Annotated in this window: 43 protein-coding genes, 1 pseudogene and 1 riboswitch (2 of these 45 cut by a window edge); of the genes and pseudogenes, 24 read left to right on the forward strand and 20 right to left on the reverse strand. The window is 55.2% G+C overall.

Features of this window, described 5'->3' with window-relative positions; translation table 11 throughout:
* Nucleotides 1-725, reverse strand: partial view of an NADH-quinone oxidoreductase subunit L gene (locus ABQ298_07435; protein ID MEQ9824200.1) — the 5' portion only. The gene continues 916 nt to the left of window position 1, outside the view; 725 of the gene's 1,641 nt are visible here — the first part of the coding sequence; it begins with the start codon at nt 723-725; its stop codon lies beyond the left edge, outside the window.
* A gap of 120 nt (nt 726-845) precedes the next feature.
* On the opposite strand from ABQ298_07435, the gene ABQ298_07440 reads away from it, so the two are divergent.
* The gene (locus ABQ298_07440; GenBank protein ID MEQ9824201.1) at nt 846-1,781 is read left to right on the forward strand and encodes a LysR family transcriptional regulator; all 936 of its coding nucleotides are present in this window, start codon (nt 846-848) and stop codon (nt 1,779-1,781) included.
* A gap of 130 nt (nt 1,782-1,911) precedes the next feature.
* Entirely contained in the window at nt 1,912-2,550 is a 639-nt protein-coding gene (locus ABQ298_07445; protein MEQ9824202.1) for a carbonic anhydrase, read from the forward strand.
* Nucleotides 2,551-2,577: 27 nt separating this feature from the next.
* Here the strand turns inward: ABQ298_07445 and ABQ298_07450 are convergent, their stop codons facing one another.
* From ABQ298_07450 to ABQ298_07465, 4 genes are all read right to left on the reverse strand, one after another.
* Complete coding sequence (locus tag ABQ298_07450) at nt 2,578-4,653, reverse strand: TonB-dependent copper receptor (protein MEQ9824203.1); 2,076 nt, start codon at nt 4,651-4,653, stop codon at nt 2,578-2,580.
* Between the two features lie 89 nt (nt 4,654-4,742).
* Nucleotides 4,743-5,327: a response regulator gene (locus ABQ298_07455; protein ID MEQ9824204.1), complete on the reverse strand. Its 585-nt coding sequence runs from the start codon at nt 5,325-5,327 to the stop codon at nt 4,743-4,745.
* Nucleotides 5,324-6,637 (reverse strand): ATP-binding protein, encoded by a 1,314-nt coding sequence (locus tag ABQ298_07460; GenBank protein ID MEQ9824205.1) that lies wholly within the window; start codon nt 6,635-6,637, stop codon nt 5,324-5,326. Before ABQ298_07460 ends, ABQ298_07455 begins: the two co-directional genes overlap by 4 nt.
* A 160-nt stretch (nt 6,638-6,797) precedes the next feature.
* Nucleotides 6,798-8,930, reverse strand: a complete 2,133-nt coding sequence (locus ABQ298_07465; protein MEQ9824206.1) for a TonB-dependent receptor — start codon at nt 8,928-8,930, stop codon at nt 6,798-6,800.
* Between the two features lie 305 nt (nt 8,931-9,235).
* Here ABQ298_07465 and ABQ298_07470 point away from each other — a divergent pair, with 305 nt between their 5' ends.
* The 3 genes from ABQ298_07470 (at nt 9,236) to ABQ298_07480 (ending at nt 13,876) form a co-directional block, all read left to right on the forward strand.
* Nucleotides 9,236-9,838 (forward strand): hypothetical protein, encoded by a 603-nt coding sequence (locus tag ABQ298_07470; protein MEQ9824207.1) that lies wholly within the window; start codon nt 9,236-9,238, stop codon nt 9,836-9,838.
* A gap of 21 nt (nt 9,839-9,859) precedes the next feature.
* A complete protein-coding gene (locus ABQ298_07475; GenBank protein MEQ9824208.1) occupies nt 9,860-10,993 on the forward strand; it encodes a hypothetical protein in 1,134 nt (377 codons plus the stop codon).
* A 567-nt stretch (nt 10,994-11,560) separates the two neighbouring features.
* Nucleotides 11,561-13,876 (forward strand): helicase C-terminal domain-containing protein, encoded by a 2,316-nt coding sequence (locus tag ABQ298_07480; protein MEQ9824209.1) that lies wholly within the window; start codon nt 11,561-11,563, stop codon nt 13,874-13,876.
* A gap of 354 nt (nt 13,877-14,230) precedes the next feature.
* On the opposite strand, the gene ABQ298_07485 is transcribed toward ABQ298_07480, so the two are convergent.
* The 3 genes from ABQ298_07485 to ABQ298_07495 all read right to left on the reverse strand — a co-directional run bounded on the left by ABQ298_07485 (nt 14,231) and on the right by ABQ298_07495 (nt 23,547).
* The gene (locus tag ABQ298_07485; GenBank protein ID MEQ9824210.1) at nt 14,231-17,845 is read right to left on the reverse strand and encodes a TonB-dependent receptor plug domain-containing protein; all 3,615 of its coding nucleotides are present in this window, start codon (nt 17,843-17,845) and stop codon (nt 14,231-14,233) included.
* A 394-nt stretch (nt 17,846-18,239) separates the two neighbouring features.
* Complete coding sequence (locus ABQ298_07490; protein ID MEQ9824211.1) at nt 18,240-21,074, reverse strand: beta-glucuronidase; 2,835 nt, start codon at nt 21,072-21,074, stop codon at nt 18,240-18,242.
* A 361-nt stretch (nt 21,075-21,435) separates the two neighbouring features.
* Nucleotides 21,436-23,547, reverse strand: coding sequence for a TonB-dependent receptor (locus tag ABQ298_07495; GenBank protein ID MEQ9824212.1), 2,112 nt, complete (start codon nt 23,545-23,547; stop codon nt 21,436-21,438).
* A gap of 66 nt (nt 23,548-23,613) precedes the next feature.
* Nucleotides 23,614-23,737: riboswitch (TPP riboswitch) on the reverse strand.
* Nucleotides 23,738-24,250: 513 nt separating this feature from the next.
* Between ABQ298_07495 and ABQ298_07500 the strand changes: the two genes are divergently transcribed.
* Nucleotides 24,251-25,195 carry a DMT family transporter gene (locus tag ABQ298_07500; GenBank protein ID MEQ9824213.1) on the forward strand — a complete coding sequence of 315 codons (945 nt, stop codon included), beginning with the start codon at nt 24,251-24,253 and terminating at the stop codon, nt 25,193-25,195.
* 14 nt (nt 25,196-25,209) lie between these two features.
* Here ABQ298_07500 and ABQ298_07505 read toward each other — a convergent pair whose 3' ends face one another.
* The 4 genes from ABQ298_07505 to ABQ298_07520 all read right to left on the reverse strand — a co-directional run bounded on the left by ABQ298_07505 (nt 25,210) and on the right by ABQ298_07520 (nt 29,193).
* Nucleotides 25,210-26,595: a HAMP domain-containing sensor histidine kinase gene (locus ABQ298_07505; GenBank protein ID MEQ9824214.1), complete on the reverse strand. Its 1,386-nt coding sequence runs from the start codon at nt 26,593-26,595 to the stop codon at nt 25,210-25,212.
* An 18-nt stretch (nt 26,596-26,613) separates the two neighbouring features.
* Nucleotides 26,614-27,471, reverse strand: coding sequence for an HDOD domain-containing protein (locus ABQ298_07510; GenBank protein MEQ9824215.1), 858 nt, complete (start codon nt 27,469-27,471; stop codon nt 26,614-26,616).
* Complete coding sequence (locus tag ABQ298_07515; protein MEQ9824216.1) at nt 27,468-27,791, reverse strand: hypothetical protein; 324 nt, start codon at nt 27,789-27,791, stop codon at nt 27,468-27,470. Before ABQ298_07515 ends, ABQ298_07510 begins: the two co-directional genes overlap by 4 nt.
* Nucleotides 27,792-27,891: 100 nt before the next feature.
* Nucleotides 27,892-29,193, reverse strand: coding sequence for a class I SAM-dependent methyltransferase (locus ABQ298_07520; GenBank protein ID MEQ9824217.1), 1,302 nt, complete (start codon nt 29,191-29,193; stop codon nt 27,892-27,894).
* A 342-nt stretch (nt 29,194-29,535) separates the two neighbouring features.
* On the opposite strand from ABQ298_07520, the gene ABQ298_07525 reads away from it, so the two are divergent.
* The gene (locus ABQ298_07525) at nt 29,536-30,243 is read left to right on the forward strand and encodes a class I SAM-dependent methyltransferase (GenBank protein MEQ9824218.1); all 708 of its coding nucleotides are present in this window, start codon (nt 29,536-29,538) and stop codon (nt 30,241-30,243) included.
* A gap of 86 nt (nt 30,244-30,329) precedes the next feature.
* On the opposite strand, the gene ABQ298_07530 is transcribed toward ABQ298_07525, so the two are convergent.
* The 5 genes from ABQ298_07530 to ABQ298_07550 all read right to left on the reverse strand — a co-directional run bounded on the left by ABQ298_07530 (nt 30,330) and on the right by ABQ298_07550 (nt 35,630).
* Complete coding sequence (locus ABQ298_07530) at nt 30,330-30,680, reverse strand: RNA-binding protein (protein MEQ9824219.1); 351 nt, start codon at nt 30,678-30,680, stop codon at nt 30,330-30,332.
* Nucleotides 30,681-31,205: 525 nt separating this feature from the next.
* Nucleotides 31,206-33,239 (reverse strand): ABC transporter substrate binding protein, encoded by a 2,034-nt coding sequence (locus ABQ298_07535; protein ID MEQ9824220.1) that lies wholly within the window; start codon nt 33,237-33,239, stop codon nt 31,206-31,208.
* A gap of 54 nt (nt 33,240-33,293) precedes the next feature.
* The gene (locus ABQ298_07540) at nt 33,294-33,461 is read right to left on the reverse strand and encodes a hypothetical protein (protein MEQ9824221.1); all 168 of its coding nucleotides are present in this window, start codon (nt 33,459-33,461) and stop codon (nt 33,294-33,296) included.
* A gap of 166 nt (nt 33,462-33,627) precedes the next feature.
* A complete protein-coding gene (locus ABQ298_07545; protein ID MEQ9824222.1) occupies nt 33,628-34,353 on the reverse strand; it encodes a ThuA domain-containing protein in 726 nt (241 codons plus the stop codon).
* Nucleotides 34,354-34,454: 101 nt separating this feature from the next.
* On the reverse strand, nt 34,455-35,630 hold the full coding sequence (locus ABQ298_07550) for a redoxin domain-containing protein (GenBank protein MEQ9824223.1): 1,176 nt from the start codon (nt 35,628-35,630) through the stop codon (nt 34,455-34,457).
* A gap of 365 nt (nt 35,631-35,995) precedes the next feature.
* Here ABQ298_07550 and ABQ298_07555 point away from each other — a divergent pair, with 365 nt between their 5' ends.
* The 5 genes from ABQ298_07555 (at nt 35,996) to ABQ298_07575 (ending at nt 41,051) form a co-directional block, all read left to right on the forward strand.
* On the forward strand, nt 35,996-36,925 hold the full coding sequence (locus tag ABQ298_07555) for a MoxR family ATPase (protein MEQ9824224.1): 930 nt from the start codon (nt 35,996-35,998) through the stop codon (nt 36,923-36,925).
* The gene (locus ABQ298_07560; GenBank protein ID MEQ9824225.1) at nt 36,922-37,977 is read left to right on the forward strand and encodes a DUF58 domain-containing protein; all 1,056 of its coding nucleotides are present in this window, start codon (nt 36,922-36,924) and stop codon (nt 37,975-37,977) included. The genes ABQ298_07555 and ABQ298_07560 overlap by 4 nt, the downstream gene beginning before the upstream one ends.
* 4 nt (nt 37,978-37,981) lie before the next feature.
* Nucleotides 37,982-40,225, forward strand: a complete 2,244-nt coding sequence (locus ABQ298_07565) for a DUF3488 and transglutaminase-like domain-containing protein (GenBank protein MEQ9824226.1) — start codon at nt 37,982-37,984, stop codon at nt 40,223-40,225.
* A 248-nt stretch (nt 40,226-40,473) separates the two neighbouring features.
* A complete protein-coding gene (locus tag ABQ298_07570; GenBank protein MEQ9824227.1) occupies nt 40,474-40,665 on the forward strand; it encodes a hypothetical protein in 192 nt (63 codons plus the stop codon).
* Nucleotides 40,662-41,051, forward strand: coding sequence for a type II toxin-antitoxin system VapC family toxin (locus ABQ298_07575; protein MEQ9824228.1), 390 nt, complete (start codon nt 40,662-40,664; stop codon nt 41,049-41,051). The genes ABQ298_07570 and ABQ298_07575 overlap by 4 nt, the downstream gene beginning before the upstream one ends.
* 137 nt (nt 41,052-41,188) lie before the next feature.
* Here the strand turns inward: ABQ298_07575 and ABQ298_07580 are convergent.
* Nucleotides 41,189-41,287: pseudogene (locus ABQ298_07580) on the reverse strand (Fic family protein).
* Nucleotides 41,288-41,391: 104 nt separating this feature from the next.
* Here ABQ298_07580 and ABQ298_07585 point away from each other — a divergent pair.
* The 9 genes from ABQ298_07585 to gltA all read left to right on the forward strand — a co-directional run bounded on the left by ABQ298_07585 (nt 41,392) and on the right by gltA (nt 48,219).
* Nucleotides 41,392-41,634 (forward strand): DUF6364 family protein, encoded by a 243-nt coding sequence (locus ABQ298_07585; GenBank protein MEQ9824229.1) that lies wholly within the window; start codon nt 41,392-41,394, stop codon nt 41,632-41,634.
* Between the two features lies 1 nt (nt 41,635).
* On the forward strand, nt 41,636-42,028 hold the full coding sequence (locus tag ABQ298_07590; protein ID MEQ9824230.1) for a PIN domain-containing protein: 393 nt from the start codon (nt 41,636-41,638) through the stop codon (nt 42,026-42,028).
* Nucleotides 42,029-42,271: 243 nt separating this feature from the next.
* Nucleotides 42,272-42,532, forward strand: coding sequence for an AbrB/MazE/SpoVT family DNA-binding domain-containing protein (locus tag ABQ298_07595; protein ID MEQ9824231.1), 261 nt, complete (start codon nt 42,272-42,274; stop codon nt 42,530-42,532).
* Nucleotides 42,525-42,941, forward strand: coding sequence for a PIN domain-containing protein (locus tag ABQ298_07600; GenBank protein MEQ9824232.1), 417 nt, complete (start codon nt 42,525-42,527; stop codon nt 42,939-42,941). Before ABQ298_07595 ends, ABQ298_07600 begins: the two co-directional genes overlap by 8 nt.
* Nucleotides 42,942-43,341: 400 nt before the next feature.
* Nucleotides 43,342-43,806, forward strand: a complete 465-nt coding sequence (locus tag ABQ298_07605) for a hypothetical protein (protein MEQ9824233.1) — start codon at nt 43,342-43,344, stop codon at nt 43,804-43,806.
* A 188-nt stretch (nt 43,807-43,994) separates the two neighbouring features.
* Nucleotides 43,995-45,239: an LL-diaminopimelate aminotransferase gene (locus ABQ298_07610; GenBank protein MEQ9824234.1), complete on the forward strand. Its 1,245-nt coding sequence runs from the start codon at nt 43,995-43,997 to the stop codon at nt 45,237-45,239.
* A 178-nt stretch (nt 45,240-45,417) separates the two neighbouring features.
* Nucleotides 45,418-46,257 (forward strand): sulfide/dihydroorotate dehydrogenase-like FAD/NAD-binding protein, encoded by an 840-nt coding sequence (locus ABQ298_07615; protein MEQ9824235.1) that lies wholly within the window; start codon nt 45,418-45,420, stop codon nt 46,255-46,257.
* A 38-nt stretch (nt 46,258-46,295) separates the two neighbouring features.
* A complete protein-coding gene (locus ABQ298_07620; protein MEQ9824236.1) occupies nt 46,296-46,670 on the forward strand; it encodes a GxxExxY protein in 375 nt (124 codons plus the stop codon).
* 58 nt (nt 46,671-46,728) lie between these two features.
* Nucleotides 46,729-48,219, forward strand: coding sequence for an NADPH-dependent glutamate synthase (gene gltA / locus ABQ298_07625; protein MEQ9824237.1), 1,491 nt, complete (start codon nt 46,729-46,731; stop codon nt 48,217-48,219).
* A gap of 318 nt (nt 48,220-48,537) precedes the next feature.
* On the opposite strand, the gene ABQ298_07630 is transcribed toward gltA, so the two are convergent.
* Nucleotides 48,538-48,714: a hypothetical protein gene (locus tag ABQ298_07630; GenBank protein MEQ9824238.1), complete on the reverse strand. Its 177-nt coding sequence runs from the start codon at nt 48,712-48,714 to the stop codon at nt 48,538-48,540.
* Between the two features lie 301 nt (nt 48,715-49,015).
* Here ABQ298_07630 and ABQ298_07635 point away from each other — a divergent pair, with 301 nt between their 5' ends.
* Together ABQ298_07635 and ABQ298_07640 are read left to right on the forward strand one after the other, a co-directional pair.
* Nucleotides 49,016-52,597, forward strand: a complete 3,582-nt coding sequence (locus ABQ298_07635) for a bifunctional proline dehydrogenase/L-glutamate gamma-semialdehyde dehydrogenase (protein MEQ9824239.1) — start codon at nt 49,016-49,018, stop codon at nt 52,595-52,597.
* A 336-nt stretch (nt 52,598-52,933) separates the two neighbouring features.
* The gene (locus tag ABQ298_07640) at nt 52,934-54,547 is read left to right on the forward strand and encodes an endo-1,4-beta-xylanase (GenBank protein ID MEQ9824240.1); all 1,614 of its coding nucleotides are present in this window, start codon (nt 52,934-52,936) and stop codon (nt 54,545-54,547) included.
* Nucleotides 54,548-54,616: 69 nt separating this feature from the next.
* Here ABQ298_07640 and nadB read toward each other — a convergent pair whose 3' ends face one another.
* On the reverse strand, nt 54,617-56,215 hold the full coding sequence (gene nadB, locus ABQ298_07645; protein ID MEQ9824241.1) for an L-aspartate oxidase: 1,599 nt from the start codon (nt 56,213-56,215) through the stop codon (nt 54,617-54,619).
* Nucleotides 56,216-56,495: 280 nt separating this feature from the next.
* On the opposite strand from nadB, the gene ABQ298_07650 reads away from it, so the two are divergent.
* Nucleotides 56,496-57,671, forward strand: partial view of a hypothetical protein gene (locus ABQ298_07650; protein ID MEQ9824242.1) — the 5' portion only. It continues 570 nt past the right edge of the window; only the first 1,176 of its 1,746 coding nucleotides appear in the window; it begins with the start codon at nt 56,496-56,498; the stop codon falls past the right edge of the window.

The raw sequence follows: 57,671 nt of genomic DNA on the forward strand, positions 1-57,671 counted from the left end.
CCGTGAAAGGGAAGCTGGGCACATTTGATAATGACCGCAAACACCACCGCCAAACTCGCCAATGTCAGTGCAACCGGTAACGCTCCTTGCAACTCATGCATGGACTGCGCGAGCACATCCAGACGAAAGGTGCCGGTTTGTCCATAGATCAGAAGCACGGCGATCAGAAAAGATCCGTCCGCGATGCGACTGAGCAGGAATTTCTTGTGCGCGGCCAAGACTGCCTGTGGGCGGTTCGGATAAAAATTCAACAGTCGATGCACCCACAAACTCGTCGAAAGCCACATGAAGCTGATGACCAGCAGGTGATTTGAGATCACCAGCAAGGAAACACTCGCCAACGTTGCGTGAAAGGATTGCTGGAAGCGGCGCTGTCCTGTATCTCCGGCAAGATACTGGCGGCTGAATTTCAGGATGATCACACCCAGAAAGTTGACCAGACCCAGCATCAACAGTCCGATGGCATCAAAACGAAGCCAGGTTCCCAACCCCAACAGTGTCCAGGAGGTATTCAACCAGGCTAGGTTCGCATCAAGCACACGTACCACCCCATACGTCAGCAGGGCGATTACCGCAACCCCCAGTCCGAGCTTGGAACTCAGGGCACCGAGGTTCCACGCTGCTAACTGCGGTACCTGCCGCACGAGCAGGCCAGCCACGACATGCAACAGCGCAGGCAACAAGAGCATACACAAAAGCGATGATGGAAGATCTGGAAGATTCATGAATAAAAAGTGATCGTTGGGAACTGAATCCCGAAAGCACCCCATTATAAGGCAAATTTTTAATTAAGTATAATATATTATATTGCTGTATTCATTCTCTTTTATTGAACTTAAATCATCATGATTCGGCTCAATTTTCATCACCTCTACTATTTCTGGATGGTTGCAAAACACGGAAAGCTGACTGACGCGGCAAAATCGCTGCGCCTGTCCCAATCCGCACTGTCCATGCAGATCAAGCAGCTTGAGCAACAGCTCGACCACGCGCTCTTCCTGCGTGTAGGACGCCAGCTCAAACTGACCGAGGTCGGTCGCATCACTTTCACCTACGCCGATGAGATTTTCCGCAAAAGTGAAGAACTTCAGGCGCTGCTCGCTGACGGGAAGCTGCCCGACCGACAAATCATCCGTATCGGCGGAGTCTCCACCCTGTCCCGAAATTTTCAGGAGGCATTTATCCGTCCGCTCATCGACCGTGAAGACGTCCACCTCATGTCCCATTCGGGTCCGCTTGACGATTTGCTCACGCGCCTTGGTGCCCATACTCTCGACATCGTCTTGTCCAACGTGGCCGTTCAGGGGGATGATGAACGCCCGTTGCGCTGCCACCGGGTTGCCCGGCAACCTGCAAGCATCGTAGGACGACCGCGCAACTCAGCACTTCCATTCCGCTTCCCTGAGGATTTGCACAATACCCCGATTCTGCTGCCAGGAACCCACAGTGAAATTCGTGCCGGTTTTGATCTGATCTGCGATCAATATGACATTCGTCCCAAAATTGCTGCCGAAGTCGATGACATGGCGATGCTGCGTCTGCTCGCGCGCGACTCCCAGGCCTACGCGGTCCTTCCCCCGGTTGTAGTTCGCGACGAAATCGCCGAGGGGGCACTGGTGGAACACGCTCAACTGCCCGGTGTTTTTGAAAACTTCTACGCGATTCACATCAAGCGCAACTTTGGCTCCCCGCTCATTCGCGATCTGCTCAACCGAAGCTCCGAACAAATGCTTGCTCCCGCTTCTGATGACGCTTCTTTTCCATCCGGTTTTTCGGGGTGAACCCGGCTGTCCCGGGAACTGACTCTGTTGAAACCCACTGGGAACCGCATGCGCGATCCGTCAAAACCGAGGGCAAACAAACCGTTGACCCTTCTGCTGTCATGATTGAAAACATCAGAACACATCCAACATGATCTCCGCAGTAGAAGCCATTCAACGACTACGGGAGGGAAATCTTCGCTTTCATGCAGCTTCCCACCGTCATCCTTCCAAAGACCGCACCCGATTCGAACAGATGATTGAGAATCAGGAACCTTTTGCCGTCATCCTCGGTTGTTCCGATTCCAGAGTACCTGCCGAGATTGTTTTTGATCAGGGACTGGGAGACCTGTTTGTGATTCGCGTTGCAGGCAACATCGTCGCACCATCCCAGGTCGGCAGTGTCGAATTTGCGGTTGCAGAGTTTCAAACACGCCTGGTGATTGTTCTCGGTCACAGCCACTGTGGTGCGGTCAATGCCACTCTCAAAGAGCTGCATCGCCCCTCACCCGAACGCTCACCCAACCTGAAATCCATCGTCGACCGCATTCGGCCAGCCGTTGAACCCATTCTGGAATTTGAAGCAGGTCTCGACCCCGAACAACTCATGGCTGCTGCTGTTCGTGCCAATATTCGAGCAGCTGCCAATCAATTGCGACACGGTTCCAGCCTGATTGAAAATCTCATCGCAACCCAGGGTCTGGCGATTGTCGGCGCGGAATACTGTCTGAAGACCGGCAAAGTTGACTTCTTTGACGTGCCGGATGAACTGCAGTCGATACTGCAGTAACATCCGTTTACGCCCATTGAAGGTTCCTTAAAAATTCAGCTCTGCGCGCACCCAAACCACTCGACCCGGTTCACTCACCCGTGTGGTTTGCACGTAGCCAGCGACATTTCCTCCAGCACGACTGAGGTGCTCCGCATAATCCTTGTCGAAAAGATTGTCCACGCCCGCCGCAAGGGTAATCCCCGAACCCAGCCGATAACTTGCGTGCAGCGATGCCACAGCAAATCCATCTGACGGCCCGATATCCTGCCCGACGATGTTGCCCTGATTCACGGCAATGCGATTCTGCTCGTCCACCAGGCGCACCAATACCGCGCCTGAAACGCGTGCACCCCGGTAGCCGACTTCCAGCGTTCCCTCCAGCGGAGGTATCTGCGCCAGCGCATGACCGTCACTCTCATTTTCTCCACGAACCCAGGCCAGTGTTGCCGCAGAAAACAACCCATTTTCCCAGCGCAACCGCAGGCTGCTTTCAAGTCCGTGAGTCGAAGCTTCAATGTTGCGGGAAATCACAGCCATCCGGCTGTTCCCCATCATTCCGGGTTTTGCAAAACCACTTTCAATCAGAATGTAATCCTCATACGAAGCGGCAAAACCGGATACAGACAACGACCAGAAATCACGCTCCACAATCCACCCTACATCCACCTGAAGAATGTGTTCCGGGTCGGTTTCGAACGCGCTGAGACTGTCTCGCGATTCTTTGCTGAACAGTTCCCAGTAATCTGGAAATCGACTGACATAGCCGACGCCGGCATACCATTGCCCCCACCCCTCTGATAAGGAGTGCTCCAGGCGCAGAAACCCGGATGGCAGTGTTTCTGATCGATTAGCGCCAGACGTTGGATTGTCCCTCTCTCCAAGCATCATCACTGAAATCTTGTCCCGCTGATCCTCGGCAGAGAATCCATCCACACGTACACCCCATACCCAGCGCAGTCGCTCTGTCAGGAGCAAGCTCGACTCCGCATAGAGTCCCCACTGCTCAACGTTCGCATCATCGATTCGCGCTTTGCGCTCATAGGGCATCACCTCTTGGTCGCTCGAACTCCGAACCGAGTGTTCGTTGACCTGATAATCAAAGCCAAGGGTCATTCCCAGTCCCGAATTCCATTCGGCATCCATCTCGAACTTGCCACCATAGGTCAAGCGATCTGGATTCGACACCGTGGGCCGCAGCATCATCATGCTCGGCGTGAAGGTGCGCAGGGAGTAGTTGTCCATCACATGATCCACATAGTTGTAGTAGAGCCTCGCTTCCGCAGCACGAAGGATGCCCTCATCCCGCGAAAGCGCGTAGCGCAAGCCCATATTGTCACGGGCAAATTTGCTGCCATCCATCATGCGATCCGCGTAGGCGGCCTCTCCATCACTCGTGTTCGCAGTGAGTTCCAGAAATCCTCCATCGTGGAACAACCAGCCGACAGCAGCCCCGGCATTCCATCGCTCATAGGAGCTGTGAACGGATTCTCCAGTTCCGGTTTCATAATCATCCGAGCTTGCGCGGGAACCGACAACCCGCGCCGTCAAAGAGTCCTGCTTCCACTGAAAGGTTCCCCCCAGATCCAAGCGACCAAAACTACCTGCAGTTGCATAGGCATCTGCACTCCATCCCGGAGCCTCTCCTGCGCTGGGCAAATCCCTTTCAAAGCGAACGACTCCCGCCGTGTTGCCAGGTCCAAAGCGCACGGTCTGTGGTCCTTTGGTGATGACAACACGATCAAACGAACTGGGAAACACATAGGCCGTGGGTGGGTCCATGCGCTGACCGCATCCTCCCAGGATCGATTCTCCATCCACGCTGATCGAAAGGCGTGAACCCGCCGCACCCCGCAGCACCGGATCCCCATCGATGCCGCCTTTGCGAATGACCGCAAATCCCGGCACATGTTTGAGGATGTCAGCTCCATCCTGCGCAGGTATCGGTTGGATGGCTGCCCTCATATCGAGTTCCACAACCAGTGGCATTTGCTCACTGGCTGAAGTGACAACCACCGGTCGAAGATCGATGATTTCCGAATGCTCAGATGAGGTCACATCCGCATACAAACCGCAAGGAACAATCAGGAGTAATCTTTTGACGACATGAAAGGATTTCAACATGGCATCACCCTACCAGAATGATGGCAGGCTGCCCATGTGGCAAATTGTCGCAGCCCGTCTCCAAATCCGAGCCATGACCCAAGCAATATTCAGGACTCCGGAGTATCCGATTTTCGTGAAGTCCACGGTGACCATTTTGCGAGCTTGCGCTGCAGTGAACGTCGATGCAGTCCAAGTGAACGCGCCGTCGCACTCAAATTACCATCGTGCTCTCGCATCACACGCTGAATGTGTTCCCACTCCATCTGCTCAAGCGTGATGGGGTGCTCTGGAATGGCCGCAGGATTCCAATCTTTCCGACAGCCCAACAAGGCGTTGGTGATCTGATCCGCATCGACCGGTTTGGTCAAATAATCCACTGCTCCGAGCCGCACGGCTTCGACTGCATTGGCGATGCTTCCATACGCCGTGAGTACCACGACACGCACATTCGCCGCCATTGCGCAGAGTTCTGACACCAAAACCATGCCCGACTCACCCGGCATGTGCAGGTCTACCAGCGCAAATTCCGGAATGGACTGCATGCGAAGCAGCTCCCGTGCTTCGGCGACAGAACCTGCAACTCTCGCAACAAAGCCGCGGCGTTCAAGAGCTGTGGCCAATCGATTGCGGAATAGCGTTTCGTCATCCACAATCAAGACGCTTCCAGTCCCTGTGATGTGGGTTGTGTTCACGAGGCCATTCCCTCTCCCATGGGAAAACTCAGCTTTACCACAAAACCCTGCCCGGTAGTGGAATCATTTGAAAATTCCAGGGAACCTCTCCATTGTTCGGCAAAGACGCGGGCAAGGAACAAGCCCAGTCCCATTCCATGCTGCGGTCCTTTGGTGGTAAAAAACGGCTCCCCCATATTTGCAAGGATCTCAGGTTCAACCCCCGGACCCTGATCCCACACTTCAAAACACAGCATTCCCTTCCATTCCCGCACCCTCAACAGCACTTCAGCCCCCGAACGATCCGCATCACAAGCATTTTCAAGCAGAGCCTGCAACACACTGCGGAGCGGACCCACCGGAATCCGCAGTTGGAAGTGAGCAAGTTCAGGTTCCAGCTCCAATCTGCCGCGACCCTGGGTCCAATCCGCCAATTGAGGTTCCAGTTCCACACTCCATTCTTTCAGCAACACAGGATGCACCTGAGTCTCATGCTGCAGGTTTTCGATGTTCAGCCGATCAATGATCGCGCGACACCGCTCCACCTCCGAACGAATGATTCTCAAATCTTCATCCTGATCGTTTTGGGACAACTCCGAATGCACCGATTCCATCTCCTTGCTCACCAGTGCTATCGTGCTCAGTGGAGTCGCAAGCTCATGTGCGACACCGGCGGCCAGGGTTGCCAAGGATCGAAAGCGCTGTTGCACCGCCAGATCAGACTGAGCGCGATAGAGCATCGCATGGCTACGGTTCAACTCCCATTGAATCTTGCCCACAAACACCGAAATAAACAGGGCTGTGAGCCCAAGCGAAACAACCATTCCCTGAAAATGAAGATCCTGAGAAATGCCCGCACTCAACAATGCACTACTGCTTTCACAACAGCTTTCCGCCGTCAAATAGAGCCATACAAACCCACACACTGACATGGCCGACAGTGCAAGTGCATAGCGCAATGGCAGCAGCACCGCCGCAAGTGTTACGTGCAATAAGTAAAACGAGGTGAAGGGGTTGTGTGCCCCACCCGACCAGTTCAGCATGGCCGTTAAAATGAGGGAATCCAAAACCAAAACCGACAACACGACCCATCGGGTATGGATCGCGATGGACTCCATCTTCCAATGGATGAATAGATTGGATAACACGGCAAAACCGATACACCCACCAATACCCCACGCATTGAACTCAATCTGCAGAAAGTGATGCGCGAGCAGTGCGGTCAGGATTTGCCCTATCGAGCCAATCCACCGGGCAAAGAGTAGCCAACGCAGTTTGTGAACCGTAGCGAGATATTCGGGGTCCGTTTTTTGGCTGAATCCTGCATGCATCACGCGCACTTTGAAGCATCACACAGCACTCAGCAATCTTTTGCTTTGCACAGGAAACGTTGCAAGCAACTCCTCTCATCGCCACGCACCTTCATGCACTCAAGCTTGGTTCAAACCGATTCACTCACCCACAATTTCAGAGTTTTGCCGATCAACCCAGTCAGAACTCCGTGAGCAGGGTCAGGCGAACCGTACGGGGCAGCCCGACCGACAGCAGCCCGTCACTTGCAATACCAGTCTGAATCTCCCGATCCAGAACGTTCTGGATCTGAAGAGACAGGCGCCAGTCATCGTTAAGTCGGTAACGCACCCCAATGTCCAGTTGCTGCATGGCGTCCAGTTTTCCCACTTCTGCCAGGGATTCGTAGCGCGACGACGATGCTCGCCAGGTGAGTGTAGCACTCCAATCCACACGAGCTTCCCAGGTCAGACTCGCCGCAAATGAGTGCGATGGATTTTGCGCAAAGGCACTGCCCACCAACTCAGCAAAGGCCGAACGCAGGATTTGAGTGTCACTCCACAAATAGGAGAGTGAACTTTTCCAGCTCGATCCGAACTCCTGTTCCCACTCAAGCTGCAGGCCCTGGGACCGGGAACGTTCAATCGATTCACGGCGACTGAAACTGCCTCCAGGGGGAATAAAGCCGTACTCCGGGTGCGCTCCGGACTCGCGCGTCAGCACGACATTGGCGATCATGGAATGCAGGGAATAACGGTAAAACTGCAGCTGCAAGTGTGTGCTGGGGCGAGGCTCCCAATGCCAACCCACCTCCCAGCCCCGAAACCGCTCCGGCTCCAGTTGCGCATTGGATTCAGTGATATCGTTGCGCACTCGAAACGGTCGATACAACTCATTCAGGGTGGGAATGCGGTAGCCCTGAAACAGTCGCACGTGCAACCATTGCTGCTCCGACATGCGATAGTGCAGACTGCCCGATCCGTTCCAGTGCTCAAAGGTGCGATCCGGGTAGTCCTGCTGCACCAGAGCTTCACCTGTCGGATGCACAAACTCGTCTCGAAATCCATCTGCAAGCTCGTGCCAGTCCATTCGCAGCTGAAGGTTCCAGCTCAGTCGTTCCCCCAGGGATTCTTCATAATCCGCAAACAGGGAAAGTGTCTCCTGACTACCTCCAGCACGCCGCAAGCGGGTAAATGCATCACCCAGGTTGCGGAAGTATTCATTGACCTCGCCATCGATCCAGCGGCCCTCCGCTCCGACTTGAAGTGAGCGACTGGGGCTGGAGTGCAATTGCCAGAGCGCATTCCAGCCCAGCGACCGGGCTGGTACATCAAACTGGTGCAACGCAGGGATCTCGCTGTTGCGGTCCGCAGCAACCGAGCTGAATACGTTGTCAAATGCAAGATCCTGCAGATACCCCCGCACCTGCAGCCATTGGTCTTGTGCAAATGCACGATGCAACACCGCTCCCACTAGCCAGCTTTCGGTATGATTGCGATTGAGTGGCGTTCCGTTTCGCCGTGTTTCTTCATGAAAATCCACACTGAGTGCTGCTTTCCAATCGGAAGCGGCACGCCACTCAACCCGTGTCCGGTACGAATTGGCGCTTACCCCCGCCCGTTGATCCACCGCCCCACGATCCCGCGAACGCAGCGTGTAGAATCCTTGATTCTCGTAGTGCTGAAGACCTGCAGAAACGGCGAACGCATCAGTTGCTCTCCATGGCAAAAAAAGGGAAATCCGATGCGCATCGGGGTTTCCAGCCTCAAGCTCGAGCGAAGCAACAGAATCGAATGCGGACTTGGAACGAAGCAGCACAGCCCCGCCAGCACTGAAATTCCCCCAGTGGCTTGCCGTCCCCGCATGGTTCATGCGAACTTCCTGCAATGCGTTCATTTGAAAGCGCGCCCAATGAATCCAACCGCCAAAGTCGTCGTTCACCGGAATCCCGTCCAGTAACAACAGGGCGCGGGAGGTTGCGTTGGTGCCAACCGGGCGCAATTGCATGCCCTGCGAGGTGGGGTGCGCAATCGCACCGCCCAGGTTTCGCCAGGTTGCAAAATCCACGCGGGAGCGCAGCAAATCGTCCAGTAAGGCAGGAGTTTGTTCTTCGATTTGGTTCGCGGAAAAAAGGGTGCCGTCAAAGTCGCTGTGAACCTGCGCAGCATTTCCGTGTTCGCCCGACACGATAACGGCGGGCAGGTCAAGAATCGATTGGGCCGAAAGCAATCCCGACAGACACGCCAACAGACACAATGCCGCACTGAGCTTCAGATGGTGGAGAGCTGACATCGCGTGAGTCATGCCTGTGCAGCGAATGAATGAAAACATCATGGGGTCAGATCCATAGTCGGATTTGAATTTGATTCAATGGTAGTTGCTGGATTTTACACGAGCTGGAAGCTCCCGCTACAATCTGTTTCAGAACGCGAGCTGGAAGCTCCCGCTACGCTTTCCATCATATCGAGCTGATCTCACTACGGCTTGCGACGAACCTCATGCTTCGACTTCCAACTCCGTCGTCTGGATAATGCATTATAAAAGGAAACTTGCCTGAATGCCACCCCTTGCACATGGCTTGTATGGGCATGGCACGGATCACACCACCCTCTGTGCACTTCTTTTCCAACATTCCCTGCATGCATCATCTGAAACAGTGCATTGTAATCGGTATCGAATCCGGTTCTGAACCGTTTCTACGGGTTCACCTCTTCTCCAAATCCGATGGCTGCGAGATGGTGCTCAAACGGAAAAGCAACAAACGAACCGGTGTGCAGCATCTCGACCTGTTTCAAAGTGTTGAGGTCGTGATCGAGCAGAAGCAGGAAGGTTCCGTCGGATTCCTCAAAGAAACCCACCTGATGCACGAGCGCTCCCACATCGGCAAACACTACGCAGCTTTTGAATGCGCTTCCCGTTTCTGCCGTGCCGTGCATCTCAATGCCCGGCACATGGGCAACCCCGAAAGCATTTTTTCCCTGCTGCAAACCGCACTCGATGCATGGAACACGAAGTCCAATGCCCACGCCACCCTGCTCAAGGCACTCTACCGTCTCGCTTCAGAAGAGGGGTTTCCCGTGCGCCAACGCTGGATGGCAAACCTTCGCCCTGCAGACCGGGAAGCGCTTCAGCGCATCCTGACTCAACCACTGGAGCAGCTGGACGACCTCAACCTTGCCGCAAAAGTGCTCGCCGAACTTCTGGTGCATTGGTTAACTCACCACCAGGATTTTTTATTCTAGCTCCATCCGAGCCATTCCACCATGAACGAATTCACACCGATTCAGCCGCAGCCTTCCGGTTCCGAAGGGACACTTCGCAAGTCCCAACACCTCCTGGCGACCAAAAAAAAGCCCATTTTTCCGGTGAAGGGTGAACTGCGCGACTACTTGACGGAATTCAACCGCGAACTCGAGCTTCCCATCACCTACAAGCAACTGCTGCGCTTCCGCAACTCGGTACCCTGCTACAACCTCGATGGCGAAGACACGCTGTGGGAAACCGTCGGTTATGAAATTCATGAGATGGAGGAGATCAATGAAGGACTCCGTCGCATCTACGCCCTGCTCAAAACGGACGGGCAGATGGACATCGTGCAGCACCTCTATGTGGATCGCATCGACTTCTGCACATTCGGAAATTCCAACCCCTTCCGCATCCGCATCGTCAACTCCCAAAACGACAATGCCGACTACTTTTACGTCAAAAGCGCTGATGCATCGCGCGTCTATGGACTCGAGCTGGAGCACCTGCTCTCACCCAACCGCATGCACTACCTCACCCATGGCACGACCCTGGTCGAAGAGCACGTGGTCGGCATTCCCGGCGATATTTTTATCGCCAACTGGCTGCAGCGTTCCGAGATCAATCCCGTGCGCATGGCCAAAGAGTTGATCAAATTCAACGAGCGCTGTTTCATCCGCTTGCTCGGCGACATGCGTTCCTACAATTTTGTCGTGGACATCACTCCTGATATTGAGGGGTTCCAGATCCGCATCCGCTGCATGGATTTTGATCAGCAGTCCTACAGTGGACGGAAAAATTTCTATTTTCCTCAGTATTTTAAGGAAAACCAGGCACTTGCGCTCTACTGCCTCAAACACCTGACAACCGAGTCGATCTACCAGTATCAGCTCGAGGAACACGCTTTGATGGTGCGGCGCATCCACCTCTCCCGCCATCGGCTCGTTCGCCTCATTCACGCCATGGAAAACGACACCGTTTCCACGCGGGAAAAGGTCGTGCAGCTGCGTACGGCTCTGGCTGAACACCACGGATACGACGAGTTTCTCCAGTGCGAAAACATGGGCCAGATCCTGCACACCAGTCTGCGCGTCATGACAGAACGCACACCCAAACCCGGCGATTGGGCCAACGATCCCAAGAGTCTGCTCTAAACGACTCTCCTGAACTTACGACCTTCTCAACCCGTAGGGCCTCCGCTTGCCGGAGGCCGCCCCAACGTTCGAAACCCCATAAACTCGCACATCCCACGCAAACGCTCGGAATTTTCACAAATTCCGCTACGAAGCAACAGTTGCGGACGCCTTCCGTAGGGCCTCCGCTTGCCGGAGGCCGCCCCAACGTTCAAAACCTCAAAAACCCGCACTTCCCGCGCAAACGCTCGGAATTTTCACAAATTCCGCTATCGAAGCAACAGTTGCGGACGCCTTCCGTAGGGCCTCCGCTCGCCGGAGGCCGCCCCAACGTTCGAAACCCCATAAACTCGCACTTCCCACGCAAATGCTCGGAATTTTCACAAATTCCCCTATCGAAGCAACAGCTGCGCACACCTCACCCGTAGGGCCTCCGCTTGTCGGAGGCCGCCCCAACGTTCGAAAAACCAGAGACTTACAAGACTGGTGCGGCCTGCGATGAACGCAGGCCCTACGTCCCAACTCGATTCCCGTTTTTAAGTTCGCCGATTCCTCCGAATTGAACACAACGGAAGAAGCCACCGCTTCATGCAAATCGACTACACAAAACGCCTCCTGCGCATCGGCATTCGCAACTTCGTCTCCTTCGCGCAGAGCAGTTATCCGGCGACGCCACTGCAAAACCTCGGAAACTGGCGCACCGCGCTGGGACAACAGTGGCATCAGCAGCTCTGGCAGGAAACTGCCCGGCAATATGGCGAACAGGCACGCGCTGAGGTGAGTCTCGAAGGGCAAATCATGCATGCCGGATGGACTTTTCAACTGTCTGGGCGCATCGATCAGCTCATTCAGGAGTCCGACCATTTGTTACTGCGCGAAATCAAAACCACCCAGCACCTGCTTCCCATCCCTCTCGAAACCTTGCGCGAACGCTATTCCGATTACCTCGAACAACTTGCATGCTACGAGTTGCTACTGCCCGAATGCATGCCAGCGCCAACCCTTCCCATCGAAGCCGAGTTGCTGCTGCTGCACATCGACACAGGGATTCGACAGTCTGTTCAACTGCCCGAACCACCCGAATTGATACTCAAACTCCGACTCGACACCTGGGTGGATTTTCTTGAGGGTCAGCGTCTGGCGGACGAACGCATCCGCCACCTGATCGTGCCGCAGGCGTTTGCTCAGTTTCGCGATGATCAAATACCGATCCGTGAACAATTGTTCGCTTGCCTATCTTCCAACTCTACCCCAACAGCACCCGCAGCCAAGCGTCGCATCACACTCGAAGCCGCTACCGGATTTGGCAAAACCAGCATCGCGATCGAGTGGGCGTTGCAGGCACTGCAACAGCAACAGGTCAACCGTGTGATTTACCTGACGGGAAAAAATACCGGACAACAACAGGTGGTTCAGGAACTGAATCGTTTCCAATCCGACAGTCCGGGTCTTCGGTTTTTTCAACTGCGAAACCAGGTGGAACACCACCGCATCTGTCCACACCCGGTTTGTCCCTGTCAGAATCGCACAACTGACGAACATCCCGCTTTGCTCAGTTACCTGCCCTTCCCAAGAGTGGAAGAACTGCTGCGTGGAGGGTCCCCCGACATGGAATCCATCGGACTCTGTGCGAGCAGTTATCAGATATGTCCGCGCCTGGTCTCCCAAAGTGCCCTGGCACAGAGCGAATTCTGGATCGCAGACTACAACTATCTCTTCGCCCCCAGCGCACGCAATCTGCTGGAGAGTCTCCCCGGATTTGATCCCACTCGCACGCTGCTCATCATTGACGAAGCGCACAATCTGCACGAGCGAACCTGTGCCAATTTTTCAGTGCAGATTTCCAGTTATCGCTGCCAACAAATCGCAACCGCGTTGAACGATCTTCGTTCGCCGCGATCTTTTCCAGCTGCCCTCAACGCACTCGCCCGCTTCGTGGATGGTTTGAGCGATGATCAAACTCTCGATACCACCCAGCGCTACCATTTGCTCGACCTACTCGAATCCGTGCACCGTCACCTGTGCGACCACGGCCGCTGGGTTGCAAACCTGCCTGAGCTGCTGTGGGAACCGATTTGGCAGCTCGAACTGGCCTGGCAATCCCTCCACAACGAGCAACTCGAACTGCTTCCCTGGTCATCGCGTCACGGTTCCCTCAATCTCAGCTGCATCAATGCCTCCGCAATTTTACGATCAACGCTCGAAACGGTTCCCGTCATACTGTTCATGACAGCCACCTTTCCACCCATGCAGGTCTTTGCCCAGGAACTCGGATGGCAGGAACAGGATTTGCATCGTCTTCACGCTGCAAGTGAATGGCGCAATGCGTGTTATCAGGTGGCAATTGATACCCGTGTGAACACCTCCTACCGCAAGCGGGAAGGTCACTACCACTGCACCGCGCAAACTCTCGAACAGTATGCCCGCTCGTCGCTCGGTCCTGTGATCTGCTTCTTTCCTTCCTACCGCTACGCTGAGGCCATTGCCCGCTACCTGGAAGTCATCGCTCCCGAACTGCGTGTCTTTGCGCTGGAACCCGGACTTTCCGGAGACGATTTGTTCGAACACATCGACCGTGCCCTCCCACAACATGACATCCTCTGTCTGCCACTTGGCAGCAGCCTGAGCGAGGGCATTGACCTGCTCGGAGGGCGCGTGGAGAATGTGATGGTCGTCTCACCCGCTCTGCCGGAATTCAACCCGGTACAGGAGGCCCGTGCAAACGCCAACACAGACGCAAGGCAGGGATTTCGCAACGCCTACCAGATTCCCGGCATGACCAAGGTCAATCAGGCACTGGGTAGGCTTGTACGTTCTCCCGAACACCGGGCGCGCGTGCTGCTGCACTGCGAGCGCTTTGCACAAGCCGACTTCCGCACACTGCTCGCCCGGGAGTATCAGTAAGCTACCGTGCTGCGCAACGACCGGGATCTGCAGCACTGGCTTGTGAGGGAGTGGTAGCGCGTTGATAGTCGAAATTTTCACAAATTCCGCTACGAAGCAACAGTTGCGGACGCCTTCCGTAGGGCCTCCGCTCGCCGGAGGCCGCCTCAACGTTCGAAACCGCATAAACTCGCACTTCCCGCGCGAACGCTCGAAATTTTCACAAATTCCGCTCCAAAGAAGAGTGGGAATGTTGATCTGATGATGTTGGAACTCAGCCGAAGGCTTCCAGGAGATCAAAAAAACCCCGCTCGGGTGAGCGGGGTTTATGGAATCAACTGGCAAAACTTAGCAATGCCAAAATCAATTCGTCGATCAGAATTCGAAGGTCGCGCTGAGAATGAACTGGCGCGGATCGATGATACGGAAGGCATTGGGTGAACCATCATAGTTCACACCAACCACACGCAGCTCACCGCTTTCCAGAGCGTTCACAATATTCAGCTGGAGCTTCATGCCCACCTTGTCATTCCAGATCCTCGTGCGGTAACCCAACCACAGGTCGGTATAGGTGTTGGCACTGTCATAGATCGGACGATTCACGTCAGAAAGCACCAGATCATCGGAACCACTGCCCGGATTCGGACGTCCATAGTAACCAATGACAGCTTCGTCTTCCCAGCGAACAGCACCCCCCACATTGAATCCAGCGAGCTTGCCTTCTTCAAACGCGTAGTTGGTGATGATGTTGAAGCGATTCTTGCGCTGTCCTGGAGCCACCTGACCTTCAAGATCGCTGGCAATCGCGTACTGCGGAGTCACCACACTGTCGTAGTAGAGCTGCGCATTGTAGTTGCCCCATGGATCATCCAAACGAGCTTCCGGACGATATCCATAACTGGTCCAGAAAGTATCGAGGTTCACCTCACGACCACTGAACATGGTGTAAGAAGTGAAATTCTGATACTGCGGCAGCAGGTAGTCACTGGCACGTGCATTGTTCCAAACAGGTGAACGGTGTGCATACCACGCATCGAATTCCTTCAATACGTTGCTGTACTTGGTTTCCTGCTGACTTGCAGTCACCTTGATCGTCCAGTTGCGAATCGGGTTGTAGCTGACCGAGAGTTCTACCCCCTCAGCTTCAGCCGAACGCGTTGCGTAGATTTGACCAGGAAGGTTGTCATAGTAGTCATGATCCTGACCCCAGATTTCGGAGATAGCAGACTCAAGCGCTGCTTCTTCTTCCGGTGCAACCACGTCCCAATCTTGCGTTGTCGGATCGCGACCCATGTTGATGAGGGCGATCGTGCGTGCCCAGTTGCGGAACAACGTGGTGTCCACATTGCCCACCAGACGGCTGATCGAGGTTCCCGGATTGGTGCGTTCATTTTCGTTTGTAGCCTTGAAGAAGGTCAAACGGGCATAGAGCTTGCCATCCAGCATGGTCACCTGCACACCGTAGTCCTCGCCCTCACCAGTCGGCTTGGGCAGCGGCTTTCCAAATCCATCCACCTGCGCTGCAGTTGGAGGATTGAAGTTGTCGGATTTGTTGTAGAAGAATCCGAGGCCCTGAAGGAACTGCGCAAATCCATCGCCGTTAGCAGCGTTGTTTTCGATCGAGTTCCAGTTGCGGAAGGGATAAAGAACTGCACCCGCTGTGCGCGTGGTTCCTTCGAGTTCATCCCATACATTCCAACGGTTGAACAATACGTCCTTCTGGAAACGGCCATCCACCCATTTTTCCTGGTTAGTCATGCCCGGGGTAACGCTTCCGTCCGGGTGCGTGATGGCACCAGCGGTGGTTGCACGAGCACGGTATTTATCCTTACTCACCCCAAGTGTTGTGATCAGGCGCTCATTCCAGAGATAACTGGTAAGACCTGCCTTGACCGTGTCGATACGACGCTCGTTGCGGGATGTCGTTGCTTCATGCAGATTGTACTCCTGCGTCATGCTGATGTCTTCCCACTGGTTGGTGCCGTAGTTGTAGGTCGTGATGTTTCCGGTGTAGCGGTCATAGTTCCACTCACCCGAACCCCGTGTGACCTTGCCATTCGGATCTCCGGGATTTGCCAGATAGTAGGCACGACGGATTCCCGTGTTCTGGTAGTTCCAGCCCGTCGGGTTGCCGTTCGCATCGTTGTTGGGATTCTTCAGAAAACGAATGGTTCCATTGGCGACTTCATCTCCGGCAACAAAGTTCCAGCGACGACGCTCGAACTGATGCATGGAGTCAAAGCGGGATGCCATGCCTACAAGCTGATGGCGTCCAAGCCAACCCATCCAGCCATCCTTGTCAGTGAAGTCAGGCGTGAAGGCGACCATGAAACGATAGTGGTCGTTGGTCGTCTTGTTGAAGAACTGGTCGGGGTCGAAGTCTTCCACATACGGAGTTCCCAGGTAGGGATTCATGCGACCGTCCGGCAGGCGAACGTTGGTGTCCACAAACAGCGTCGTCACGTTGAGCTGAGCCACCGTGTAGTTTGTGGTCGATTCGTAGTCCTGATGGAAATAACCCGCATTGATATTCAACAGCTCAGGAAGAATTTCCTGGTCGAATTCGAAGTTGTAGGTGAGTGCTTCATCCTTACCAAAGTTCATCTGGTTGACGTTCACCTTTTCCCAGTTGTAGATCGACTTGTCGGTCACGCCCGGGTAGCGGTAGCTGCCCACTCCTGCAGGTGCACTCCAAAGACTGGAAGCCGTGTAGCGCTGATTGTAAACCTGATCCGATGCTGCATTTGCATAAATGTCAGCCGTAGTCGGGAACAGAGGAGCATTTGCCGCCGGGTTTTCTGCAGTACCGTATGTCGTGCGGTACTGGCCTGCAAAACCGGTGAACCAGTTCTGAGTGCGACCGTCCTGAATCTGCATGGTCGGGCGACCATTGTTTGCAAATACAATTCCGGGAACATAGCGGCTGGATGATGTGTTGGTCAGCGCGCCTTCACCGAAGATGGTATAACCTGCATACTGAGTCTGGTCTCCATTCCACAGCGACGCATCATATCCTGGTTGCGCCATGATCCAGTCGCGCACGCGATCTGCCTGCATCGAATCGGCGCTCATCACATAGGGTCCGAGATTCTGACCTGTGGACAGCAGCGATACTTCGAGTGTCGTGGGATCGTAAACCGGCATGCCTGCGTTGCGCCACTCTGTGACACCGTCGCGCGGGGTCAGGTTGTTCGGACGACGGTTGTCGTTGTCGTACTTTTCAATATTGAAACGCAGACGGGTCGACTTGGTCGGCTGGAAAGTGATGGCACCATAAGCACGAGTCGTTTCATCATAGGATGGTTTGCGCTCAAACTGTTTGTCATCATAGAGAAACGCACCATAGATGGCCACCTTCTCATGCACGGGTTTGTTGAACGAAATGCTCGCACGGTTCGAACCACGGTCATCGAAACGCAACCCAAGTGTCGCAGATTCTTTTCCGAGGAACGCACTCGCTGTGCTCACGTTCACGATACCCGCAGGACTTCCCAGACCAAAGATCATGGAGTTCGGACCGCGGTTGATTTCCAGCGACTGAACGTTGTAGGAGTCAAACGGAAGTCCACCAACGGACAGGTAATAGTTAATCGTGCGGTCTGGAGTTCCGATACCACGAATACGGTTTGCGGTCACCGTGGTCTGCGGAGAACCCGAACCACCGTGCGTGAAACCTGCAATGGTATCGACCACACCGTCATTGCGCAGGGACTGAACCGAAGGAGTGTAGGTTGCCGAACCTTCCGTATTCAGCTCATAGCGAAACACGTCGTTGAGGTCAGTCGATGCCGTATCGTCCAGCTGCTGCCGCGATACCACCGTAATGGATGCAGCAAGGTCGCTGAGCTTGGTGTTGAGTCGGCTACCTGCGGTTGTGTTTTCGGTGTAATACCCGATGTCATTTTCCGATGCAGATATCTCGAAGGGTGAGAGCACATAGATGTTCTCATCCTCCAACTCATCCGTCTGCGCCATTGCGACAGTAGGCACCGCAACGGAAACGAACGAAGATAGCAGCAAATTGCGCCACGTCGTCCGTCGTTTTTGGAGTATGCTTTGTTGATATGTCATATTGAACTGTAGTTAAATCGGACTTCCCCAAACGAGGATTTCCAATGTTACGACATACCCCACCGTCTCACGATGATCGCACGAAAGCTGGGGTAAGTCAGTTTTGGGTAGATTAGGGTAGATGCAGTATAGCGATTGCTCGGGATCCTTTCCTATCCCTGAATCTGCAAATAATGAACTCCCAAAGCTTCAAGCTCTCAACTTCTGTAGAATCAGACAGTAAGAAGAACGCATGCGCAACCACGATTGTCCCGTTTTCCCGCCTCGCTGCACCATTTGCGATGCAATGGCTTTCCGACTTCCTCCCAAAACATCAGGGTGCTTCCGCTGGTAGTTCAGGAATCAGCTCCTCAGGTTTTTCGTCGGTCCCCACGTCGTATTGCTTGCGCGCTTTGCATTCAAACAGTTCTGCCAGAACCGATGCCTGCACGCTCAGCCTGGGCTGGAAGTGTGCTCCGCTCATGTAATGAATCAGACTGCGGTACAACTGTGCCGCCACAGGCCGACTGGGATCTTCCGCATCCAGCTTCGCCGTGCAGACCATCACACGGCTCTTCCCGATCCGGAACTCGAACAACAGCCCCAGTTTTCGGTTGATGAACCAGGTGTCGATCGGCTGCACGATGGGTTGCAGCTCCTTTGGGAAAAACTCGAGGTTGGCGACTGGCTGATCCTGCACCAACTCCCACCACTGGTAGTCGCTGTGGTCCTCCGTCGGAAACCCATCAAAGACAGGATGGGTAGGGTCGATGTGCAACCCCAGGGTGTGCGGCGGTGCCATCTGAAACCACGAGGTATTCCAAAATGCAGGGCGAAAATACTGGGCAACCTCCCGACCATTCTGGATCGCATCGGCTGCAAGCACCAATACATCCTTTCCCTCATCCAACGCATGCTGCAGAGCGATATCCCAGGTGTGGGCGATGTGGATCGTATCCGGAATATTGAGGGCATTCGGACGCGGAAATACCCACAGCGGCCATTCATTCGAAATGTCTGCCACCCGAACCCGAAACATCCATTTCCGCGCACTTGAGATTTGAGTCAGCGTGTGACTGACCCTTCCCAAAAAACTCACACTCCCGCATGGAATTTCCGGGCAGATGAACGATCCCGCTTCAATTCGCTGATCCCCGTCAGTACCACACTCGACCAATTCCCACTCGAGCAACGCAAGGGTCAAGTCCGCATCTGAGAAATTTGCAACTTCAATCTCCCACCACAGTGTCTCACCTTCACACCCCACAAAACCAGGGGTGCGCGCCAAAATCGTGACAGGACCCAGCCACCTTCGCACTGCCCCGGTGTCCACATAGGGTTTGCGCTCGTAGAATGCGTTCAACCACCCCACCAACGCCGTACCCTGCCCGGGAAAATCGTTCGCCCCAAGCAATTGGATTCCCGCCAGTCCAGGCGTGCGCAGGGCAGCCTCCACCTCCGCGCGATAGCAGAGCAGCTGCAACTGCCCCGATGCCTGCAGAAAGCGGCGCGCAGTCGCAGCGTCAAACTGTTGGAGGAAGCACTCGCGGAACATTTCAAGATTTTTGGCCTTCAACAGGCCACTGTACTGCGCAATTTCCTCAAAATCCGGAAAGACACAAAACTGCCCCATTTCGTGTGAGACAAAGGGCTGCGCATGACCCGCAATCTGCTCTCGATAATCAAAGAGGCTGTGCGGTCGTTCAGCCTCGAACGGCAGTCCGCGCGGTTTGCTGTGCACGATGAAATCCGACTCTCTGACCATCGGCCACTTCGTGCCCACCGAAGCACCGGTATAGAGCTGTCGATCATCCCGCTCCCGAAAGTGCCGCACATACTCGGCCAGAAAAGAAACCTGCCGGGCACCAAAGGGTTCATTGCCCGAAGCAACCATGCACAGTGAAGCGTGGTTGCCATACTGTTCGAGCAGGCGCTCGGTTTCGCGATAGATGAACCCGTCGATGGGATCGCCCTGTCCGATGGATACGCCGTGATTGGGCCACGTCGGTGCTTCAACCTGCAGGTAAAAACCACATTGATCCGCTGCCGCAAATGCCGCCTCTGGAGGACACCAGGAATGAAAGCGAACGTGATTGAATCCCTGCTCTCCGAGGATTCGAAAATATCGCATCCACGCTTCCACGTCCATTGGTGGGTATCCTGTCTTCGGAAACACGCAGCAGTCCACATTCCCTCGCAGAAACAGCGCACGTGCATTCACCGCAAAACGTGTACCCCGCACTCCAAAGTCACGAAATCCATGTTGCTCACACCACACCACTTCCACACCACTGCTCGAACGGAACACGATGCTCACTTCATGCAGGATGGGGTGAAATTCATCCCACCGTTCAACGCCCTCAAGATCCAGTTCGAGTTCAAACCGATGATCCATCGCTTGCGTCGCCACACTGGCCTGCACCGAGCGCACCGCCGAAGTGGGCTTTCCCGCAGGTTGCAGTTTCACAGACAAACTGCCGCGAATCGCCTGCTCGCACGTCAGCAGGCCTCTCACACAGAGTCGGTTGCGCTGCCAGTCCGGTCTCAGCTGTACTGACTGAATCTCAACTGCATTCACAAACCGAAGCTGCATTTGTCCAATCACACCATTCCAGTTCCCCTGAGTGTGATCTGAAATGCTGTGGGCATCCTGTCCGGGATGAATCTCCCGAATCGCATTGTCCACACGAAGCGTCAATCGATGTCGACCAGGTGCTTTCAGCCCCGCATGCTCAACGTAATGTGGAACCGACAGGCTCTCCCCACTGCCAAGCAGCTCTCCATCGATCCAGAGCGATGTCTGCCAATGCGGTCGCTCCAGTTCGATCACAAAAGAGCGTCCAACACAGGACTCGGGTATCTCGACCTCCCGCTCATACCACGCTACACCTACATAGCGCCGAAGCGGAGTCAGCCAAAACGGAAAGTGCGGGGGCTTGGTGTTGCGATAGGATTCCAGCTCCGGTTCGTGAAACCATGATCTGTCGTAAATGCTTCCCGTCCACTGCGTTTCCAGATCCGGCACATCGCCAAGCCCCGCCTCCGCAACCGTCCCGGGCAGATCCGCACTCACATCCGTTTCAAGGGGAGCGGCATACCAGGCTTCCGTTTCACCGCAGTTCTGCGGATCGAGTTTCACTTTCCAAGGTCCTGACAGGTCGAATTTCATGTGGGGTATCAACACTAAATCCACCATGCCACCGTAAACTCTGCAACCCGCCAACTGCGAGTCGCAATGGACAGTCAGATCAGAGAAACAAGGATGGCAAACCAAGTGCTTTTTTCCACTTCTGCCTGTCGGAATTTTTCCAAATTCCGCTACAAAAATAATGCTCCGGCGCCATCCCGACGCAACGAGAGGAGAACGGCATCCATTTTTCAGCAAACTTCAATGTGTCGGAATTTTCCCAAATTCCGCTACAAAGATGATGTTCCGTCGCCATCCGATACAACCGGAGGAGAATGTCGGATTTCCAGCAAGACAGCAGCCTGAGGAAAGGCAAGCTCCCCTCAGGCATGATCAAAGCATGCTAAAACCGGTAGCGCAGCGTGGTGCCGATCTGTAGTGGATCCGCAAGGGCTTCGTAGCGCTGGTCACCCTCACCGTTGTCGAAGTAAAACACACGGCTGGCGTACTGCTTGTCCAGCAGGTTCTTGCCCCAGAGACTCCATTCCCAGTTCCCCAAACGATAACCAACAGTTGCATGCAGGAGCTGCATCGCATCCCGCTTTTCCGTGTGGCTATTCGATTCGTAGTAGGAGTCGCGTGCACTCCAGAACACGCTCCCAAATACCCCCGATTCCGCTTGGTAGGAAAGGTTCAGGTGGTATTGCCAGGAGGGTGCGTTGGCGAGCTTGCGCTCGGGCACCCATCCTCCCGGATCAGTATAGCCATCCCGCTCGGCGTCAAGCAGGCTGAGGCCTGCCACCAGATCCCAGTGGCGGGACAGTTTCCACTGCAGTTCTGCCTCCATTCCAAAGTGCCGGGCGTCCTCTCCGTTAACCGTCAGGTAACGGAAAAAACCTCCGGCACCCACAGAATCCCGCAGCTGCGCATCCTTGCGCAAGAGGTAGAATCCCGTCAGCTGGACCGACAGGCGTTCCTCCTGCAACCACGAGCGCAGTCCGAGTTCCACATTCCAAAGCTCTTCCGAATCATACACCAGTGGCAGCTCGGGTGTGGTAAAGGTCGCACTGTTGGCACCAGCAGCTTTGTATCCGCGCGCCAGACTCGCAAACAACAATGTACTGGCATCGAGGTTGTGCTCAAGGGTGAGTTTCCCACCGATCAGCGCACCGTCCTGCCTACTGCTGCCGGAAAAGACGTAATCCTGATAATAGCCTTGCTCCGCCGCCTGTGAGTCAAAATCCACATCATGCCACTCATGACGTAGCCCCAGAACCAATCGCGTGGCCTCCGTCCACTCCAAGCGCATTTGGCCAAACAGTGCAACCGTGTCGGTCGCATATGCCGAATTCACATCCACCTGGCCATAGTCCCATGGCCCCCCAGTGGGGTCTCCATCGCGGTAGAGCACGTCCGTGTCTTCATCCAGAGTTTGCACATAGACTCCGGCGGTCCAGCGCAGTGCCGAGCGCGCATCCCAATCGAGCCGAAGCTCCTGGGTCAGCACCTTGCGGTCCCTCCACGTGGCCAGAAATCCGGCATAGGAAGCATCGGTCCAGTCCGCATCGTAGCTGTAGAGCGAGTCACTCTGCATCCATGCGGATTTGCTGGTCACGGTCAGTCGATCACTGGCGTGAAACTGTCCCTTGAGACTCGCACCCCTCGATTCCTGTTCATCGCGTCCGGGTTCGTCCGACGCAGTCTCAAAGGCTCGATGGTCCATGGAGAACACGTCGTAGCCATTGTCCATGTCCGCCGCAAACAGTGTGGCATCCCACTGCCAGCGCTCTGTTGGTTTCCAGCGCAGTTTCAGGCGCGCCTGTCGCTCGTCCCGTTCATTGGTGTCGTCGCGGCCCGTCACCCGGTTGGTGTGGTATCCATCGTGTCGCAGCTTTTGCAGGGCAACGCGAAAGCTCAGAACTTCCGGCTGGGCCTCACTCAGCGGACCGCCCACCGCGACCGCACCACTCGCCAGCCCATCTGAGCCGACCGTCCCCTGGGCATATCCCGACCAAAAGGGTGTCGGGTCTTCGGAAACGATGCGGATCACCCCCCCGGCTGCATTGGCACCGAAGGCACCTGCCTGTGGACCCCGCAGCAGCTCCACCTGCCGCACGTCCAGCAGCGTACCGATGCTGCCAAGCCCAGTAAAATCGAGGTCATCCACCAGCAACGCAACCGCCGCATCGGGAGTTTCCCCTTCAAACTGGGAGTTTTCACCAATGCCGCGCACCTGAAAATAGCGGGCACGGGAACTGCCTCCGGTTGTAGTTAGGTTTGGCAGAGCGGTGGTCAGGTCCTCCAGGTGCTGGTAGGTCGGACTCACCAGTGTGGAAGCACCCACCACTGACACACTTGCAGTGGTCTGTTGCAGTTCGGACTGCCAGAGTTCACCCGTGACTACGGTCACGGGCAGGTCGATGATGGCATCGGATTCGACCGCACGCAGGGGTGCAGTCGTGAGCAGCAGGGATGTCACTCCCGCCACCAGATTTTTCATGATCTTTGCTTTCATATGGATCTCAATCGGGTTCGCTTTGAGATCCGGCCCAAGGCGGTGAAAAGCGAATCGCTCAGATGTGATTGGATCCGTTCCTTTTCCTACGCCGGTGTCAACCGGATCAGGTTCGAAGGGACCGCTACTGTGCCGCTTTCGCGAAAAGGTAGTATCTCAGACCCATGCCAGGTCGCCCCTAAGGATGAATACCCATGCAAACCCGACACAAAAAAACTGTCAACCGGAGATTTTCGGATTTGGCGGGATACGATGAAGTTCTGGACCCGGAAATCACGCCGAACACGCTCTTGTGGCCATACAACGCAACCCCAAGGTAGTGGGAGCTTCCAACCCACGTTCCAACCAAAGTAGCGGGAGCTTCCAGCTCGCGTTCCACCAAGGTAGCGGGAGCTTCCAGCTCGCGTTCCAACCAAAGTAGCGGGAGCTTCCAGCTCGCGTTCCAACCAAGGTAGCGGGAGCTTCCAGCTCGCGTTCCGTCACCGTCGAAAAAACGTTCAGCCACCAGCCCAGCCACCGCTGAACTGCACTTGAACTGCGGCGCGAGCTGGAAGCTCCCGCTACCTTGCCCTCGAGTGTTACCCGCTGTTTTCGCAGCTTGCATCGACGCCCATTTGCCACTGAAATCCAAAGCATCCCGACCGCCCCGAACACCCGTCACCATTCCATGCAGAATTCGGACTCCACAGATTCACCATCGAGCATGCTCAAAGGATTTTTCTGGAGCCTGCTCGCCTACGCCGCTTACTCCAGCCATGACGCTTTGGTGAAGGTGCTGCGTGACTATTCCATCTTTCAAATCATTTTCTTTGCGATGCTGTTCGGACTTGTTCCGTTTTCGCTTTCACGCCTTCGCGACCCAAATCCGGTCTCACTGCGCCCCGTCAAACCCGGCTGGGTAACCGCTCGCTCGTGTTTTGGAGTCGGCTCTCTGGTCTTTGCGTTTTCCGCCTTCAAACAACTGCCAATGGTGCAGGTGTATGTGCTGTTGTTCCTGACTCCGCTCATCGTCACGATTGTTGCTATTCCCGTGCTTGGGGAGCGTGTACACCTGATCCGCTGGACCGCTATTCTGGTGGGTCTTGCAGGCATTTTAATCGTGCTTCGCCCCAGTCCGCAAAGCCTGCAATGGGGACATCTGTTTGGATTCTGTGCCGCCTGCTGCGGTGCGGGGGGTGCCATCGTCGCACGCAAGGTCAGCGCCATCGAAAACCGCTCCACCATGATTCTCTATCCGATCCTGACCACCATTGCGGTTTGCGGGATTGCCACACTGTTTGTGTATCAACCGATGCCACTGCAGGACCTGCTGCTGATGTTTGGCATCGGACTGCTGGGTTTGATCGGTCAGTCAACCATCCTTCAAGCATTTCGTCATGCTCCGGCAGCAACGATTGCACCCATGCAATACAGTCAACTCATTTGGGCCAACTTTTTCGGTATCACGTTTTTCGGAGAATCCATTGACCGCTGGATCCTCATTGGGTCCGCCATCACGGTGGCATCGGGCATGCTCATCATCTGGCGTGAAACCCGCTTCTCGGCCACGCAGCCCAATCTGCGCACACGCAATACGCGCAGTGTCGTCGCCGCACCAGTTGTCGCAGTGGAATCCGAGCGGCGCGACCCCTTTTCCCCGTCCATCTGAGTTGACAGATCGGACTACCTGCCCCGGGTCAGCGGTATTTGAAAGGCGAAGGTTGCGCCCTTGCCAGCCTCACTCTCGACCCAAACGGTGCCATCGTGCAGTTCGATCAGGTTCTTGACGATGCTCAGCCCAAGACCCGTGGAGGATTCTCCACCAGTGGGACGTGCAGAGAGTTTCTGAAAGCGACCAAAAAGCTTCTGCTTATCCTCTTCCGTCAGTCCGGGTCCCTGATCGGTAACCGAAAATACCGCCTTGAGCGGTTTTCCGTCTGCTTCACCCGGTCCCTTCAACCGCACCCAGACTTCACGATCTGGAGGGGAATATTTGATCGCGTTGGAAACCAGATTGTCGACGGCTTCGTGCATGCGCAGGGCATCTGCATATGCGATAACACCTGACTCGGTTTCGACGTGGATGCGAATGCGTTTGCCATGCGCCTGTGCATGGTTGATCGACACCACCTTTTGCACAAGGTCACCCAGATCCAGATCCACCCGATCCAACTGCATGTGTCCCGACTCAATGATCTCGGAATTCATCAGTTCATTCAGTGTGTCCACCATTTGAGTGGCGGATTCGTGGATGTAGTGCAGCATCTCCTGTGCGGACTCCAGATTGCCAGTCTTTTGATTGTCATCGGGAGGAAGGTGGTCTTTGATGAGTTCACTCAGTCCGATGATACCGCTGAGCGGGTTTTTGAGATCATGGGCAGCAATGCCCAGAAATTCACTTTTCTTTTCGTTGAGTTTTTTAAGTTCGGCGTTGCTCTGATTCAGGTTCTCATTGGCAAAGCGAAGCTCCTGTGTGCGCGCATCCACCACCTTCTCGAGACGCTGATTGTAGAGTGTCAGCTCCTCGAGCAGGTTGTGGTTTTCGACGACATACACCACAGCATCGATCATGATGGAAAGCACCTTCAGAAAACTGCTTCGCAGATTGGATGAACCGTGCTTGAGGAACCCGACAAACACCCCCAATGTCGTATTGCGCGTGCTCATGCCATGCAAAACGGCCTGCTTACCCGGCAATCCCGCTGGCACTTCAACCAATATCTCGCGATTCTGCTGCAGTGCCCACGCAAATTTCCCTGCCTGAATCTGCCTTTGCATGAACACATCCAACTCATGCTTCATTGCGGGATCCGAGGGCAGGTAGAGCTGAAATTCCATCGTCTCATCCACCAGATAGAATGCAGTGGAGTGAAACACATCCCACCCCTCCATGAACTGCAGCATCTTTGCCAATGCCTCCTCCCGGCTCTTGCAATCCTGCACCTCTTTCTGAAATTTTTCGAGCGATGCCAGTACCAACAACAGGTGACGGCTGAGTTCGGGTGCCTCCTGCAACTCGTGCAACCCCCGGTCGATGAAACTCGCCCTCCTTCCCAATTCGCTCATCATTACGCTCCTCCGTATTGCCTAGTGGCTCATGAACAGCGAAACAACGTCCGCATACTGCTTTGCGGTCTCGCGCACGGTCACGCGCAAGGCCGTATGCGGTAAATCCAAGCGTTGCCAGGCCCCAGTATCAAAAGGTGGAGCCAGGCGTTCCCCACTATTTCCAATGCCAAGCGCATGCACCACAAAATCCGCGAGATGAATCACGGACGCCTCTGCAAAGTAGAGATCCGCGTAGGCAGGTCGGTGGTGATGTGTGACAGCCTCGACCAGTGAGGTCGGAAAATCCCATTTGCGCAGCAGTGCACCACCCACCTTGCCATGATCGTAGCCAAAAGTGGCCTGCTCCCATTCATACAGCGGTTTTTGATCATCACGATCATACTGCTCCAGCATCTGTGCAGTCTGTTCGGGAATGCGCAGATAGAACACGAGGCGTCCAATGTCGTGAATCAGTCCCGATACAAAATACAGCTCCGGATTTGGTGCACGCCGCTGTACCGCGATGACCTTGGCCGCAATGCCGGTTGCGATGGAGTGTTCCCAAAAGGAGCGCATGTTGACCGTATCCGAAGGAATGTCCTTGAAATATTCGATCACCGAACTGCCACTGAGCAGCTGCTTCATTTGTTCAATACCGATCAGGGAGAGTGCCTCCCCCACGCTCTCCACTCCTTTGGGAAAGCCGTAGAAGCTGCTGTTCGCCAATCGCAAGAGTCGGGCCGTGAGATCCGTATCCTTTTTCACAATCTCCCCGAGGTCATCCATGGACGCATCCCCTTTGTCGAGCGCCCGCTCCAGCTCCTCGATCACCGCCGGTAACGAACTCAGAGCTGGCAGATTGCGGATCAATTCGATCGCTCCGGGCATTCCATTCATGACATCCCTTTCATTTCAGCTTCCACCTGCAATTCCGCCACATAGCGAAGCATTTCTTTCACGACAGCATCCTCCGGATTGCATCGCTTGAAGCGGGGCAGCAGTTTCTGCTCCGCACGCTCCAGTGCCTCCTGGTAGCGACGAGCAGATTCGCTGCCTTCCTCCACCTTCACATCCACTTCCGTGATGCCCCAGGCCATGAGCATGTCAATGTGCTTGCCTTTGAGCTGGTGTCCCATCCCAAACAGCACCTGCCCCTGATGATTCTTCACCGGAGACTGCAGTTCCATGCCCTCTTCGAGCAATTCCGTCGATGTCATCGCCATACACAATTCCTCCGCCTCCAGTAATCGACCATCTTAACAGAAGTTTAGCGTGGATTTGACGCTGGGGATCAACACCAAAATCCCCTGTGCCCGCTTATGGGTGTTCCGCAGCAGGCTCAGCTTCCATGTGCAGACTGGAACATCCGAGCTGGCTCATCCATATCACATGTGTCGCGAGCAGATCAAAACGCAGGGATCGAAAGCCCAGCGGCAGGTTTTCCAGCTCCACTTCCAACACTGTCCGGGCACCCGGCTCCATCGCATGGGGAATCTTCCGGGTCAACAGCACGCGTTCGTGTCCGTCACCTTCACCATCCACAACCCAGCAACCCAGTTTGACCACACCGTGATCCTCCGCATTTTCGAACAGCCAATGGGCCTGTCCCGTATTCTGCAATTCGATCACTGCCTTCACAGGTTGGTGACCATGCCAGTTTGCCAGCTCGGGCTTTTGTACCCAACTTATCTTACCTGCCAAACCACGCGTTGAGCGGCTATCCATTATCGCTCCGGGTTTCTCGAAAAAACAGACGGCCTCGTTGCGCATCGTTTGCGTCAGATTGCGAAACAATCGTCTGCACAACTTCAACTTTCCCCAAATCCCCCGACCGAGCAGGCAACGCCGCTCCCGATAGGTCAAAAACACATCATCACTTGGATAAAACCGAAAATGCGGAGGTGTAAACCCGAGCTTGCGCATGCGGTCGCAAATCGAGTTCAGGTCGAGGTCATTCTCAAGCACGCGATACTTGCGCATTTCGTGTTGTGACGCAGCAGTGCAGCTGTGCCTGCCCACAGGTTCGTTGAGCGCAACCACAGCACCTGCTTGGGTGATGCGTGCAAATTCACTCAGGATGCTCTCCAGATTCGGCACATGGTGCAGTGCGTCAAAACACAGGATGCGGTCCACGCTCTCGTCCGGCAGTTCAATGCGGTGTCCATCAAAGTGCAGGAATTGCATTCGCTCCCGGTCCGCTTCGCTCATTGCCTCATAACCCACCACTTGTCGACCCAACTCGAGTGCTGTTTCCGATGGATCGAGGCAAATCACCCGACAACCCATCGTGTGCAAAATCTTGCCCAGCCAACAGGTCCCCGCACCAAAATCCAGCACGGTATCTCCCTTGCGCAGGCGCAGCCCCTGCAACACAAATCCAAGTCGGGGCAACACATGACTCGCCGTTTCCGCATCACCAAAGGGCTTGCGCAACAACCAATCCGGATGCCGGATTTGCCGGTAATATTCCTCAGCAGTGCGGCACAGACCGTCCACCCCTTCGCTCTGGATCAAATCCTCCGGGTGAATGTCCGCTGTATTCTGCAGACTGGCGTGACTAGAAACGAACGCATGTGGGCGAAGCCATGCATGCAATAAAAACGAGGGATGCTGATTCATCAGAAGGTGCGAGAGTTGTAAAAGCGATCATTGGAGGAGTGATGCCTCTGTCAGCCATTGCAATGCGTCTGCAGACAGAGTCAAGGACTCAAATGACCCAAATTTCAGATTCGCAGCCAGTCCCAGTCGTTCAAAAATCGTCAAGCGTCAAATCTACCTGTATCCCATGATTTCCCGACGATATTCTGACTTGCGCAAGCATGTACCCGGGTCAAAATCAGCAATTGGAAAGGATCTCTCGAAGCGTCAATCTCATGGCACCGACGAGACTCATTCACCATTTCCCATCCTCCTACCCGATGATACAGCGTTGAAGGTGGATCCTATGACACAACTATCACCATGGACCTCGAAGATTTGCGCAGAACCTGGGATGCGTTTGCGTGTCTCAACCCCATGTGGGCCGTACTCACAGCTGGCAAAAAGCCGGACTATCAATGGGACGAAGATGCATTTTACCAAAATGGAAGCAATTCGATCAATTTCATCATTCAACAATGCCTTCACTGCTGGCTGGATTTCCCGCGAACCCGGGCACTCGACTTTGGATGCGGGATTGGTCGCCTGAGTCTGCGTCTTGCCGACTGGTTCGAGCAAGTTGATGGCGTCGATATCTCCTCCGAGATGATTGCGCACGCCATGAAATCTGCAAAACTACGGGGGATCACCAACTGCTGCTTCCACGAGAACCCTTCTCCCGATCTGGGATGCTTTTGCGATTCCAGCTTCGATTTCATTGTATCCATGATCATGCTTCAACACATGGAACCGCAATTCTCAAAGGCTTACCTGCGGGAGTTTGTCCGGCTACTGAGACCGGATGGGGTACTCTGTTTTCAACTCCCGGAAGAGATTCAGACGCAAGCCACTTACCGCTGCTTTGACGATGCTGCTGAAGGTCCGGAAATGGAAATGTACGGCATACCGCGCAGCGAAGTTTGCGACTTCATGGAATCGATGGGGGCCGAGGTGAATGCCATCATTCGGGATAACGCCTGCGGGCCGGATGTGCGCAGCTTTCGTTACTTTGTGAAACGCAAGATTGCTTGATAATCCACAATTCTCTGTACGCAAAAAGGCACCGCCGGAGCGGTGCCTGCAAAGATCAATGCGGACGAAACTTCGCCCGAAAGCTCCTAGTAGCGATTGCCGCCGCCACGTGGGCCGCCGCGTCCGCCACCACCAAATCCGCCCGAGCGTCCACCGGGACGTCCGCCACCAAAACCGCCGCCTGCCGGGCGCTCGCCTTTGGGTTCTGCCTTGTTGACACGGAGGTTGCGACCGTCCACTTCAGCACCGTCAAGTGCCTTGATTGCGTTTCCGGCTTCTTTCCAGTCTTCCATGCCGACAAAAGCGACGCCACGGGAACGACCGGTTTCACGATCCGTCAGGATCTTGATGCTGCTTACGGCACCGTGTTCGGAGAACAGGGAGCGCAAGGTTGCTTCATCTGTGTCATACGACAGATTTCCTACGTAGATATCCATTTACTTCTTCTTTCCATGCATCCCATGATTCGATGAAAGCACAGACGACGGGATGCAGCCATGCGTGCCTTGTAAAAGTGAAACCTGAACCGTCACGGCATCTCGCCACATCCGTATCCTCACCGTCTCCAATCCATTGGAGCACCGCAATTTCGGTCTGTGGGGGGAAGCTGCACTGAGCAGCAGAAGGCCTGTCGTGATATGAAAAATACCCTGAATCCGGGTCAAAAATGCGATGAGAGAAAATCAACCTAGCTTCATCTCTCACCGTAGCAGACAAGCCTTGGGCATGCATTCATGCCTCCAATGCAACGCAGCAGATCGCATTGCTGAGCGAAAGTAAAGCAGTTTCGCACGGAAGCTTCAGATTTGTATCCAGTTCCATACGCAAAAGGTGGAACCTTTTCCAATAACGCACGGTCCCAACACATGCACAGCCCACATTCAATCTGCATTACCGCGGCGTCAAAACACCTTTCGAGAAGCTCCTTAGGATACCCCACGTTTGGAACCGCCGAGCCTTCCTCAATACTCACTTCGGGGTAAACAAAGCTTCAAGGTGAACCGCGACCCCATGCCCGGTTCACTCTCCACATTCAGCGCCGCTCCCAATAAATCGGCCATTGATCGGCAAATGGACAATCCCAAACCCACGCCATTGATCGAGTTGCGGATGCTGTTGTCCACTTGGCGAAACGGTTCAAAGATCTCCTGCTGCAACTCCTTTGGGATGCCCACTCCATCATCTTCCACCTCGATCTCGATGCAACAACGCCCCTGCACCTCTGATTTCAGGCGGCAGCCCAGCACAACATTGCCATTCTCCGCATACTTGCACGCATTGCTCAGCAGGTTCGTGACGATGTGCCCGATAGCATCTGGATCACCCCATAGTTCCAACTCATCGCCATCGTTCAGTGCAACCCCTCGAAACTCCAGTCGGTTGCCCGGATTTGCCAGCTGCGCCTGTTGCGTCCATTCCTTAAGCAATGGCACCAGGGAAAACCGATGCTCGTGCAGCACATAACCGCCGGAATTCAGCTTGTTGAAGCGCAACACTTCCTCGATCAATCGCTTCAAATGCTCTGCAGACTCCAGCATCATTTGAACCTGCTCGCGATGCTCTTCGTGCTCCATCTCTTCCAACAGGATCGATGCAAACCCCACAATCGGATTCAGTGGGGTGCGCATTTCATGGCTCATCATCGACAAAAAATCACCCTTCGCCTGGTTTGCCTTTTCGGCCTCCTGTCGCGCCAGTTCCAAACGACGCTCGTGCTGCATGACCTCAGAGTTGTCCTTGATGATCGAAAACAAGTAAGGAACCCCATCGAACTGCACTGGTCCCGACACTACTTCCACATCGCGTACTTCTCCGCTCTTCAGTCGATGTTGAAAGCGAAACACTCCGGGCTGATTCTGGCTGACAGCTGTCATTACCTCCCGGAGTTTCTCTGGGGACATGGTGTTGAGCTGCGCAACTGGCAATCCCAGGAGTTCTTCTCTCGAGTAGCCGTAGTATTTCACTGCTGCTTCATTGGCATTGATGATCGTTCCCGTCCGGGGATCGACCACAAGCATCATGACAAAGGGATTCTCGAACAGAGCACTCGCTCGTGCTTCAGACTCCTGCAGTTGTTTGCGGCGATAACGTTCACGCTTCCACAACAGGAAAAACCCGGCTCCGACCGCGATCAACAGCGTGGTCCACAATACCGTCGCAACGATCCAGCGCTGATTGTCTCTGAAAAAGGAGGGGCTTCGGTTCACCCAGATCACATCATCAGGCACATTTCTCAGAGATGCTCCAAACAACTTCACTCGTTGTTCATCCAACATCACGCGATTCGGACTCTCTTCCACCACCGCAAGAGATGCAATGGACGTTCCTTCAATCACCCGCTTCGCCAACATCGCCGCCGTTCGTCCCTGTTCGAAGTGGGACACGACCTTGCCACCGATCAACCCAGCACCCACTCCATGCTGGTAGGGATGAAACACAGGAACCCTACACTCCTTCGTCAGCATTGAAACGCTGTCCTCAAAACGCTGCACCCGTCCCTTGCCATCGAGGTAGGCAGAAATCAGAAGCGCAATATCGGCATCCTGCCAATCATTCACTTGCAAACGAAGCTCTTCAAAACTCATCGACGCCAAATCGTGGGATATCCTGCTGACCCCCTCCGGAAGAGTAACCTTCTGAAACTCCCTCCAGTCCGATCTGCCCGTTGCGGTTCCGTCAAAGATCACATGATACCGCGTTGCGTCCGGAAACAGGGTGTGCATCAAATCCACAGTTTCCTGAAATGAAAGTTCTTCCAGCACACCTGTGATCTGAGGAACCTGATTCATGGATCTTCCAAAATCCAGATCGTTTACTCCCAGAAACACGACAGGAGTTTCCGGGAAAAGTTCCTTACCAGCCTCCAGCATAAACCGAAGCGCATTGTCATCGACGGTCATGATCAGGTCATACTCCGGCCACAGGGGCTTCTTAAAGCGAATCAGATCTTCAAAAAAGGCAAAGCCCTGATCTGTGGGGATGCGTTTCGAATCCATGAATTCCATGTCCACATGGTAGCTGGCAGGACCCAAAATCGAGCGCATCACTCTCTATTGATCCGTAAAGGTCGAAAACGACGCATCATAGGAAAACAGAACCAAAATGCGCGCAGGCACCGCGCTGGAATCCTCTCTGGCCTCTAATCGATCCCAACCACCTACGGTCAGAACCGTCAGGAAGCAGAGGTGAGAGACAAGGTTGACGTGGAGTTTTGCCATGGATGAATAGTGTGTTGACCGACGTTCAGGTTACGTTCTGATCATCGGACACCTTCAAAAAAAGTTTACGTCCATTCGCGACCGCAAACCCGCAATTGTCCACGCAAAGCAGGTAGGAATGAGGAGTTCAAAGCCAAAGGGAGCTAACCTTCGGCTCCATCACCCGCTACTCTCGTCCAACTGCCCACTCGAGCGCACCAGCAAGCTGCGCCCGAAAGCTGGCATCGCGGTACTGTTCGTTGGTGTGTCCAAGCGCCGTCTGGATCACGCGCCCAGCTTCCCATTCCTGATACCACACCAGTGGATGATCCCCCATCGCATGGGAGGTCACGTTCTTGAACCACGGGTTGTTATCCACGTCGTAGCTGTCTTCATCCACCGAGATCAACACCTGTACGTGCTCGCGCGGATTTTCATCAAAGCTGTAGATTTCATCTTCCACGAGCACACGATCCGATTCGTAATGGCGCGTCGCAGGGTGATCGCGATCCTCAATGATGAGTTCCGCCTCGCAGACGGGTGGATGCGAAACAAATTTCGCACGGATGCGCGCACGCAGCCAGGGCCAATTGTATTCCGTATCCGTACCACCACTGTGCACCCCGAAGAGTCCACCTCCCTGGCGCACGAACTCCTCAATTGCCTCGCGCTGTGCATCCTCAAAAATCTCACCTGAGGTCAACAGAAAGACTACTGCGTCCATGCGCGCCAGCAGTTCTGGAGTGAACAGGCTCGAATCTTCGGTGAAGGTGATGTTCCAGTTGCGCTCCTGCCCCATCTCCACGAAGGCCTTGATCGCCTCGGGAATGGAATCATGACGAAACCCTCCGGTTTTGGTCGTGACCAGAACGTGGATCGGTTCGGGCTTCGGTTGAGCATCTTGTGCATTCATGACAAGCGTCGATGCGAAGAGCATACAAAGGGATCGGAACAGTTTCATAGTTGGGGAATGGTTGAATCAAGAGTGAAGTCAAACGCTTCCTGAATTCGAGGTCAATAGTATCGACCGATCAGCTCATGATCCACAATGACGCGGCGCAGTTCCAGGAAGTCCACGGGACCCTGGCAACTCCATACCACTTCGCCACCGGGTTCCACCAGCAGGGTGAAGGGCAGCGCTCCGTTCCAGTCCGCGCTCACCGCTTCCATAAACGCAAATTTGTCGGCTCCGGTGAAAATGAAGTTACGCACCGCCGAATTCGCTTCATCCAGAAACTTGAGAACCTTCCCGCGCTGATCCGGCCGATCCATGGACACCGAAATGAACTCAAAATCACGCCCGGAATACATGCGATGCGTATCCACAAAATCAGGGTATTCGATCACGCATGGCGCACACCAGGTCGCCCAGAAGTTGATCAGGCGCAGCGAGTCCGAATCATTGGCCAACAGCTCCTGCATTTCCGCCATGTCGAGATCATCGAGAGTCACTGGCTTTGCCGCCCAATCCGCATTGACTTTGCGCGTCCAGTCCAGTTTCCACGCCCATTTCACCGAGCATCCAAAGGCGCGCGTCTGCTGCAGCTCGGGGGTTTCTCCCGCAAGCAATGCGTCGGTAGCGTTGCGCAAATCCTCGGCCTGACCCGTCCCGGGCCGCTCGTGGGCATCCATGCGACCGACATACTGCAGCCGTCGCTCCGCATCAAACACAAACACTTGTGGAGTGGTCGACGGACCAAATTTCACCGACATGCGGTGGTCATCCCCATCATAGAGATAGGGAAAGTTATAGCCTTTGTGCTGCGCCCGAATCTTCATCTCAGGGAAGGAATCATTCAGGTCCGAGTAGCCACACTCCTCGAGCAACAACCCCAATACGCTGTTGGGCATCACGCCGACGACCTGCACTCCCCTGTCCCGGTAGTCCTCCACGTATTCGATGATGCGGTCCTCGTAGGCCTGCGCCGTCGGACAGTGGTTGCAGGTGAACAGAATCACCAGCACCTCGGCTTCCGCAAATTCATCCGAACTCACCCAGTTCCCTTCCAGATCCGGCAAGCGGAAATCGGGCATGGATGCTCCAATTTCAAGGGTTTGCACGCTTTGCTCCGGCAGTTCCTTCGGATCGGGCGTAAAGGACGCCTGCAGTGCATTCAACAGACACAGTGGCCATCCAGCGGCAAACGCCATGCGAAGGACACCCAAACGTAACGCAGCGGGGTAGTTCATCCAGCCATCCTAGAGCGTTACTGCCAAAATCGCAACTTGCCGCAGAATGAAACGTCGCACAGATGAATGCACGGTGAGCATTCCCGCGATTGCTCCTTAGGTCTCCGACAGGACTCCCGCTTGCCCGACCGCTTGCCCGACCCAAACCCGATCCGTAACCACACCAATCCCGCAGCCGCTCCAAGCACGATCCTGTAGCCGGATTCGGGAGAATTCGGACCTCTTCAACACTCCGGAATTCCAACACACTCCGAAATTCCACCCTAACGTTCAGAATTTTCATCCCGTCGCCTCACAACTCCTCACTCCACTCGACCTCCACCCCACAGTTGAAATCCCCACTATTTGCCACAAGATGCTCTTCCATGCAACCCGCCTCCCTGACGGCCCTTTTTCAACAACTGCAAGGCATCATCCGTGGCAAGGATGACGCCATTCGCGATGCCATCACCTGCCTGCTCGCAGGCGGGCACCTGCTCATCGAGGACATTCCCGGAGTTGGCAAAACCACGCTCGCCTACGCAGTCGCAACATCCATCGGAGGTCGCTTCTCCCGCATTCAATTCACCAACGACATGCTGCCTTCCGATGTGTTGGGGGTCTCGATCTATCAGGAAAAAACAGAGAAGTTTGAGTTCCACCCGGGTCCCATCTTCGCCAACGTAGTTCTCGCGGACGAGATCAACCGCACGTCACCCAAAACCCAGTCCAGTCTACTCGAATGCATGGAGCGCAGTCGCATTTCGATTGAGGGAAACGCCATGGATCTGCCATCGCCCTTCATGGTCATTGCAACACAGAACCCACTTGACTACGAGGGCACTTTCCCCCTGCCGGAAAACCAGCTCGACCGCTTCCTCATGCGCATCTCCATGGGTTATCCCGATCCCGCCGTTGAGAAGGAGATCCTGCAACACGCTGAGCCGCACTATGACGCCATTTCGGTCGAACCCGTGCTGCAGCACAACGATGTGCTCGAACTTCAATCCCGCTGCCGTGAGATTTTTGTCGAAGACTCCATGCTCGACTACCTGCTGCGCTGGGTGCATGCCACCCGCGAACATGCGCGCTTTCGCATCGGTATCAGCACCCGCGGAGCCATTGCACTCAAGCGCGTCAGCCAGGCACGCGCACTGCTCGCAGGCCGCAATTTTGTGATTCCCGAAGATGTGGAAGCGAGCATTGTTCCCGTCTTCGCCCACCGCATCCTGCCAGAGTTCAGCCATCCCGATTCCAATGCCCGGGCGGTGGCAGACGAACTTCAGATGCTCCAGGGAAAAATTCCGCCACCTTGAAGTCCACACGTGCCCAGTCCTGGATGGATCGCATGCCCACCCGTCTGAGCAAGGCGGGCTGGTGGTATCTCGGTGCCGTCACTCTCACGTCCATGGCTGCCTACCAGTCGGGCAGCAACGTGCTGTTCCTTGCACTGGCTTGCCTGCTCAGTGCCCTGCTGCTCAATGGACTGCTCTCCTGGTGGAATTTCAGCCACATCGCATTCCGGAATCTAAGGGTCAGCCGGTGTCGGGCAGGTGTACCGGGATCCCTCCAGCTCGACTTTCGGGATCTCAAGCGCGCTCTGCCTTCGCTGGGACTGATCGCGGTCATCGAGGTCGAAGGTACTCACCTCCGTGAAGTGATTCGCCTGCGGCACTCGCTGCCTGTCCGCAGCCAGTCTGCAAATGAGTGGACGCTCTGCTCGCTTCCCTGGCAAACCCCTGCTCGTGGGTGGCACCGCATCCGGCTGCGCCAGATCGAGTCCACCTTTCCGTTTGGCCTGCTGCTCAAGGTGTTTCCCCAATCCCTGAGTCACGAAACCATCGTCTGGCCAGCGCCGACCCGCGAACCCCTGCCCTGCCTTCCCCTTCAATCCAGCGGCTCTTCCAACCTGCGGGATGAGTCGGCAGTTCAATCCCGATGGGGTTCCCCCAGTCCTGAAATCGCAGGCCTGCGCAACTATCGCCACGGTGATCCCGTGCGCACGATTCACTGGCGCAAGTCCGCGCAGTTGCGACGACCCACCGTGCTGGAGCGTCCCGGAAGCACCGCACCCCAACCCACTTGCGTCTGTTTCGACTTCCACAGCTCCCACTTTCTGGACGAGTCGCAGCTGCACACTTACTGCTCCCGCATCGCACACTGGATCGAACTGCAGCTCGGATACTCACCCCTGCTGGAGGTCTCGCTGCACGATCAACCACCCCTGCTGCTGCATGGCGAATCCGCCCTGCACCGCCTGCTCGATGCACTCGCCCGGATCGAACCTCAGGCACATGCCCTGCCTTCGCATACAAGGGGGCAACCCCCACACGTTCTGACTCCCGTCCACCTGCAACCCACCCTCTGAACTCATGGCCACACCCGCACCACCCCTGAGTTCCACCGATCTCCTGCGCATCCGTTTCTGGCTCACGCAAACTGTGCTGCTGATCGCACTCGGGGGCATCCTTTCCGAGGGCATCAGCCAATCCCCCCTGCTCATCGCACTGATCGTCTTTCTAGGCCTGAGTCTTGCCTTTCCCCGCATCACAGGTCTGCTGTCCCGACGCTGGATGCCCGCACTCTCCGTCGTGCTGATCGGCGGCATCGTCATCGATGTTGCCCTGCACTGGCCCGCCATCCTCGATCCCATGCTGCGCGCGGGTCTGCTCATCCTCTGGACGCGCACCCTCTTCTACCGTACCGCTCGCGAGTCAATGCAGCTGCTCTTCCTCGCCCTCTTTCTCATCATGCTCAACGGCGTGCTCAGCATCTCGATCAGCTATGCCGTTCAACTGATTGCCTTCAGCCCGCTGGCGATGATCCTGCTCATGCTCAACAGCATGCGCAACCCAGCCGACCCCGAATGCCTGACTCACGCGGATTGGCGATCCTTTCAGGCCACGCGTTTTCTTCGACAACTTCGGCACGCCATTCACCCCCACCTATTCGCACTGATCGCGCTGTGTGCAGTGTTCATGCTGCTGTCAATCAGCCTGATCTTTCTCGTGTTGCCGCGCTTTCACCTACGCCAGTGGCTACCTTCGCTGAGTGTTCCCGGTGTCGCACTCTCTGGCTTTAGCGAGCAGTTTTCACTCGGTGCCGTACGCCAGATCGTGCTCGATCCATCAGTCGCCTTTCGCGTCGAAATCCCCAACCCCGACTCCCTGCCTGCCAACCCCTACTGGCGCATGCTCGTGCTCGATGTCTACGAAAACGGACAATTCTTCAAGTCCGACAAAACCGCTCAACGCCTGCGCTCCACCGAACTGTTTGAGTCCGATCATTTCCTTTCGAACCGCATGATTGAAGATCCCCAATCCTTCAGCGGGGAAAACTGGGATGTTTTCCTCGAGGGTTCCGTCAGCCGCTTCCTGCCGATACCGGGCAGTTTTCGCGCCATTCAATTCCAAAGCGTGCAACTGCTCACCATTGATCCGGTCTTTTCCACCTTTTCCCTGCGACAACCCTCCAGCCAGCTGACCACCTTCCGTCTGCGCCATGTTGACGCCGACACTCCCTTCCGTGCCTCCGCACTCGATGCATTGCTCACCGACCCCGAGTGGCGTGCGATCCAACTGCAATCGAACGATGCCCAATCCCTCACGGAATACCCACAATCGACGCTCTCAGCCAGGCTGAGCACTGCCGACGCCAACTACCTCGCCGAGGTTGTCGAGCAGCTTCGCTCCGTTCCGAATGATGGATCGCTAAACGATCCCACCCGCGCCTACGTGAACCATGTGATCCGCTACCTGCACGACCGCCACTCCTACAGTCTGCGCGCGACTCCCGGTCGCTCGTCAGCCTCGAGCCGCGATCCCATGATCGCCTGGATGCAGTCCGGCAGCTCCGGGCACTGCGAATACTTTGCAGCTGCCGCCGTGCTGCTCTGCCGTGCCAACGGCATCCCGGCCCGCATGGTCACGGGCTTTGCCGGAGGCGAGTGGAATCGGGACCGTACCCTCTTCACCGTGCGCAACCTGCACGCCCATGCCTGGTGTGAGGTCTTCGACCTGTCAGGGCAGTGGTTGCGCGTCGATCCCACTCCACCCGGCTGGCAGGCAGCGCACAACCTCGAGGACGAGGGCAGCTTTGCACGCGGATTTGCATTCTGGCAGGACTGGATCGAATCCCTCAAATTGCAATACTACCGTCATGTTGTGGGCTTCGATGGACAGAGCCAGTTCGATCTGGCCCACCAACTTGCACAGCAATGGCGCAAGCTCTCCGATCCACTCCAACGCCTTTCACGCACCTGGGGTCGCTGGTTCCCCAACCAATCCCCATCCGAGCAGACCGGATTCGACTCCGAACAACCCTCTCGCGAACTCCCACAACTCCTTCCGCTGCTGGGCTTCGCCATACTGACCGTCCTGTTCGTCCTGCTGCTGTTCACCCTGCTCCCGGCACGTCTCCGTCAACCCCTAAACCGCGAGCAACACATTCGCCAACACGCTGGCAAACTGCTGCAGCGCTACCAGCTCCTGCCCACTTCCAACCCTCAGCTCACCCTTCATCTGCAAACCCTTCGCTTCGGTCCCACCCCCTCCTGGCCCGACCCCAAAACCACCTTCCACCAGACCCGGCGCGAAATCCGCCGCAACCGCCGCTGAACCTCACTCACGGCGCCTGAGTGGCGCGGGTTGAAACGCTTTGCAATCTCAGATTCCAAATCTCAAATCACCTTCAGCCTCCACCCTCCTCCTTACTCCTTTCTACTTACTCCTTGCTCCTTGCCTACTCCTCCAAATGAAAACAACTCACACGCAGAGACCTTCTTGACATGACCTTTAAGTTGGTCAAGTTTTTGATCATGAAGTCTCTGAATGTCAGTGAAGCAAAAACGCAGTTTTGCAACCTTGTGAAACAAGCCCAAAAGGGCGAATCCACCCTCATCTGCCAACGCAACATTCCAGTGGCAATGCTTCTGCCCCATGTTCCCGAACCCAAACATCATACCCGTATTGGATGGGCCAAAAACGACAACATCCAGATCCTGTGCGATCTCACTGAACCCGCACTGCCCGAGTCGAGCTGGAGCATGATGCAATGAACATTCTGCTCGATACCTGTGCCATCCTGTTCCTGAGCACCGACGACCCGTGCGTTACGCCGAGCGTTCGCAAGGCACTGGATCACGCAAACTCGGTGTGTGTTTCGCCCATCTCCGCTGCCGAGCTGGCATGCCTGCAAGAGCGCAAGCGAATCGCACTGCCGACGCACTGGAAAATCTGGTTTCGCCAAGCGGTGTATCACAATGGCTGGCATGTCATCGACATTTCCATGGCCATCGCCGAAGAGTCATACTCCTTGCCCGACACCTTTCATCCCGATCCCGCTGATCGCATCCTCACCGCCACCGCCCGATTGCACAACTTGCGCCTGCTGACCACAGATCGAAAAATCCTCGATTATCCCCACGTCACCGCCAGCTGGTAAAGGAATTCCAACCATCCCCTCCACGCGAGGGCACCGGTTGAAACGCTTTGCAACACAGATTCCAAATCTCAAATCACCTTCAGCCTCCCTCCTTGCTCCTTACTTCTAGCTCCTTACTTCTAGCTCCTTAATATAGAATAAGCAGCCATGAACCCGGTTCGTTTATTCCCGTCCAAAAACGGATGATCGCCCACAATGCCTTCGGCATAGGCAGCTGCCAATACAAACAGATCGGGTGTCGGGTTTTGTAAAGTGAAAGCGGTTCACCGCTTCCGGAAATGTTTTTGATAACCTTCCATCGCACTTGTCATACGCATGCACACCTTGTATATTTATGCGTATGAAAACTCGAATCACCTTAACCGTCGACCCCAAGGTGTCGCATCGGGCCAAGGATGTTGCCCGGCGTCAAGGGATCAGTCTGTCCGCCTTGGTGGAGAAACTCCTGACCGAGACGTCCAGTCCTCTCCCGAAGGAACGCCCTACCACTTTTTCCCAACGCTGGAAGGGACAGATGCAACTGACCGACCAGACGGACGAACGGGCTTCACGTCTCCGTGCCAAATACCAACTGACCGAGTGACATGCGCCTTTTCATCGATACGGACATTTTGCTCGATGTCTTAATGGAACGGAAACCCCACTTTGACGGGAGCGCCCGAGTGCTGGACTGGGGCGAAAACCACCCTGGACAATGTGCAGTCTCCTGGCATGGCTTGGCCAACATCCACTACCTGAGCAAAAATGGAGCCTGGGGGTTCATCAAAGAACTCACTGACTTTTGCGTGATTCCCGGCACCGGAACGACCGAAATGAAGCGGGCACTCGAATTCGGATTCAGAGACCTCGAAGATGCCATGCAGGTTTCAGCTGCTCTGCTCTTCAGTGCCCAACTCATCGTTACCCGCAACCTTTCCGACTTCAAACAGTCCCCCATCAAAGCCGTGTCCCCCGAAGATCCATCTCTGTTTCTCTAGGAAACCCCATTCCAATCCTCTTCAACGTCCATTGGAAAAGCACCGGTTGAAACGCATTGCAACACAGATTCCAAATCTCAAATCACCTTCAGCCTTACTCCTCACTCCTTACTCCTCACTCCTCACTCCTTTCTACTTGCTCCTTGCTTCTTTCAAGGCGCGGATTGAAACCACTTTGGCGTTTCCTTGGATTGACGTTCGCAAGCATTTGACAAGGAAACTCATTATTGCCTTACTTTTGGAATGCTGTCTTCCAAAGTGACAAAAAAAGGACAAACTACTTTGCCCAAACGAATCAGGGAGGCCTTGCATCTTCAATCCGGGGAATCAGTCGTGTACCATCTTCGTGGTAATGATGTGTTGATCCGACGGCACCCAGGTGTCGGAGCAGCCTTTGGAATATTAAAACCCAAGCAGCCAGTCGATATCGATCAGGCGCGCCAGGAGGGCCGCAAGCATTGGGTTGAAGAGATTTCCAAGGAAGGAACTAGCAGTGATGCGTGAGGTTCTCGTGGATACGAATTTCCTGGTTCGCTTCATCACTGGCGAACCGCTATCCCAAGCCGAGATCGCAAAAAAATTGATGCTTGAGGCTGAATCTGGCAGCGCTCGCATCACCATCGTTCCACTCGTTGTCGCTGAAGTCGTTTTTGTGCTGACAGGGCGTGTCTACGGTTTTCCACCGGTGTCTGTACGAGATGCACTGATTCTGCTCCTTGAAAGTCCTTCCATTCATGTCATTGAGCGGGATGTGTTGCTTCAGGCTTTGCATACTTTTGTGAAGAAGAAAGTCGATTTTGTGGACGCATATGTTGCATCAATGGCAGCATCAAAAGGCTGTGAGGTTGCGACGTTCGATCAAGATTTCAGGAAATTCAGCAATTTGAAGGTGTTCAATCTGGACAACACGTGAATCCACTCGTGCTTTCGCTGTACCCACGCTCCGCTCCCTGATACAAATGATTGTTTCAGACACTGGACGCAGGGTTTGACAAAACACCGTTCGGCAGATGCCGAACTCAAAACGCTCCGATCCATCGCAGCTGCAAAAACCCCGACGAGTCGGGGGACACAAAACCCTTTTGTCGCTGTAAAACAGCGTTATGTGGGCCATAGGCCTTGCAGGCTGGCATTCACCAGCCGATGTTATAGGTTTCAGTTTTTTAAGCCATAAACGGTATAAATTCCACCGATCCTCGCAGCTTTGGCACTGGCATGCCGTGGTCTTTGGGGCACGTTCCCTTGATTTTTTACGCTCCAAAACCATAATGGGTGCTCCAACAGTTCAAAAAAACTACAGAAAGCAAATGACCATGAATTCATCTAAGAACCGTACACCCGTTTTCCTGCTTCTACCTCTCAGCATCCTGATCGCGGCTCTGCTCGCCGGATGCGGTGGATCGGCTGGAGCAGGCTCAGCCAAAGGCGAAACGGTTGCCGCGCACGATATCCAACTTCCAAATGGGGTTGAATCCGTGATTCCGTTTCCGGCAGAGGCTACAGTCAGGACCAGCATGAATCTCGGCGAAAACGGCCACAGCATTGTGTTTAGCCCTGGCATCAGCTGGCCGGACGCGGTTTCGTTTTTCAGCGAAAAGCTGGCTGCAGGCCAATGGACCGTGACCAACGAATACATTCCGGAGAAAACAGAAGGGGAACGCAGTGCCAGATGGGAGGCTGAAGGTCACGGGATAACCCTGAACATCGAAGTCACCGCATTTGGAGGGCCAGAGGGCTTCAACATGAACGGCATCATGCTTGTTCGCGAATTGAAGTGATCCACTGACAACGGTCAGGACTTTCACAAACCCGCTGCAGGAATGAAGCAACACAGTTGCAGTAAAGTTGCTACTAATTCCCGATTCGCACAGCAAATTCACATTGTTGGCTTGAAATCTGAGGAACCCCTGTTCTCTCATAGGGGACTCGGTCGCTGCAAACAGCGTCCTAACAACTGCAATAAACTATGACGGCTCCATTCATTCAAAACCTGTATGCTGACCGCATCGGAGGGAAAATGTTCGGTAAATCCACCGAAATTTACAAGTTTGAGAAGATCAAACGCGCCAAGCGGGCAGCCCGTAAGGAAAAACCCGACGTAGCCCTCATCGACATGGGTGTTGGCGAACCGGACGAAATGGCCTTCCCTGAGGTCGTTCAGGCCTTGCAGGAAGCAGCAACCGACCCGGCCAACCGCGGCTACGCTGACAATGGTTCCGACAGCTTTAAGCAGGCGGCCGTGAAATACATGGAATCCGTCTTTGGGGTCAAGGGACTCAACGCAGAAACCGATGTCGTTCACTCCATCGGTTCCAAGGCTGCGCTCTCGCTCATCCCGCTCTGTTTTGTCAATGAGGATGACTACGTGCTGATGACCACACCTGGTTACCCCGTCTTTGGCACGCACAGCCAGTACATCGGTGGCAAGGTCTACAATCTGCCACTCAAGGAAGAGCACGACTTTCTGCCCGACCTTGATGCGATTCCGAAAAAGGTGCTCAAGAAGGCAAAGGTGCTGGTGATCAACTATCCCAACAACCCGACCGGTGCCTCCGCAACGCTCGAGTTCTTCGAAAAAGTGGTCGATTTTGCCAAGGACAATCAATTGATCGTGATCCAGGACGCCGCCTATGCCGCACTGGTCTTTGATGGCAACCCGATTTCCATCCTTCAGGTCGAAGGGGCAAAGGATGTTGCGATCGAGCTGCACTCGCTCTCCAAGTCCTTCAACATGACTGGCTGGCGCATCGGATTCGTCGTCGGCTGCCCAGGCATCGTCAGTGCCTACGCCGCCGTCAAGGACAACTCCGATTCCGGACAGTTCCTCGCGATCCAGAAGGCAGCCGAAGCCGCGCTCGCCAATCCGTGGATCACAGAGCGCATCGCCGCCAAATACTCACGACGCATGGATCAGCTCATCCAGGCACTCTCGGGTGCCGGATTCTCCCCCAAAAAACCGCGTGGCAGTTTTTTCCTCTACGTTCCCGCACCCAAATCTGCGGAGGGTCCGAACGGAACGGAAACGTTTGAAAGCGGTGAAGCATTCAGCCAGTGGCTCATCCACAACGAACTCATCAGCACCGTTCCCTGGGACAACGAGGGTGCCTTTGTTCGCTTCTCGGTCACCTTTGAAGCGCAGGGCGAAGAAAATGAAAAGCGCGTGCTCGAAGAACTCGGGAGCCGCCTGAGCAAATACCGATTTGAGTTCTAAGACTCTTTCGCACTGACCAATCACCTTTGTGCCAGCCTCCCGGAAATCCGGGGGGCTTTTTTTGTGCATTCTGACGCTCCCAAAACATTTCCCTTTGTCCCTCAATTTTTTCCTTTGCAACAACTAATATTTTCCATTCTTATTATTACGTTTTCTTATAAACTAAATAGAGAATTTCATGGCACGGATTTTATTCAAACGACAACTCTCCGAGGATGTCTTCCAGATGCGCCTCGAGGCTCCCCTGATCGCGGAGGAGCGCAAGGCGGGGCAATTCATCATCCTGCAGGTGAATGACACCTACGGGGAGCGCATCCCGCTCACCATCGCAGATGCGGACACAGAGGAAGGCAGCATCACCCTCATTTTTCAGCGCGTTGGCAAGACCACGCTCGAACTGTCCAAATTGGAGGTGGGTGAAGAAGTGCCGCATCTCGTCGGTCCGCTCGGACAACCCACCCACATTGAAAAACTGGGACGGGTGGTCGTGGTCGGTGGTGGCATCGGTGTGGCGCCAGCCTTCCCCATCGCGCAGGCGATGAAGGCCGCAGGCAACCACCTGACTGTGATCATGGGTGCGCGCAACCGGGATCTCATCATCATGAAGGAAGAGATGCAGTCGATTGCGGACGAGCTGATCCTCTGCACCGACGACGGAAGCGCGGGGCGCAAGGCACTGGTCACCGAACCGTTGAAGGAATCCTGCGAGTCCGCCACACCCCCAAATCTGGTGGTCGCCATCGGTCCACCCGTCATGATGAAGTTCTGCGCCAAAACGACAGAACCCTACAAGGTTCCCACCGTAGTCTCGCTCAACACCATCATGGTCGACGGCACAGGCATGTGCGGAGGCTGTCGCGTCAACGTCGGCGGTGAGGTCAAGTTCGTCTGTGTCGACGGCCCCGAGTTTGACGGACATCAGGTGGACTTCGACAACATGATGCGTCGCCTGCAGTCCTACAAATCCCAGGAAACTGACAAAGCCCACACCTGCCGCATCACCGGCCAAACCCGCTAACGATTTTAAACCACGAATTTCACGAATCCACACGAATCATGGAGTTGATCTATAAGGAAGAATGTTACTCCATTGTCGGAGCCGCCTTTGAGGTCTTCAATGAACTTGGATCGGGTTTTTTGGAGGCAGTCTACCAGGATGCACTGAACTGTGAATTCAACAATCAGAGTATTCCCTTTGTGGAAAAGCCCAAGCTACAGATTCAGTTTAAGGGGATAACGCTCAATTCCTACTATTCTCCCGATTTTGTGGTTTATTCCAAAATCATCGTCGAAATCAAAGCGGTAAAGTCGATTCTCGATGAGCATCGGGCCCAAACACTCAACTACCTCAAAGCAACGGGTCTTAAACTCGCAGTCCTCATCAATTTTGGAAATCCGAAAAAATTAGAATACGAACGACTCCTTTTCTAGCATTCAGATTCGTGTCGATTCGTGAAATTCGTGGTTCAACCCATTTTCCCTTTTCATCATGCACCATACACCCGAACAACTTTCTGAAAAAGCCCGTGCAAAGCTTGAGGAACTCAAGCCACTGGAGGGAGCACTCAAGATCAAGGATCGCAAGGGCATCGAACGTCAGGAGATGCCAGCTCAGGATCCCGTTGCCCGGGGCCAGAACATGTGCGAGGTCGCACTGGGGCTGACTCCCGAACAGGCAAAACTCGAGGCATTGCGCTGCATCCAGTGCAAGAATGAACCCTGTGTGGCCGGCTGTCCGGTCGCCATTGATATTCCCGGATTCATCAAGCAGATTGCCGAACAGGATTTCCAGGGAGCCATCGACACGATCAAAAAAAACAGTCTGCTTCCCGCAGTTTGTGGACGCGTTTGCCCACAGGAGGAACAGTGTCAGAAGGTCTGTACGGTCGGAAAGATGGCGAAGGATATCGATCAATCCGTGTCCATCGGAAGACTGGAACGTTTTGTCGCCGACTGGGAGCGCGAACACGGAAGCTTTGAAGTGCCTGAGGTGAAACCCGCAACCGGAAAAAAGGTCGCGGTCATCGGCAGTGGTCCCGCCAGCATCACGGTTGCGGCGGATGTGCGGCGCGAGGGACACCAGGTCACCATGTTTGAGGCCTTCCACCGCCCCGGTGGTGTGCTGCTCTACGGCATTCCCGAATTCCGCCTGCCCAAGGACATCGTCAATCTTGAAATTGCCACACTCGAAAAGATGGGAGTTGAGATCAAGACCGACTTTGTGGTTGGGCGCACACGCAAGCTCAAGGATCTCATGGAAAAGGATGGCTACGACGCCGTCTTCATCGGTACGGGTGCCGGACTGCCCAAGTTCATGAATATCGATGGCGAAAACCTCGTGGGCGTCTTCTCCGCCAACGAATACCTCACGCGCTCCAATCTCATGAAGGCCTATGAGCGTGAACTCGCCGACACCCCCATCTACCGCTCCCGCAAGGTTGCTGTGCTGGGCGGTGGCAACGTAGCGATGGACGCCGCACGCACCGCGCTGCGCATTGGTGCCGAAGAGGTCCATGTCGTCTACCGGCGCACCGAAGAAGAAATGCCCGCACGTGTGGAAGAGGTGGAGCACGCAAAGGAAGAGGGCATTGTTTTTGATTTTCTGCGCAGCCCCACGCGCATCCTCGGTGACGAATCCGGGCGAGTACGTGCCATGCAGGTCCTGAAGTTTGAATTGGGCGAACCTGATGAGTCCGGACGCCGACGCCCTGTCGCAATCGATGGCAGCGAGTATGAAATGGAAGTGGATACTGTGATCGTTGCCATCGGCAATGGCTCCAATCCACTGATCCGTCAGACCACCGAAGGACTCGAAGTGAACCGCTGGGGCAATATTGTCGTAGACGAGCACAACCGAACCTCTCTCGAAGGCGTGTATGCCGGTGGTGATATCGTGCTGGGCGCAGCAACGGTGATCCTCGCCATGGGTGAAGGACGCAAGGCAGCTGCTGCCATGAATGAATGGCTGGCACAATCCTAGCCCCCACAACACCAGTCCATCCGGCTCACCTGCGTTGTTGCACCCAATCACAGGTTTGAACGGGTAGCGTGTTTCTCTGCTGGGCGGCGTTCAAAATCCAACACTGCCCGCAGACATCATGCAACACACCGGTATTTCACGCACAGCTGCAGTAATTTCAACCAGCGGTTGCGCTTGGCACTGCGTATGCTGAATCCATGGCATCGTTTCAATTCTCATTCCTGTCAAGTCCTGCAACACGGAAACGGTTCCCGGTTCGGCATAGACCGGGAGCCCTTTCTACCGCAAACCCGCTCCCTCCAGAGCGGGCTTTTTGCATCAACCCACCGTAGCGGGAGCTTCCAGCTCGCGCCCTCTCACACCCTTCCCCACCGTAGCGGGAGCTTCCAGCTCGCGCACTCCCACACCCTTCCCCACCGTAGCGGGAGCTTCCAGCTCGCGCCCTCCCACCCTTCCTGCAGCGAACAGTAGACTCACCCAAACTTGTGCCGACAAGCGAGCAAGATGCTCCCTCAACTTTGAAACAAGCGAGCAAGATGCTCCCTCAACTTTGAAACTGGCGAGCAAGATGCTCCCTCTACTTTGGAACTGACGAGCTTCCAATTCCCCCGACCTTGTGCAAGCAATGGAACGACCCCCAAGCACGCCCCTCACTCCAGCCAACACATGCGATTGCATCCTTAGCGGGAAAAGTGGATCGGGAATGCGTTGCAATTTATGGAGAGCAGCGATAGCCTGAATGCATACAGAGCTTGGGCAATTGTGCCCTGGAGCCTGCAGGGAAGGGAACATGCTTATGGACACGAATCGAATATCCGAATCCATCCAGCTCGCAGAATCCTGGCAGCAACTCGCCCAGCAGAGGGTCAGCCGATTTGACCGGAAGTTTCATCGCAAGATGCAGAAGCTTCTCGAGCACCCGCAGGACAAGGTGCTGCTGATGCAGCTCATGGATCAATGCTTCCGCTCCAGCAATTCAGCACGTGTGGCACGACAGATTCAGTTTCTGCTCAGCCATCATGGTATGGCGCACTTTTTCAGTGCCATGGACCGCTTCCTGTTGCGCTGTTTTCAACACATGGGAATGTGGGCACCGTCGATTTCTGTTCCCTTGTTTGTGCGTCAGATTCGCGAAGACAGCCGCACGGTCGTGATCAAGGGCGAATCCCGTGCGTTCCACCAGCACCTCAGTCAACGACGTCGCAGCAACACCCAATGCATTGTAAACCTGATCGGTGAAATGGTGCTCGGCGAAACCGAAGCCCAGCAACGATTGCAAACCTATGCAAGCGCACTTGAGGACCCGCAGATCGATTACCTTTCCATCAAACTCTCCACGCTGTATTCCCAAATGAACTCCCTCGACATGGAGGGCACGGTTCGAGTGCTGACCGAACGCTTGAGCAAACTCTTTCGCGTCGCATTGCAGCATCGCACTCAGGAGGGACGGAACCCTTTCATCAACCTCGACATGGAGGAATATCGGGACTTGGAAATCACCGTTCGCGTCTTCGAAGCAACGCTGGATCAGCCGGAATTTCAGTCCTTGCATGCAGGTCTTGCCCTGCAGGCCTACCTGCCCGATTCCTTCACCTGGCAACAGCAACTCACGCAGTGGGCAATGCAGCGCGTCAGCAACGGAGGTGCCCCGATCAAAATCCGGCTGGTCAAGGGGGCCAACATGGAAATGGAGTCCACCGAAGCAGCACTTCGAGGATGGCCCATCGCAACCTTCCGTGAAAAACTGGATACCGACGCCAATTATCGGCGCATGCTCGCCTATGCGCTCTCCCCCGAGCACGCCGCTGCTGCCCACATTGGCACCGCATCCCACAACCTGTTTGAACAGGCATGGGCAGTCACCCTGGCAAAACAGTTGGGCAGCGAAGCCTACCACAGTATTGAAATGCTCGAAGGCATGAGCGAGTCCGCGCGCCTCGCCATCCGGGACTTAACCCAGCCCGTCCTGCTCTACGCACCCTGCGCAAAACGCGAGCAGTTCACCAACGCGATTGCCTACCTGGTGCGCCGTCTCGACGAAAATACCGGCCACGATCATTTCATTCGCTACTCCTTCGGACTCAAGCTCGGCAGCGATGCATGGGAATCTCAGAAACAAGCCTTCCTCGCTGCGTTTGAGCGGGTGGATCGCCTTCGAACACAGCCTTTTCGCCGGCAGAATCGCCTGAAGGATCCGTGCGATTCATCCACGGGAACCCTCTCACTCGATGGATGCTTTCGCAGTGAAGCGGATACCGATTTCACCCTGCCCGCAAACCGCGAATGGGCCGCTCAGATCCGTCAACGCTGGAAAAAAACAACGGCAGATCCGATCAATTCCCTGCCCGTGGTTGTGGCGGGAGTCTCCCACTTCTCAAATCGAAAGCGGCACAGGGTCAAAGATCGATCTGACTCCTTCGACGGCATCCCCATCGCCGAAGCGGCACTGGCAAACATTGAGGACATTGCGCTCGCTGTGAACTCCGCCAGATCCGATCCCGATGCCTGGCGCACGCGCAGCGCATCCGAAAGGTGCGATGCGCTGCGCGCAGTCGCCCGCAAGGTGAGAGAGCATCGCGGGGATCTCATCGGCGTAGCGGCCGCTGAACTCGGCAAAGCCTTCACCGAAACCGATGTCGAGGTATCGGAGGCAGTGGATTTTCTGGAATACTACGCACACAGTGCCGAACGCTGGTATGCACACCCCGGCGTGGAGGTCCAGCCACAGGGAGTGGGAGTGGTGGTTTCCCCTTGGAATTTCCCGATTGCGATCCCGCTGGGGGGTGTGGCTGCTGCACTCGCCGCAGGCAACACGGTTATCCTCAAACCCGCGAGTTCAGCGATCTACTGTGCTCACCAGATCTGTCAGTGTTTCTGGGAGGCTGGCATTTCGCAAAACACGCTTCAGCTGCTGCCCTGTTCGGGATCACTTGCTGGCCAGCACCTGATCTCGAATCCGGATGTCGATTTTGTCATTCTCACGGGCGGAGAGTCCACCGCCCAACAGATGCTGCACACGCGCCCCGACCTGCTGCTTGCCGCCGAAACGGGTGGCAAGGACGCCACCATTGTCACTGCAATGGCGGATCGGGATCAGGCCATCCGCAATGTGATTCACTCCGCCTTCTCCAACTCTGGTCAAAAATGTTCGGCGACTTCCCTGCTCATTCTCGAACGGGAAGTCTATGAAGATGCTGGCTTTCGGGATGCGCTGGTCGACGCTGCCATGAGCTTGAATGTGGGTTCCCCGTGGGACTTCAAAAACCGATTGACGCTGCTCGAATCCGAAGCATCAGGTGCATTGCGCCACGCACTCGACACGCTCGAACCCGAGGAATCCTGGGCACTGCCTCCCTCCTGGGTCGACGATCATGCCCTGAAACTCAAACCCTGCATCAAGTGGGGAGTGAAACAGGGAAGTTTTTGCCACAGGACCGAACTTTTTGGACCCCTGCTCTCCGTCATGTGTGCCGACAACCTGACGCACGCCATCGAACTGGTCAACGCAACGGGTTATGGCCTGACCTCCGGACTGGAATCCCTGGACGAGCGGGAAATTCAACAGTGGAAGCAATGCATCCATGCGGGAAATCTGTATGTCAACCGCAGCACAACCGGAGCCATTGTGCTGCGTCAACCCTTCGGCGGTCTCGGAAAATCCGCAGTGGGTGCCGGTCGCAAGGTCGGTACGCACAACTATCTCAGTCAGTTCATGCGCTTCCGCGACCGGGAATCGACAGCATCCATCCAACCCATATCCAAGGCCGACCAGGACAACACTGATACGTCCGGCATCGCGTTTCTGCAGCCCAACACTTTCCTGCTCGCCCCGTTTTTCCATCCTGGGCAAGTCGACAAGCTGCGCCGTGCGGCAAAGTCTTACGCCGTCGCGCTGCACACCGAGTTCTCCCGCACCCACGATGCGTTTCGCATCCGCGGAGAACACAATGCTTTTCGCTACCTGCCCACCAGGCGCATCTGCATCCGCGCCGAACAGGGATTCGACCCGCTCAACCTGTGGCTGCGCATCCTCGGTGTCGCCACCTCGGGTGTGGATTTTGACGTGCGATTCGAGGGCGAAACCGAGTGGCTCGAACACCTTCGCGGGATGCGAAACCACTTCCCGAAATTGAGTTCGATTGAAGTGACACCCGACGCTCCACTCATCCACTATCTTGCCGAATACTCGCGCCTGCTCTACTGCAACCCTGCAAATATCCCACCTGAAATCTTCGAAGGCGCGTCACGGACATCCATCTTCATCCCCCGACAGCCACCTCTGCTGGACGGGCGACTTGAGTTGTTGCACTCCTACGAGGAGCAGGTGATTTCCCACAGCTATCACCGCTACGGCAATACTGCCGCAGCTGGGAAATGAAACCCTGCCCATGTCCCGAAGGGTAGCAGTACTTCCTGCGCACTCCAGAAATTTGGGTAGCGGGACTTCCTGCGCACTCCACAAATCAAGGTAACGGGAGCTTCCAGCTCGCGAATTTCCCAAAGTAGAGGGAGCTTCCAGCTCGCTCCTTCCCCCATCCTTCCTGCGGCAATCAGGATGCTCATCCCACTTTGGAACTGGCGAGCTGGAAGCTCCCCCTACTTTGTCCGACAGGGGAGCATACGATTTCCAGCCAGATATGCTTGAGCATTCTGCAAACTGAGCTAGGTTTTAATTAATCGATTAATCCCCTTCGACTTGAACATAAACCCTTCGATGAAACAAACTACCCAACTCCTGCTGCTGTCGTGCCTCACCCTAGGCGCGTTCACTGGCAACCTTCACAGTCAGGCACCTTTCACCCTCCAGGAGGGTTACCGAAGTGCTTTCCACATCGGTGTCGCCCTCAATTCGCGCACCTATGTCGAACAAAACGCCCGACTCAATCAAATCGTCAGGGACCACTTCAGTCTGGTGGTCGCCGAAAACGATTTCAAATGGCAGGCGCTGCAACCGCGACAAGATCAGTTCAACTTTAACAATGCCGACGCCATGATGACGCTTGCCGAGTCGCAGGGTAAGCGCGTGCACGGGCACGTGCTCGTGTGGCACTCGCAAACACCCGATTGGGTCTTTCAAAACGCCTCCGGTGGAGACCTCACTCGGGATCAGCTGATCGAGCGCATGCAGACCCACATCCGCACGGTCATGACGCGTTACAAAGGGCGTGTGCAATCCTGGGATGTTGTCAACGAAGCCTTTGAAGACAATGGTTCCCTGCGCAACAGTCCGTGGCGGCGCATCATCGGAGATGACTACCTTGAGATCGCCTTTCGCACAGCGCACGAGGTCGACCCCGATGCCATTCTGGTTTATAACGACTACGGATGGGCCAGCGATGCCAAGCGCCAGGCCATTGTCGCCATGGCCAATGATTTTCGGCAGCGCGGTGTTCCCATTCATGGATTGGGGATACAGGGTCATTGGCAGCTCAACTATCCCAGTCAGGCGAAGGTGGATCAGATCCTCACCGACGCAGCATCCACAGGACTCTGGGTGATGGTCACCGAACTCGATATCGACGTGCTTCCCGCTGCATGGGAATACACTGGGGCGGATATTTCCACCTTGTTTGAATACCAGGAAGAACTCGACCCCTATACGGACGGACTTCCCGGCGGTGTGAGTCTGGAGCAGGCTCAACGCTATCGAAGTGTCTTCGATATTTTTCTCAAACACCAGGCCTCCCTCTACACGATCACATTTTGGGGCGTCACCGACCGGGATTCCTGGTTGAACAACTTTCCAGTACGCGGTCGAACCAACCACCCGATGCTTTTTGACCGGGACGGCAACGCCAAGCCGGCGTTCTTTGAACTGCTTGAGATCGCTCCCGATGCAAAGGCACCCGTCAGCCTGAATACCGATGCCCCACAACTGATCCCCTTGCACCGCTTCCATCGCCGGGCTAACAACAGTCACTTCTTCACCGCCAACCCGGATGAATACCAGACGCTCGCGAGTTTCCCACCGGGAGGGCCTTGGGAGTATCAGGGAGTTTCTCACTACGTAGCTGCAAATCATACCCACATCACCCACCCTGTTTATCGCCTGTTCAATCGCATCTCTGGTGCCCACTTTTACACCGCCAATCGCGAGGAAATGCTCGGTGTGCTGGGTCATCCCGCGCGCATTTTCAGCTATGAAGGCATTGCCTTCTACACCCTGCTGTCACCGGAACCCGGTTCCCAGCCCGTACACCGCTTCTACGCACCACCCACAGGCTCTCACTTTTTCACGATCAGTGAAGCGGAAAAAAACCAACTGCAGGGGTCCATGTCTTCAGACCAGCTCGACTACGATGGCGTCGCCTGGTTTGCCTACCCCTGAGACAATGCGTTGCTCCGCTCTTCAACCATCCCCGATCCAACACACCGGACAACCAGCATCATTCCTTCCTCAACTTCGCCGCACAATTGTATCGTGCGGAAGCGGCATCGGACTCGCATAGTCCAAAATGTAGTGCAACCCACGGCTCTCCCGGCGCTGCATCGCACAGTACACAATCAGCTCCGCCACCTGGATCAGGTTGCGCAGTTCAATCAGTGGAGCGTCCACTTTGAAATTCCAGTAGTAATCATTGATCTCGCGCGCGAGGTTGTGAATGCGGGTGTTCGCACGTTCCAAACGCTTCGTCGTGCGCACAATGCCCACATAGTCCCACATCGCGCGCTTGAGTTCATCCAGACTGTGAGCCAGCACAACGCGTTCATCAGAGTCCTGCACGTTGCCATCGACCCAGGAGGGAACTTCCACAATTGGTAAATCCGATTCCTTCACAAACTGCACCACCCGCTGCGCACCACGATGGGCCATGACCACCGCCTCCAGCAGGGAATTGGAAGCCAGTCGATTGCCGCCATGCAAGCCGGTGCAGGCGACTTCACCACAGGCATACAAGCCTTTGAGCGAGGTTTCAGCGGAAAGGTTGGTGCGAATGCCACCGCAGAGGTAGTGTGCCGCCGGAACCACCGGAATCCAATCCTTCGGAGGTTGCAGGCCAATCTGCTGGCAAGCCGCGAGGATATTCGGAAAACGCGTGCTAAAGGTATCGGTCGAAATCGGCCCACAATCCAGCCACACATGCGAATCCCCGGTCTTTTTCATTTCCGCGTCAATGGCTCGCGCCACGACATCGCGCGGAGCCAGATCGCGCAAAGGATGGTAGTCCTTCATGAAAGCGCGCCCCCGGCGGTCCCGTAGAATCGCACCTTCTCCACGAACGGCTTCGCTCACGAGAAATCGCTCATTGCCCAGGCTGTGAAGCGCCGTCGGGTGAAACTGGATGAACTCCATGTTGCGAATCTCAACGCCCGCACGATAGGCCATGGCGATGCCATCACCCGTCGCAATCGACGGATTTGTCGTGTATTGGTAACAGTACCCAATGCCACCCGTAGCCAGCATGACCACCTTGGCCCGCATGGTGATGACTTCATTGCGCTGCTCGCAATACACGTAGAGACCCGTAACGCGATCCTCCTGCTCCTCACTGGCAAACCCGAACTTGCGCATCTTGCGCAGAGTAATCAAATCAATCGCAATGGCATGCTCGCGAAACTCGATGTTGGGATGGTTGCGCACCGCATTCAGATAGGCCTGCTCAATCGCACGTCCCGTCATGTCCTCCACATGCAGAATGCGTCGTTTCGAATGCCCTCCCTCCTTGCCAAGAGAGACGCGCCCATCGCCCAGCTTGCTGAACTCCACACCCAAACGGCGAATCGCTTCGATGCGTTCGGGCCCATCCCTTACCACCTCTTTCACCACATCCTCGTTACAGAGTCCAGCACCCGCCTGAAGCGTATCTTCAATGTGATGGTCAAACCCGTCTGACTCGGACGTCACGCAGGCGATGCCTCCCTGCGCATAGTTGGTGTTGGATTCATCCCCACCCTTTTTGGTCACCACGCAGGTCTTCAACCCCGCATTCGCCACATCGATCGCAAAGCTTAATCCAGCAATGCCACTGCCCGCCACAATCACATCGTAGTCCATAAACGACTCACCAAACACCAACTTTCCCGCGAGGTCAAAAACGAAGCACTGCCCCCAAGCAGCCAGGTTCTCAATTCACCCCAACAGTAGCGGGAGCTTCCAGCTCGCGCTTCATCTCCAAAATTCGCACCACTCCATAATAACCCATCACAGTGCTTTTTTTCATCCTCCCTCCACACTGCTTCACCGTTACCCCCCTGCCAACACCCATGTTACAAGATCTCCACATTTCCCAATTGGGGTTGTCAGCTTCTCCAACAGAAAGTTCATTCGCAGTCAGATGCACCATCCATTCACCACTTTCTGCCTGCTCACTCAGCTGTTGCTCCCAGTATCTGCCAATATTCTGGCCGAGAAAGGAGATCCGTATTCATCCGACCATGTCACAGCCTTCCGCTTCCGGGCAGACTTTGATATCGAACTCGATGAAGAGCAGGGCTGGGCCGCCCCGGCAAATACGGCGCCCATCCAAGTAGTGGACAGCCCGTTCCGCATTCGCTTTGAAGTGGAAAGTCAGGCACTTGGGAAACGCCGTCAGTACAGCCTGCAATACCAACACAATGGCGGCCCCTGGACCTACCTGGAAGCCCATCATTTTCCCTACCCGTCAGCCGCCAGTCCGGCCATGAGCGTTGTGGGCTGCGAAGCCTTCTTCTACGGTGAAGAAGCCGATGATTTGCTCTCAGGCTCCACACTGTCATCCGCACCGGGTGCAGGCATCACCCTGGCCCCAACCACTCCTGGCTGGACTCCAAACTCTCCCAACGGTGAATCGGTTGAATGGGAGTGGACACTGGTGGTGCGACACTGGTGCGATGGACCCATCCAGGTCCTCAACGGCGACACCTTTGCGCTGCGTCTGGTGGATCAACTTGGACGCCCGCTTGAAGGTCTCCTGCCCTCCTTCAAGGTCGAAGTCCCAGCCTTCCATCTCGGAGGAACTTTTGTGGAAACTCCCGCTCGTATTGGACCGTGGGAGGACTCCAGCGGTGCGCTTTATTTCATCATGGAACCCACCGAAACGCACAATCGCATGATGATGATCAAGTCCACTGACGGCGGTCGGACCTGGTTGGAAATCGATCCGGAACATCGCCCTTCCATCGGCGACCTCGAAGGTGTGGCCTCGATCCTTGCTTCGGACGGAACCCTCCACATTGTGCATCAAACCTCTGATGAGGTCGTTTACCATGCATTCGGAACCCACGACCATGCCGCATTTCCCAACCGCTGGATTGCGAATTCTCAGCTCATCGATACTCCAGAGGAACCTTACATTCAGGTCACCGACGTGACACTGCGTCCCGATGGCAGCCTGGTTACCGTGTATGCGAACGGTGATCGCCTTTCCTTCGCCACCCGCAATCCCGATGGAGGCTGGAATCCTGCCCAGCCAATCGACTCCACCAACCCCTTCGGACTGACGAGTCCCTCCATACTCTGTCGTCCCGATGGA

Source organism: Puniceicoccaceae bacterium (assembly GCA_040224245.1).
Taxonomy (GTDB): domain Bacteria; phylum Verrucomicrobiota; class Verrucomicrobiia; order Opitutales; family JAFGAQ01; genus JAKSBQ01.

Bases quoted from the DNA above. Each gene is read 5' to 3' on its own strand.
- ABQ298_07440 (MEQ9824201.1), top strand. From the start codon at position 846: ATGATTCGGCTCAATTTTCATCACCTCTACTATTTCTGGATGGTTGCA.
- ABQ298_07445 (MEQ9824202.1), top strand. From the start codon at position 1,912: ATGATCTCCGCAGTAGAAGCCATTCAACGACTACGGGAGGGAAATCTT.
- ABQ298_07450 (MEQ9824203.1), bottom strand. From the start codon at position 4,653: ATGTTGAAATCCTTTCATGTCGTCAAAAGATTACTCCTGATTGTTCCT.
- ABQ298_07460 (MEQ9824205.1), bottom strand. From the start codon at position 6,637: ATGCATGCAGGATTCAGCCAAAAAACGGACCCCGAATATCTCGCTACG.
- ABQ298_07465 (MEQ9824206.1), bottom strand. From the start codon at position 8,930: ATGATGTTTTCATTCATTCGCTGCACAGGCATGACTCACGCGATGTCA.
- ABQ298_07470 (MEQ9824207.1), top strand. From the start codon at position 9,236: ATGCATCATCTGAAACAGTGCATTGTAATCGGTATCGAATCCGGTTCT.
- ABQ298_07475 (MEQ9824208.1), top strand. From the start codon at position 9,860: ATGAACGAATTCACACCGATTCAGCCGCAGCCTTCCGGTTCCGAAGGG.
- ABQ298_07480 (MEQ9824209.1), top strand. From the start codon at position 11,561: ATGCAAATCGACTACACAAAACGCCTCCTGCGCATCGGCATTCGCAAC.
- ABQ298_07490 (MEQ9824211.1), bottom strand. From the start codon at position 21,074: ATGAAATTCGACCTGTCAGGACCTTGGAAAGTGAAACTCGATCCGCAG.
- ABQ298_07495 (MEQ9824212.1), bottom strand. From the start codon at position 23,547: ATGAAAGCAAAGATCATGAAAAATCTGGTGGCGGGAGTGACATCCCTG.
- ABQ298_07500 (MEQ9824213.1), top strand. From the start codon at position 24,251: ATGCTCAAAGGATTTTTCTGGAGCCTGCTCGCCTACGCCGCTTACTCC.
- ABQ298_07505 (MEQ9824214.1), bottom strand. From the start codon at position 26,595: ATGATGAGCGAATTGGGAAGGAGGGCGAGTTTCATCGACCGGGGGTTG.
- ABQ298_07510 (MEQ9824215.1), bottom strand. From the start codon at position 27,471: ATGAATGGAATGCCCGGAGCGATCGAATTGATCCGCAATCTGCCAGCT.
- ABQ298_07515 (MEQ9824216.1), bottom strand. From the start codon at position 27,791: ATGACATCGACGGAATTGCTCGAAGAGGGCATGGAACTGCAGTCTCCG.
- ABQ298_07520 (MEQ9824217.1), bottom strand. From the start codon at position 29,193: ATGAATCAGCATCCCTCGTTTTTATTGCATGCATGGCTTCGCCCACAT.
- ABQ298_07525 (MEQ9824218.1), top strand. From the start codon at position 29,536: ATGGACCTCGAAGATTTGCGCAGAACCTGGGATGCGTTTGCGTGTCTC.
- ABQ298_07530 (MEQ9824219.1), bottom strand. From the start codon at position 30,680: ATGGATATCTACGTAGGAAATCTGTCGTATGACACAGATGAAGCAACC.
- ABQ298_07535 (MEQ9824220.1), bottom strand. From the start codon at position 33,239: ATGGATTCGAAACGCATCCCCACAGATCAGGGCTTTGCCTTTTTTGAA.
- ABQ298_07540 (MEQ9824221.1), bottom strand. From the start codon at position 33,461: ATGGCAAAACTCCACGTCAACCTTGTCTCTCACCTCTGCTTCCTGACG.
- ABQ298_07545 (MEQ9824222.1), bottom strand. From the start codon at position 34,353: ATGAATGCACAAGATGCTCAACCGAAGCCCGAACCGATCCACGTTCTG.
- ABQ298_07550 (MEQ9824223.1), bottom strand. From the start codon at position 35,630: ATGAACTACCCCGCTGCGTTACGTTTGGGTGTCCTTCGCATGGCGTTT.
- ABQ298_07555 (MEQ9824224.1), top strand. From the start codon at position 35,996: ATGCAACCCGCCTCCCTGACGGCCCTTTTTCAACAACTGCAAGGCATC.
- ABQ298_07565 (MEQ9824226.1), top strand. From the start codon at position 37,982: ATGGCCACACCCGCACCACCCCTGAGTTCCACCGATCTCCTGCGCATC.
- ABQ298_07575 (MEQ9824228.1), top strand. From the start codon at position 40,662: ATGAACATTCTGCTCGATACCTGTGCCATCCTGTTCCTGAGCACCGAC.
- ABQ298_07585 (MEQ9824229.1), top strand. From the start codon at position 41,392: ATGAAAACTCGAATCACCTTAACCGTCGACCCCAAGGTGTCGCATCGG.
- ABQ298_07590 (MEQ9824230.1), top strand. From the start codon at position 41,636: ATGCGCCTTTTCATCGATACGGACATTTTGCTCGATGTCTTAATGGAA.
- ABQ298_07595 (MEQ9824231.1), top strand. From the start codon at position 42,272: ATGCTGTCTTCCAAAGTGACAAAAAAAGGACAAACTACTTTGCCCAAA.
- ABQ298_07600 (MEQ9824232.1), top strand. From the start codon at position 42,525: ATGCGTGAGGTTCTCGTGGATACGAATTTCCTGGTTCGCTTCATCACT.
- ABQ298_07605 (MEQ9824233.1), top strand. From the start codon at position 43,342: ATGAATTCATCTAAGAACCGTACACCCGTTTTCCTGCTTCTACCTCTC.
- ABQ298_07610 (MEQ9824234.1), top strand. From the start codon at position 43,995: ATGACGGCTCCATTCATTCAAAACCTGTATGCTGACCGCATCGGAGGG.
- ABQ298_07615 (MEQ9824235.1), top strand. From the start codon at position 45,418: ATGGCACGGATTTTATTCAAACGACAACTCTCCGAGGATGTCTTCCAG.
- ABQ298_07620 (MEQ9824236.1), top strand. From the start codon at position 46,296: ATGGAGTTGATCTATAAGGAAGAATGTTACTCCATTGTCGGAGCCGCC.
- gltA (MEQ9824237.1), top strand. From the start codon at position 46,729: ATGCACCATACACCCGAACAACTTTCTGAAAAAGCCCGTGCAAAGCTT.
- ABQ298_07635 (MEQ9824239.1), top strand. From the start codon at position 49,016: ATGGACACGAATCGAATATCCGAATCCATCCAGCTCGCAGAATCCTGG.
- ABQ298_07640 (MEQ9824240.1), top strand. From the start codon at position 52,934: ATGAAACAAACTACCCAACTCCTGCTGCTGTCGTGCCTCACCCTAGGC.
- nadB (MEQ9824241.1), bottom strand. From the start codon at position 56,215: ATGGACTACGATGTGATTGTGGCGGGCAGTGGCATTGCTGGATTAAGC.